General features: G+C 64.9%; 44 protein-coding genes. 26 read left to right on the top strand and 18 right to left on the bottom strand.

Features of this window, described 5'->3' with window-relative positions; genetic code table 11:
- Positions 1-668 (top strand): adenosylcobinamide-GDP ribazoletransferase (gene cobS, locus HUK82_RS03855; protein ID WP_176612685.1); only part of this gene is annotated, 668 nt, incomplete at its 5' end.
- Here cobS and HUK82_RS03850 read toward each other — a convergent pair.
- From HUK82_RS03850 to alkB, 10 genes are all read right to left on the bottom strand, one after another.
- Positions 649-1,209 (bottom strand): histidine phosphatase family protein, encoded by a 561-nt coding sequence (locus HUK82_RS03850; protein WP_176612684.1) that lies wholly within the window; start codon positions 1,207-1,209, stop codon positions 649-651. The genes cobS and HUK82_RS03850 overlap by 20 nt on opposite strands.
- 24 nt (positions 1,210-1,233) lie before the next feature.
- Positions 1,234-2,487, bottom strand: coding sequence for an alkaline phosphatase family protein (locus HUK82_RS03845; RefSeq protein ID WP_176612683.1), 1,254 nt, complete (start codon positions 2,485-2,487; stop codon positions 1,234-1,236).
- Positions 2,488-2,512: 25 nt separating this feature from the next.
- Positions 2,513-3,517 (bottom strand): glycosyltransferase family 2 protein, encoded by a 1,005-nt coding sequence (locus HUK82_RS03840; protein WP_176612682.1) that lies wholly within the window; start codon positions 3,515-3,517, stop codon positions 2,513-2,515.
- Between the two features lie 53 nt (positions 3,518-3,570).
- Complete coding sequence (gene arsC / locus HUK82_RS03835) at positions 3,571-3,918, bottom strand: arsenate reductase (glutaredoxin) (protein ID WP_176612681.1); 348 nt, start codon at positions 3,916-3,918, stop codon at positions 3,571-3,573.
- Entirely contained in the window at positions 3,915-5,249 is a 1,335-nt protein-coding gene (gene gltX / locus HUK82_RS03830) for a glutamate--tRNA ligase (protein WP_176612680.1), read from the bottom strand. The genes arsC and gltX overlap by 4 nt, the downstream gene beginning before the upstream one ends.
- 67 nt (positions 5,250-5,316) lie before the next feature.
- Complete coding sequence (locus tag HUK82_RS03825) at positions 5,317-6,411, bottom strand: retropepsin-like aspartic protease (RefSeq protein WP_176612679.1); 1,095 nt, start codon at positions 6,409-6,411, stop codon at positions 5,317-5,319.
- 39 nt (positions 6,412-6,450) lie between these two features.
- Positions 6,451-6,816: a hypothetical protein gene (locus tag HUK82_RS03820; protein WP_176612678.1), complete on the bottom strand. Its 366-nt coding sequence runs from the start codon at positions 6,814-6,816 to the stop codon at positions 6,451-6,453.
- A complete protein-coding gene (locus tag HUK82_RS03815) occupies positions 6,809-7,987 on the bottom strand; it encodes a nicotinate phosphoribosyltransferase (protein WP_176612677.1) in 1,179 nt (392 codons plus the stop codon). The genes HUK82_RS03820 and HUK82_RS03815 overlap by 8 nt, the downstream gene beginning before the upstream one ends.
- A 127-nt stretch (positions 7,988-8,114) precedes the next feature.
- The gene (locus HUK82_RS03810) at positions 8,115-9,521 is read right to left on the bottom strand and encodes a class II 3-deoxy-7-phosphoheptulonate synthase (protein ID WP_176612676.1); all 1,407 of its coding nucleotides are present in this window, start codon (positions 9,519-9,521) and stop codon (positions 8,115-8,117) included.
- Positions 9,522-9,652: 131 nt separating this feature from the next.
- Positions 9,653-10,321 (bottom strand): DNA oxidative demethylase AlkB, encoded by a 669-nt coding sequence (gene alkB, locus HUK82_RS03805; RefSeq protein WP_176612675.1) that lies wholly within the window; start codon positions 10,319-10,321, stop codon positions 9,653-9,655.
- Between the two features lie 113 nt (positions 10,322-10,434).
- Here alkB and HUK82_RS03800 point away from each other — a divergent pair, with 113 nt between their 5' ends.
- Positions 10,435-10,848, top strand: coding sequence for a hypothetical protein (locus HUK82_RS03800; protein WP_176612674.1), 414 nt, complete (start codon positions 10,435-10,437; stop codon positions 10,846-10,848).
- Between the two features lie 35 nt (positions 10,849-10,883).
- Positions 10,884-11,975, top strand: coding sequence for a glycosyltransferase (locus HUK82_RS03795; RefSeq protein ID WP_176612673.1), 1,092 nt, complete (start codon positions 10,884-10,886; stop codon positions 11,973-11,975).
- 405 nt (positions 11,976-12,380) lie between these two features.
- Here HUK82_RS03795 and HUK82_RS03790 read toward each other — a convergent pair whose 3' ends face one another.
- The 8 genes from HUK82_RS03790 to HUK82_RS03755 all read right to left on the bottom strand — a co-directional run bounded on the left by HUK82_RS03790 (position 12,381) and on the right by HUK82_RS03755 (position 22,163).
- Positions 12,381-14,357 (bottom strand): tetratricopeptide repeat protein, encoded by a 1,977-nt coding sequence (locus HUK82_RS03790; protein WP_176612672.1) that lies wholly within the window; start codon positions 14,355-14,357, stop codon positions 12,381-12,383.
- A gap of 2 nt (positions 14,358-14,359) precedes the next feature.
- Positions 14,360-14,992, bottom strand: coding sequence for a hypothetical protein (locus tag HUK82_RS03785; RefSeq protein ID WP_176612671.1), 633 nt, complete (start codon positions 14,990-14,992; stop codon positions 14,360-14,362).
- Positions 14,993-15,002: 10 nt separating this feature from the next.
- Entirely contained in the window at positions 15,003-15,443 is a 441-nt protein-coding gene (locus tag HUK82_RS03780) for a hypothetical protein (protein ID WP_176612670.1), read from the bottom strand.
- 99 nt (positions 15,444-15,542) lie between these two features.
- Positions 15,543-16,871: an AbiJ-related protein gene (locus HUK82_RS03775; protein WP_176612669.1), complete on the bottom strand. Its 1,329-nt coding sequence runs from the start codon at positions 16,869-16,871 to the stop codon at positions 15,543-15,545.
- 79 nt (positions 16,872-16,950) lie between these two features.
- Positions 16,951-18,768 (bottom strand): ATP-dependent helicase, encoded by a 1,818-nt coding sequence (locus tag HUK82_RS03770; protein WP_176612668.1) that lies wholly within the window; start codon positions 18,766-18,768, stop codon positions 16,951-16,953.
- The gene (locus HUK82_RS03765; RefSeq protein WP_176612667.1) at positions 18,755-20,539 is read right to left on the bottom strand and encodes an ATP-dependent nuclease; all 1,785 of its coding nucleotides are present in this window, start codon (positions 20,537-20,539) and stop codon (positions 18,755-18,757) included. Before HUK82_RS03765 ends, HUK82_RS03770 begins: the two co-directional genes overlap by 14 nt.
- Positions 20,540-20,557: 18 nt before the next feature.
- The gene (locus tag HUK82_RS03760; RefSeq protein ID WP_176612666.1) at positions 20,558-21,577 is read right to left on the bottom strand and encodes a nucleotidyl transferase AbiEii/AbiGii toxin family protein; all 1,020 of its coding nucleotides are present in this window, start codon (positions 21,575-21,577) and stop codon (positions 20,558-20,560) included.
- Entirely contained in the window at positions 21,570-22,163 is a 594-nt protein-coding gene (locus HUK82_RS03755) for a DUF6088 family protein (RefSeq protein ID WP_176612665.1), read from the bottom strand. The genes HUK82_RS03760 and HUK82_RS03755 overlap by 8 nt, the downstream gene beginning before the upstream one ends.
- 124 nt (positions 22,164-22,287) lie before the next feature.
- On the opposite strand from HUK82_RS03755, the gene HUK82_RS03750 reads away from it, so the two are divergent.
- The 23 genes from HUK82_RS03750 (at position 22,288) to HUK82_RS03645 (ending at position 41,782) form a co-directional block, all read left to right on the top strand.
- The gene (locus HUK82_RS03750; RefSeq protein WP_176612664.1) at positions 22,288-22,842 is read left to right on the top strand and encodes a hypothetical protein; all 555 of its coding nucleotides are present in this window, start codon (positions 22,288-22,290) and stop codon (positions 22,840-22,842) included.
- Positions 22,843-22,925: 83 nt separating this feature from the next.
- A complete protein-coding gene (locus HUK82_RS03745) occupies positions 22,926-23,879 on the top strand; it encodes a hypothetical protein (RefSeq protein ID WP_176612663.1) in 954 nt (317 codons plus the stop codon).
- 122 nt (positions 23,880-24,001) lie between these two features.
- Positions 24,002-26,977 (top strand): TrlF family AAA-like ATPase, encoded by a 2,976-nt coding sequence (locus HUK82_RS03740; protein WP_176612662.1) that lies wholly within the window; start codon positions 24,002-24,004, stop codon positions 26,975-26,977.
- Positions 26,978-27,133: 156 nt separating this feature from the next.
- Positions 27,134-28,330, top strand: a complete 1,197-nt coding sequence (locus HUK82_RS03735) for a DUF932 domain-containing protein (protein WP_176612661.1) — start codon at positions 27,134-27,136, stop codon at positions 28,328-28,330.
- A gap of 172 nt (positions 28,331-28,502) precedes the next feature.
- Positions 28,503-30,611 carry a ParB/RepB/Spo0J family partition protein gene (locus tag HUK82_RS03730; RefSeq protein ID WP_176612660.1) on the top strand — a complete coding sequence of 703 codons (2,109 nt, stop codon included), beginning with the start codon at positions 28,503-28,505 and terminating at the stop codon, positions 30,609-30,611.
- Between the two features lie 63 nt (positions 30,612-30,674).
- On the top strand, positions 30,675-31,709 hold the full coding sequence (locus HUK82_RS03725) for a DUF7146 domain-containing protein (protein ID WP_176612659.1): 1,035 nt from the start codon (positions 30,675-30,677) through the stop codon (positions 31,707-31,709).
- Positions 31,710-32,006: 297 nt separating this feature from the next.
- Positions 32,007-32,930, top strand: coding sequence for a DUF2493 domain-containing protein (locus HUK82_RS03720; protein WP_176612658.1), 924 nt, complete (start codon positions 32,007-32,009; stop codon positions 32,928-32,930).
- Between the two features lie 161 nt (positions 32,931-33,091).
- Positions 33,092-33,598, top strand: a complete 507-nt coding sequence (locus HUK82_RS03715) for a hypothetical protein (RefSeq protein ID WP_246495726.1) — start codon at positions 33,092-33,094, stop codon at positions 33,596-33,598.
- Positions 33,599-33,816: 218 nt separating this feature from the next.
- Positions 33,817-33,984 carry a hypothetical protein gene (locus HUK82_RS03710; RefSeq protein WP_167713022.1) on the top strand — a complete coding sequence of 56 codons (168 nt, stop codon included), beginning with the start codon at positions 33,817-33,819 and terminating at the stop codon, positions 33,982-33,984.
- 141 nt (positions 33,985-34,125) lie between these two features.
- Positions 34,126-34,569 (top strand): hypothetical protein, encoded by a 444-nt coding sequence (locus HUK82_RS03705; RefSeq protein ID WP_176612657.1) that lies wholly within the window; start codon positions 34,126-34,128, stop codon positions 34,567-34,569.
- 562 nt (positions 34,570-35,131) lie between these two features.
- Positions 35,132-35,458: a DUF736 domain-containing protein gene (locus tag HUK82_RS03700; RefSeq protein WP_008125143.1), complete on the top strand. Its 327-nt coding sequence runs from the start codon at positions 35,132-35,134 to the stop codon at positions 35,456-35,458.
- 184 nt (positions 35,459-35,642) lie between these two features.
- Positions 35,643-35,885 carry a helix-turn-helix domain-containing protein gene (locus HUK82_RS03695; RefSeq protein ID WP_176612656.1) on the top strand — a complete coding sequence of 81 codons (243 nt, stop codon included), beginning with the start codon at positions 35,643-35,645 and terminating at the stop codon, positions 35,883-35,885.
- Positions 35,886-36,005: 120 nt separating this feature from the next.
- Entirely contained in the window at positions 36,006-36,269 is a 264-nt protein-coding gene (locus tag HUK82_RS03690) for a DNA -binding domain-containing protein (protein ID WP_176612655.1), read from the top strand.
- 119 nt (positions 36,270-36,388) lie between these two features.
- Positions 36,389-36,703 carry a transcriptional regulator domain-containing protein gene (locus HUK82_RS17330; RefSeq protein ID WP_246495724.1) on the top strand — a complete coding sequence of 105 codons (315 nt, stop codon included), beginning with the start codon at positions 36,389-36,391 and terminating at the stop codon, positions 36,701-36,703.
- A 49-nt stretch (positions 36,704-36,752) separates the two neighbouring features.
- A complete protein-coding gene (locus HUK82_RS03685) occupies positions 36,753-37,154 on the top strand; it encodes a DUF2285 domain-containing protein (RefSeq protein ID WP_212648141.1) in 402 nt (133 codons plus the stop codon).
- 127 nt (positions 37,155-37,281) lie between these two features.
- A complete protein-coding gene (locus HUK82_RS03680; protein ID WP_176612653.1) occupies positions 37,282-37,563 on the top strand; it encodes a helix-turn-helix transcriptional regulator in 282 nt (93 codons plus the stop codon).
- A 10-nt stretch (positions 37,564-37,573) separates the two neighbouring features.
- The gene (locus HUK82_RS03675; RefSeq protein WP_176612652.1) at positions 37,574-38,458 is read left to right on the top strand and encodes a replication initiator protein A; all 885 of its coding nucleotides are present in this window, start codon (positions 37,574-37,576) and stop codon (positions 38,456-38,458) included.
- A gap of 208 nt (positions 38,459-38,666) precedes the next feature.
- Positions 38,667-39,305 carry a ParA family partition ATPase gene (parA, locus tag HUK82_RS03670; RefSeq protein WP_176612651.1) on the top strand — a complete coding sequence of 213 codons (639 nt, stop codon included), beginning with the start codon at positions 38,667-38,669 and terminating at the stop codon, positions 39,303-39,305.
- Positions 39,302-39,556, top strand: coding sequence for a ribbon-helix-helix protein (locus tag HUK82_RS03665; RefSeq protein WP_176612650.1), 255 nt, complete (start codon positions 39,302-39,304; stop codon positions 39,554-39,556). Before parA ends, HUK82_RS03665 begins: the two co-directional genes overlap by 4 nt.
- A complete protein-coding gene (locus HUK82_RS03660; protein ID WP_176612649.1) occupies positions 39,553-40,074 on the top strand; it encodes a DUF2840 domain-containing protein in 522 nt (173 codons plus the stop codon). Before HUK82_RS03665 ends, HUK82_RS03660 begins: the two co-directional genes overlap by 4 nt.
- Positions 40,071-40,616: a S26 family signal peptidase gene (locus HUK82_RS03655; protein WP_176612648.1), complete on the top strand. Its 546-nt coding sequence runs from the start codon at positions 40,071-40,073 to the stop codon at positions 40,614-40,616. The genes HUK82_RS03660 and HUK82_RS03655 overlap by 4 nt, the downstream gene beginning before the upstream one ends.
- A 35-nt stretch (positions 40,617-40,651) precedes the next feature.
- Entirely contained in the window at positions 40,652-41,002 is a 351-nt protein-coding gene (locus tag HUK82_RS03650) for a DUF736 domain-containing protein (RefSeq protein WP_176612647.1), read from the top strand.
- 3 nt (positions 41,003-41,005) lie between these two features.
- Positions 41,006-41,782, top strand: a complete 777-nt coding sequence (locus tag HUK82_RS03645; protein ID WP_176612646.1) for a lytic transglycosylase domain-containing protein — start codon at positions 41,006-41,008, stop codon at positions 41,780-41,782.
- Positions 41,783-42,170 lie beyond the last annotated feature (388 nt).

The following is a 42,170-nucleotide window of genomic DNA, read 5'->3' as shown; positions in this document are numbered from 1 at the left end:
CGCCTCTGGGCCGCACGGTGTGGGCGTGGCCGCTGGTCGGCGCGTTGGTCGGCGCTTGCGGCGGTAGCGTGGCATACGCATTGCGCGCGGCGACGCTGCCGCCGCTTGTGGCCGCGTTCTGGGCGCTGGTCGCGCAGAGCCTGCTGACCGGTGCCCTGCACGAAGACGGGCTGGCGGACACGGCGGACGGCCTGTTCGGAGGACGCACCCCCGCGCGACGGCTGGAGATCATGCGCGACAGCCGGATCGGGGGATACGGCGCGGTCGCGCTTTGCCTGGGTTTCGGTATCCGGGCGGCCGCACTCGCCGCCTTGCCAGCGCCGGCTCTGCTCCCGGCGCTGCTGTTCTCAGGGGCTCTGTCCCGGAGCGCCATGGCCGTGCCGCTGCTGTGCCTAGCCCCGGCCCGGGCGGACGGGCTGGCTTCCACGCTTCGACGCCCGGCCTGGACGGGCCTTGCGGTCGTGACGGCGGTGATCCTGCTGCCGAACGCTCTGATCCTTCCCGCTCGCCCCGCCGTGGTGGCCTTGGCGTCGGTCCTCGTTGTGTCGTTGTGGCTGTCCGGCACATGCCGACGGCGGCTGGGCGGTTACACCGGCGACACGCTGGGCGCGACCGTTGTCCTGAGCGAATGCGTCGCCTTGTCGGCGCTCAGCGCGGCGGCAGGCTGAAACGCTCCATCGCGCCGGGGACCGGTGGGGCCGCGCACGGGTCAGGCACGCGCTCCTCGGCCCAGGCGAGCAGATAACGCAGTGGGCCGCCATGGGTCACGATCATGGTCGACCGACCGTCCATCCGCAGTTCGTCCCACACGGCCCTCACGCGCGCCTGAAGGTCGGAGGCCGACTCGCCGGACGGCATCGCGAACGTCTCGGGCGCGGCGGCCCAGCGATCGAGACCGGCGCGATCGATATGGTCCCACGGCTGCCCCTCCCACGTGCCGAAATCGAGTTCCGCCAGACGCGGTTCGATCGTCGCGTCCAGGCCCAGCACATGGCCCATCACACCAGCTGGCAACACGCAGCGTTGCGCGGGTGAACACAACAACCGCTCCGGCCGTGCATCCGCCACCGCCCCGGCAAGGGCGCGTGCCCAGCCTTCCCACCCCGGCCGCAGCGGCACGTCCAGACGCCCGTAGCAGACCCCATCGGGAACCGCGACCGGCGGGTGGCGCACCATGATGATGTGCTGCGGTCGTGTGCCCGTCGTCACGTCAGCAGGCCTTGCGCGGCGCGGTCAGCGCGCCAGTCTGAACAGAGGCACCATCGGCAGGACGGGCGTCTGCACGAACGATCCGTCCTCGGGCTGAACCGGCACGCGTTCGGCGGCGTGGCCGACATACGTACCGATGCCGAAGGCGTCTTCCATCGTCCGCAGAAGCGAATAATGGTTGTAAGGCGTGTCGTCGCGCACGCCTTTCACGCCGTGATTGGTGATGACGATGGTCGGAACCCGGCCGCCGCCCTGATTGACCGGCCCCACGCGCCCCTTGGCCAGATCGGCCGGGTGAAAGCCGCAGCACCCCTGAATCCCGGCACTTCCATAGTCGTCCTCGTCATAGGTCACGACGATCGCGACGTTTTTCCGCGACGACCAGACGGGCGACGCCATGACCGCGTCCACCACGGACTGCACGTAATTATCGCCCGACGTCAGCAGCCCCGAAGGACCTGAACCGTTGCTCCGGCATTGGGGCGCATTGGCCAGACTGCCGTAGGGTCCATGGTCGTCGTGACACTGGTCCGGAATGACATAGGAGAACCGCGGCAATGTTCCGGCCCGGGCCTGCGCGAAAAATGCCGTATCCGTCTGGTTGCGGGCGAAAATATCCGGTCGACTGCGGATATCGTCCATGTTCATCGACGGATTATGCTTGACCGCATACAGGGCGTACAACTCCGGCGCCATGGCCTTGGTCGGATAGTACGGCACCTCGGGCATGGTGCGTCCCGTCTTGGGGTCGAGCGGCACCGACTGGACATACATCGACCACGAGATACCGGCCTGGTCGAGCTGGGCGAAAAAGTTCGGCACCGTGAAATGGTGCGCGGGATAGGGCGTGTCCTTGCGGGTGTGGCCCGCGCACAGCGTGCCCATGTCCTGCTCGTCTGGCGCGCCGCCGACGATTGCCTTGTCGCGCGGCAGGGGCTGGCCGTCCGGTTCGCAATACCAGGGGTCGTCGTCGATGATGTTCTGCTGGTCGCCAGCGGTCAGCGCGATGTAGTTCGTCTGGCTGACGTGGGAAATGCCGTAATACTGCGTCGCGACATTAAACCGGTGCGACAGGGCCGTCATGTGCGGTGATGTGGCGGGCGATGCGTCGATGATCTGGCCGAACTGACGGTTTTCCATCATGACAACGACGATATTGTCGTAATGCGGCACACCTTCAAGCCCCCTATCGGACGCCGCGTGTGCGACATTCCCGGCCAGTCCGGCGACCATAGCCAGTCCACACCCGATCAGCAGCCCACCAACACGCATCATCATCTCCTTGCCCATCCGGCCACCTGGCCTAATTCCTGCCCGCCGCGCCCGGCGGCGCACCGGCGCGCCCCTCGCGATAACCGACGCTCATGAAATGTGACAGCGCCCAAAACCCGGACTCGCGCACGTCGGGATACAGGTCCAGATAGAACCCTTCATGAAACGAAACCAGTCGCGTCGCGTCATCGCCCTCCGGCAGGCGGACCAGAAATCCCTGCGCGTTGCACACGGGTGGCAACCGCCGCGGCTCGCACCCGAAGCAGGCGGCCCATGAGATGCCAAGGCCCTTCAGATGGGTCAGGAAGGCCGGGACATACACGGCCGGTTCGCGCCGGTAGCGCAGACGAAAGAACGTCTCTTCCATGAAAAAGTAGCTCGTCAGGTGTCGGCCCTCGCCATCAAACCCGCGCAGGGCCTCCTGATCGTTGATATCGACAAGCCCCGCGAGCTTCTCCGCCGCACGCGCGCGGACATCCTCGAAAGCGCGGTTGTGAAGATGCACCACGCCCAGATGCACGCGCCCGTGGGCCTCGTGGCACGAGACCGGGTTATGAAACCCGTTGTCCAGAGCGCGAATGGCACCGGCCTGGAACAGGGATTTCCCGACCACCTGCGGCAGGAAGTAGCCCGGTTCGTCCGGAACGTTGAGGAACATGCGTTCGATGTGCAGCGTCGCGGGTATATCGCGTATCCGGTCGAGATAATCATGGATACGCGTCGCATCGGACGAGATCTGCGCATCACAGAAGACCACGAATTCGTCGCAGTCCAGCGGCAGGGCATAGTCGTACACACGTTCGCGGTCCCACGCCTCGATCGCCTGCCGCACGATCTCGCCCTTGCGCAGGAAGTCAGACGGCTCTCGATACTGGCGGTGAACCGTGACACCCTGCGCCTCATACCGCGCCAATGTCGCCAGCACCCATGGATCATCGGATGCGTGATCGATGATCTCCAGGTTGGCCATTCCGAACAGATCGGCGTGATACAGGATCCACGGTTCGAGCAGCGCCGACTCGTTTCGCTGCATCATGATGCACCGTACAACCGCCACTTGCCCCTCCCCGCAGACGACGTCGTGGGCCGTCAGAGAATATCCACAACCAGCGCCGCCGGGCGGCACAGTCGCACGCCGCCGGGCGCGATCACGAAGGGTCGCTCGATCAGGATCGGGTCGGCGACCATCGCCTCCAGCAGGTCGGCATCCGACAGCGCGGGATCCGACAGACCACGCGCCGCGAATGCCGGCTCCTTACGCCGGATCGCATCGCGAACGCTCAGGCCGGCACGCCCGATCACCTCGGCCAGTTCGACCACGCCGGGTACATCCTCCAGATAAAAGCGGATGGTGGGCGTGATGCCCCGCCCCTCGATCAGCGCCAGAACCTCGCGCGAGGTGCGGCAGCGCGGGTTGTGCCAGAGAACGACGGTCATGCGCGCGCGCCCGTCTCAAGGCGCGCCACCGCGCGCGAGCGCCCGATCAGCGGCAGAAGATCGCGCATGTCCGGCCCCTTCTCCTCGCCCGTCAACAGCACACGCAGTGGGTGATACAACGCCTTGCCCGATCGCCCGGTCGCTTCGCGCAGCGCGGCGGTCCACACGGGCCAAGCGCTGCCGTCCCACGGCTCCGGCGGCAGGCAGTCGATCGCCTGGCGCAGGAACGCACCGTCCCCCTCGACCACGCCCGGGACGATCTCGCCTGCCACGACATCCCACCAATGGCGCAACTCGGTCACCAGATCGACATTGCCCCGCACCGCCAGCCAGAATGCCTCCGTCGCACCGTCGGGCAGTTCGGCGCGCACGGCCTCGAACGGGGTGGCCTGCATGACGCGCCGGTTCAGCGACAGCAATTGCCGCATGTCGAAACGCGCCGCCGAACGCGACACCCGCCCGAGGTCATAGCTCTGCGCCAGTTCCTCGAAGGACAGCGGCGCCGGATTGTCCGCCGTCCCCAACCGCGCGAGGTAGGACACGATCGCCGACGGGTCGAGCCCGTCCTGACGCAGCGTACGCAGGGACAGGCCATCGAAACGCTTGGACAGCTTGCCGCCGCCTTCATCCAGCAACAGAGGCAGATGCGCGAAGGCAAAGGTGTCCCCCTGCGCGCCGAGCGCACGCGCGATATCGATCTGGACGCCCGTGTTGGTGACGTGATCCTCGCCGCGGATGATATGGGTCACATCCAGTTCGAGGTCGTCGACAACGGACGCCAGCGTATACAGCACCGTCCCGTCCGCACGGACCAGCACGGGGTCGGACAGCGCCGTCAGCTTGACCGTGCAGTCCCCCATCACGCCATCACGCCACCGGACCGTCGTATCACTGAGCTTGAAGCGCCAGTACGGCACCTTGCCGTTGGCTTCGGCCTGGGCGCGCTGCTCGGGCGTCATCTTGAGCATGGCGCGATCATAGATCGGCGGCTTGCGCATGCGGATCCGTGCCTCGCGCTTGGCGGCGAGTTCCTGTTCACTCTCGAAGCAGGGATAGAGTCGGCCGCTCTGCTTGAGGTGCTCTACCGCCGCGGCATACCGGTCCAGCCGCTCGGACTGACGGACATACTCGTCCCATTGCAGGCCGAGCCACGTGAGGTCGGTCTGGATGCCGTCGACGAAGCTCTCGCGCGAGCGCTCCGTGTCCGTGTCGTCGATCCGCAGGAGAAAGCGGCCGCCATGCCCGCGCGCGTAGAGCGCGTTCGCAATGGCCTGCCGGGCATTCCCGACATGAAGGGACCCCGTGGGGCTGGGCGCGAAGCGTAGTTTCATGCGCCCTCTATGCCGTGGCCGTCGCCGAAACACCAGCCCGGACGATGGTCCAGGCCGACCCGGCGCCTCAGTGCACGGGCGGGGCCGGCGGCATCAGGGCATCGGCATGGTCAATCAGGCTTTGGGCGCGACCCGCGTCATCCGTAGGGGTGCCTGACGTCGTGACGACGGGCGCGGCCTCCTCGCCGACACGCGCGGTGGCGAGGCGGCTTGCCGTGGGACTTCGCCCCACATCCGTCGCCTCGACACCGGGTGACGCGATCGCCTCGCCGGTGAAATAGACCATGCCGGTCGGGAACGCGGCCAGTACGATACGGTCACGGAAAAACGGCAGGCCGATCAGATTGTACAGCGATGGCTCGATATCGATGTCCAGAGCACCCCCGCGCCACCCCCCGATCGCGACATCGGTGAAGCGATGGCGCCGCCCGAGCAGGGCACCCCCCGCCTGTGTCCGTACGCGATCGTCGGACGCCAGGCTCCTGTCATCAATGCCGATCGCCGCCGCATCGTCGCTCCGCAGGATCGAGGCGTTGGAGCCGGGTTCGAGCTGCATCCCGACCGGTGCCCCGCCCAGCATCACGGTCATCAGGTCGGGGCTGCCCGTCTCGTCGCGCAGCAGCGGCATGGCGACCGATCCATGCCCCAGCCATGCGGACAGCGGCGGACAACCGGCGATACCGCTCTCGCGGAACAGGGTGACGCGCTGGCCCGGCATATCGAGCAGCACGTCGTAGCCCTGAAGGATATCATTCCCGACAACGCCCAGAACAGGCAGCCCGGCGACACGTTCGTCAGCGGTATAGCCCATGTCGATCGCGGTAAAGGCCGCCGTCTTGCCACGCCCGATCCGCAGTTCGCTGACCTGAACGGTCACCGTCGCCGCCGAGCCCGTGACGGTCCGGGTCGTGACGTTCTGACCCGCGTCCCAGGCAATGCCCGGACGCTCGAATACACCCGTCATCGTCTGGCTGAAGCCCAGATACGCCGCCCCCTGGTGGCCGTCGATCGTCACGGGCACAGCCGGACTGCCGCGCCGTGTCAGCAGCGGCATGGTCATGACATGCGCGGCGCAGGCCTGCGGCACCCGGGCCTCGGGCGGCAGTACGACATCATCAGCCCGCGCCGCCGTCGCGCCCATGACCAGCAGCCAGAGGCTCAACCACCCCTCATATGCGCGGCCCCGAAATCGCACGCGGTCCTAATCCTCGTCTTCGTCGTCATGTTCGGAACGCGGGTCGAGCGATCGCCAGTCACGCTCCATCGGTGTTGCGACCGTGCCGACGAAGGCGGCGATTTCCGAACCGGACTGCCAGCCGTTCTCGCCCGCGTCCTTGACCTCGGCGTCTTCACCGTAAGCATACCAGGCGTTGAGCACATCGACGCCGCCCGTCGCGGCCCGACAACGTTCGACGCTGTCGCGCACATAGGCGCGCGCGAACGCGTTGGCGTGGAAGAGATCCGGAAAGCCCTTGATCTCCTCGGTCACGTTGTCGTCCGAAGCACCCGAGAGGTCGAGGATCCGAACGACCCAGCCACCCTCCGGCGCAAACAGGCTTTCACTCATGCGTGGCTCTCTCCGTTTTTTGCCGCAACAGGAATTCTCGTCCGATCTTGACCCGCGGCTCCCCGTTATAGGCAACGATATCCGCCGTGGCATAGGTCTCGGTCCACGTCGCCGGAATGAACGATCCGGTTCCGATCGCATCGATCGGCGCGTGGGCGTCGGCCATGCTGACGCATTTTTCGACGTCGAAACCGGACGACGCCAGGATACGCACCCGGTCGAACCCGGCCTGATCCAGTTGCTCGCGCATGCGCCAGATCGCAGCGGCGGAGACACCGGTGCCGACCAGATGCCGCAACTCCTTCTCCGAGCGATAGCGGCGAATGGTGCCGGGCGTATTGCGATCGAGAACCGCATAGGACTCCTGCGGATCGAGTCCTTCGAGAAACCGTCCGCCGTGCGTATCCAGACGCAGCGCGATCCGCCCGGCGGCGGCAAGTTCGGGGAAGCGGCGGCAGATCGCCAGACCGTCGGTCACCTCGCGTCCGAAATAGTCGACCAGTGCCACCAGATCGCTGTCGGGATAGGTCTCATGGAACATTTCGGCGGCGCGTACGGTCGACCCCGCGTAGCCGATCAGCGCGTGCGGCATGGTCCCGAGACCACTTTTGGCACCGAAGAAATGCGCAGTCGCATCGTTGGCGCAGCCGATGAAGCCCACGGCCCCATCCGTTCTGGCGGTCGCCCCGCCAACGGACGCGGCATAGGCCATCTGCTCCTGCATTTCGAAGCCGGCGCAGTGGCGCGCCTCCATCGCCAGGAACTTCACACCAGGCAGCGCGACCGCCATCTGGTAGGCGTGATGCGCCGCAACGCATGCCGGGCCGAGCTTCTGCAGCGCCAGCGTCTCCAGCGGCGAGAGAAAGGCGAACGACCCGGTGACGTAGACCAGCGCCTCGCCCGCACCTACCCAGGCTCCCTCGGGATAGGCAAGTTCGATGTCGATCGCCTCGCCGTGTTCGCGGGCAACGTTTTCGAGCCACGCGCACATCAGGCGCGGCGCCGAGATGACCGGCCTGCGGAGGAAAAAGGCGTATGTTACCGAGCAGTCGCCAAAGCGGCTGACGATCTCATGCGTGCGATTGAAATAGGAGTCCGTGCGCGCCCGTATCGTGGCGTCGTCCAGAGCCTGCCGTGCGCCAAACAGAGGCGCGGGTTCGTGCCCAGCCATGCCTATACGTTTCCTTCTGTCCCGGGACGTTTGCCGTCCTCGTCAGACCCTGCGTGGCACGCCTGCGCCGGTTTTTCCAGTGGCATGCCTGCCGGACGGGCTGGTGCGCCCGACAGGCATGCGCCGGTCAGGCCGCCCGGGTCTGACGCGCGGCATCGCCCAGACGCGTGGTCAACTCCTCCGCGATCAGGAACGCCATTTCCAGCGACTGCTCGGCGTTCAGGCGCGGATCGCAGAATGTCTCATACCGGTCGCCCAGATCGGCCTCGGTCAGGCGCTGGGCACCACCCATGCACTCGGTCACGTTCTGGCCGGTCATCTCCACATGCACGCCACCCGGACGACCGCCTTCGGCCGCGAAGACGTCGAAGAAGCCGCGCACCTCCTCAAGAATCGCGTCAAAGGACCGTGTCTTGATCCGGTTCGCCACCGTTACCGTGTTACCGTGCATGGGATCGCACAGCCACGTTACGGTGCGGCCGGTGGCGTTCACCTTGCGCAGAAGCGACGGCAGATGCTTCTGCACCCCCTCAGCACCCATGCGCGAGATCAGCGTGATCCGCCCGGCCTCGTCGGATGGGTTAAGGATGTCCAGAAGACGCTCCAGATCCTCGACCGTCGTGGTCGGTCCGACCTTGATACCGATCGGATTGCGCACGCCGCGCAAGAACTCGACATGCGCGCCGTCGGGCTGGCGCGTCCGGTCACCGATCCACACGAAATGCGCCGAGCAGTCATACCACTCGCCACTGGTCGAATCGACGCGTGTCAGGGCCTGCTCGTACGGCAAAAGCAGAGCCTCGTGCGAGGTATAGAATTCGGTCTCGTTCACGTTGGGCGAGTTCGGATCGATGCCGCATGCGGCCATGAACGACAGCGTCTCGTCGATGCGGGTCGCCAGCACGCGATAACGCTCGGCCAGCGGAGACCGCTCGACGAAGCCCAGGTTCCAGCGATGCACGTCATGCAGGTTCGCATACCCGCCCGTCGCGAAGGCGCGCAGAAGGTTCAGCACGCCGGCCGACTGGAAGTAGCCGGTCTCCATCCGCACCGGGTCGGGCACGCGCGCCTCGGTCGTGAAAGCCGGCCCATTGATGATGTCACCGCGATAGGACGGCAGGCTGACACCGTCGATCGTCTCCATGTCCGACGAACGCGGCTTGGCATACTGGCCCGCCATACGGCCCAGCTTGACCACCGGCACCTTGGCGCCGAACGTCAGCACCACGGCCATCTGCAGCAGGACGCGGAACGTGTCGCGCACGATATCGGCGGTGAATTCGCTGAAGCTCTCGGCACAGGCGCCACCTTGCAGGACGAACGCCTCGCCGCGCGCCGCCTTGGCAAGGCCGTCCTTCAGGCGGCGCGCCTCGCCGGCGAACACCAGCGGCGGGTACTGCCGCAGGCGCCCTTCAACGGCCTCCAGGGCATCGATATCCGGATAGGATGGCATCTGCTTGGCTGGAAACGACCGCCAGCCCGCCGGCGTCCAGGACGTCTGCGTAAGCTTGGAAGAGTTGAGTATAGCACTCATCGGTCGGTTTCCTGTTCGCTCTCGCCAGGCGGCGAGCAATGAAAGACGGTTACGGCCCGGGGCGCGGTTCCGCGACCCGGGGCAGGCTTTATGTCGAAAAAGACCCCGGAAAGCAAAGACTCTGTTATCGGTCAGCAGGGCCGAGGCGCTGGACGGCGGACCGCCCGGAACGTCACGTTGAACCGTTTATCGCCGGTCAGCGGGTGCCATCCGCGCGCAAGGGCCGCGACACCATGATACACGAGCCGCGAGGGCCCGCCCCACACCACGACATCCCCGCTGTCCAGCCGTATCCGCCGCGTCGGCGATGACCGTTCAAGGCCGCCCCACAAAAAGGTAGCCGCGACCCCGACGGACAGCGACACGATCGGTTCGGACAACGCGTCCTCGTCCCTGTCCTGATGCAGGGACAGGCGCGCGCCCGGCGCATACCGGTTGATCAGGCACGCGTCGGGCGCGAAGCTGGCATAGCCCGCCTCATCAGCGGCTTCCCGGGCTACATCCGACAGCAGTTCGGGCATGGCGGGCCAAGGCCGGCCGGTCGTCGGATCAACGGGCACGTATCGATAGCCCTGTCGGTCAGAATGCCACCCCAGAGTGCCGCAGCCGGTCATAGCGACGGACATGGTGCGGCCGCCGGGCGTCGTCAGCATGCGGAATGGCGAGCGCCGGGCAATATCGCCGATCGCCTCCATGATCGCGGCCTCGCGGCCGCCCAGCCAGCCACGCAGCAGTACCGCTCCGTCCTCCAGCCCCTCTCTGTGCCGGGGTCCCGGGCCCAATGGTGTCAACAGGTCCATCGCCGGCCCTCCCCTGTTCGCATGACGGCAATATCGTGATGGCACGTTGCCGATGCCAGCCGAAATGGTCTACGGGTAGGCAACAGCCTCGAGACCGCCCGAAGGAATGAACCATGGCGCTGCGCCCCCTCGCCGCCCTGAACACGACTGCTCTGACCGCCGCTCTGACCGTGGCGGCCGGCCTGAGCCTCGGTGCCCCCTACGCATCCGCAGCACCCGACGGCAGTAGCGCCGACGATCGGGCGATCTCGCAATCGACGCAGGGCCAGACGACGCCGAACCGGGGCGAACATCTGACGGTCCACGGTCGGCGTAGCATCCCCCCCGGTTATTCCGACGCGCCGTCCAACGAAATCAATCATGGACCCGACCCGGACCATCTCGCCAACGTCCACCGCGACGCAGTCACCGGCTCTAATCTGACCAATTTCGGCTCGGCGTATCAGGAGAACGGTCCGTTCGGGAGTGGCCAGTTGGGCGATGCTACCGGCAACGGCTGGGTGACTCCGCGCAGCAGCGGTCCCTGATCGCGGCACGGCTTACCGGTTCCGGTCGCCGCACCATGCGACTCGCCTACATCATCAACTCCACGGAGGGGGGAGGCGCCGCCTTCCCCGTTCCCAATCTACTGCGGCATGTGCGGGCATGTGGGCATGATGTCACAGTCCTTGCCCTTACCCGCCGGGATGGACGCGCCATCGCGCCGATCGAGGCCGCCGGGATCGCCTTGCGCATCTGCCCCGCCGGCCCGGCTGACCATGCCCAGGCCGCCCTCTGGCTCGACCACTGCCTGTCCGAGCTTCGTCCCTCCCATCTCTGGACGTCACTGACGCGGGCGACGCTTCTTGGGCAGGCGATGGGACTGCGCCATCGACTGCCGGTGGCAAGCTGGCAGCATTCCGCCGCCCTCAAACCCGCAAACCGTCGCTTGCTGCGCGTGACGCAGGGCCTGTCGCGGCTGTGGCTGGCGGACTCCCGGTCTGTCGAGGCGATCCTCGGGCCGTTCCTTGGCATTCCGGCCGAGCGCCGTCTGGTGTGGCCGCTTTTCATCGCCAATCGCCAGCAGCCCCGTGCGCGCGGCTGGCAGCCGGGCGAGACGGTGCGCATCGCTTCCGTCGGGCGGCTGCATCCGGTCAAGAACTACGATCGATTGATCGCGGCCTTGGGGCGTCTTCGCGCCCAGCCCGGACTGACGCCGTTTTCGCTGACGATCGCCGGTGACGGGCCTGCCTACGACGCTCTGACAGCCCAGATAGCCGCGGCCGGACTGTCCGATTGCGTGACGCTTCCAGGTTTTGTTGAAGACACCGAGAGATTTCTGGCCGACCAGCATCTGTATGTCCAACCCTCTCAGCGCGAGGGTCTGTGTCTTGCGGCGCATGAGGCGATGACAGCAGGACTGTGCGTGGTCGCAAGCCGCGTTGGAGAGCCCGCTTTCACCATCGAGAACGACGTCTCCGGCGTGCTGGTACCCCCCGACGACACCGATGCCTTGGCCGAGGCGCTGGCCGCGCTTCTTCGCGACCCAGCCCACATGGCGTCCATGGGCGCCCATGCGCGAGAAGCCGTCCTGCAACGGTTCAGCCCCCAGGCCTTTCACATCGCCGGCGACCGTTTCCTTCAGCGGTTCGAGGACGTCGGACGCACGGCGTAACCGCCGGCGAGAAACGTCCCAATCAGTAGGTTATCGTAGGCGGAGTGAGGATGTTTCGCTCGCGGCCGTCATTCCCACTCGATTGTTCAAGGACCAGCTAGGTCTTTGATATAGCTTGCTTTTGTCTATCTTGTAGTGCCGGAAGCCGACGCTCGGGCCGTCAAAAAGATATACTCTTGATTTTAAAGAGAAAATCGCCCCAGAATTTTTTTGTCTGCTGTCGATATCTATCGAGGTCGATCAGGCCCAAAACCCCTCGATCTCGAAATGCAATAACGCTTAATCAGCTTCATCAAAGTACCGTCACGAACAGCTGACATCGCGAGCTATGGCGGCCGATGATCGGCCGTAATCGGTCGGGACCCCCCTTCACTGATCAAGAACCGTGTTGTCCGAAGATGGGCTTCATCGGGCGGGATAGGGCGGAAAGAATACCGGCATTTCACGTCGGAGTTTGGCGGCGAGCTCGTGATCTGGGAAGCGGTCGATGGCCGTCGTCCAAATTGCCAAAGCCTCAATCTTCTCGCCCCTGTTCCAGTGAGTGCCGCCGAGATTGAACATCGCCGAGTCGTAATCGGGATCCAGCGCGAGCGCCTTCTCATAGGCGTCGATGGCCTGCGCGGACTGGCCAAGATCGCCGTAGGCCGCGCCGAGCTGAAACCAGCTCATGGCGTCAGGCTGGATGCGCTCGGCCTGTTCGCGCAAGATGGGCAGGCTCTCTTCAAACCGACCGAGAAAGTTGAGGGCGGTCCCGAGACAGTAGCCGTAGTGACCGCCCGTCAGATCGTAGGCCTTCCGAAAACAGAACTCAGCCTCGGCCCAGTCCGCTTCATCTTGCGCCCAGTGCCCAAGGCGATCCCATAAAAAGGCGACTTCATCCTTGTCGTCGAGGTGCTCGATTTGGCGATCGAACTCGGCGCGGAATTCCGCGTAGGTCCAGCTAACATCTTCTCCCTCCGCTCGCAGGTACAAGGTCGCCAACAGCAGCTCGCGACGGCCTCCAGATGTCTCGGGGTGGGCGCCGACGTAGCGGTGCCAGAAGCCCAGCGCTCGGCGCGCATTCTCCGTCGTTGTCCGACCGAAGCTCGCCACCAGCCGTGCGAAAAACGGCCAGATCCATGGCTCGCAGTCAGCCTGGACAAGGAGGCCATTGATCTCACGGAACGCCGCGCTCCCCTCTCCCATGTTGAAGAGCACGTTGGCTCTCCACCCTGCAACGCCCGCCGCCTTGGCGCGCGTAGGGTCGGTGAAGACGGCCTGATCCAGATGCGCGAGGGCGTGCTTCCACTCGCCGTGGCGCACGTAGAATTGGGCCAAGGCATTGTGAGCTTCAGGAAGGTGCGGGTTCAGCCGCAAGGCTTCGCGATAGTGCTCGACTGCTCGCTTCTCATCTCCGAGCCGCTCAAAGCTCGTCCCGAGGTTCTTATGGCCTTGGGATGCTAGGTCCGGCGTATTGGCGAACGCGGGATCGGCGAGAGCCGCCTCATAGGCGGCCTTGGCGTCTTCCTCCCGGCCGAGCGCCGAGAAGGCGTTGCCGATCGTGTAGTGAAGGCTGCCCCGCTCGTAGCGGCCTAGGTCGAGCTGATTCCTGAAAAACTTCACGGCGTCTTCGATCCGGGCGCGCGACCGACTTAACCCCGCCATCCCCAGGTTGACCTCAGCCATGTAAGCGGGGCCCATGGGTTCGTTGCCCACCCCGAGCACTTCTGCGAACCGATCGAAGGCCGCGCTGATCACCGTGTCGGCGTCCTGATCGTAGAGGTGCGCAAGGAGTTGGCTAGCCACGGCCGGATCGTCCGGGACATGGATGTCCGGAATACCGCACCGAACGAGGCCAGCGATGTCGCCAGGCGCCGCCCGGGTCTGCTCGATCCGACGATCGCGCGCCGCCCGCGCAGCAGATCTAGCCACAGTGGCCAGCCGATCCAGCCGCGCGTTCGTCAGCTCGTCAGTGAAATTGACGGTGAGCGATTGCTGGTGGGTCCAATTTTTTCCCGCGTGCTCGTATTGGTGGAGAACAGTCTCCGCTGGGCAGATGCGCAGCGACGACGTCGGGATGTGATAAGCGGCGTATAAGCTGTGCGGGTGCATCAGCAAGTAATTCAGATTCGAGCGGTTGACCTCAATGCTGAGAGAGGCATCCGCGTTGAGCGGGCGTTCGGTCCCTTTGAGCTGCACGTGGACCCTGACGTTGGTGGCCTGCTCCTGATCGACGACTTCGATCTCACAGTCCGTTCCATAGTCCTTGCGGTCGGCGCGTTGGAGGATGAAGCGACCACTCGCCGCTAGACGTGCCTGGAAGGCCGTTTCCGCCTTCTCCTCCGTGACATGATTTGCATCACGCTTCGGCAGGTCGTCGAGGTGGTCCAAATCGTCAGCCATCCCTAACCCTTGCGCGTAATGAAGGCGAAGTCAGTGGCGCCCGCTTTCGCGGACAACTCCAGCCAGTTCTGGTTAAAGTCGGGCAAGTGGGCATGCTCGAGCGCCGCGGCGGCCACCGCAGCGCAGTAAGCGATCCCGACATGCACGGTCGACCCCAAGAAATTGAGGAATCGCGTCAGGTCTGGCGGGTAAGCCAGGTCGGTATCGCTGTCAAAGATACGGTGCCGTTCGCCATCCACGAAGGTGTTGATCGCGCTCTCCAACACCGCGTAGCCCAGAAACGCCTCGGCCGGCGCGCCAGGTTGCGTCAGAACGGCGTTGAGCTCGGGCCGCCATTCGAGGGTCTTCTGGCTGAGCGCCGGGTTGACGTGACCAACCGCGATGTTCCGGATGTACTTGGCGAATTCGAAGTTGCGCCGATGAGGCGTGATGATCTCGGAAATCGCCGGATGATCCTTGTAGAGTGCACGACAGATCAGCTCGAGATCGGTGACGTTCGCGCAGGACACCAGGAGCTGTTTCAACAGAATGAGCCTGACGCCGTCGTCGGTGGGGCCGGCTTCGAGGGCAGCGTCGGCGGCGACGAGATCGCCGTGGGCTAGGCGGGCAGAAATGGCAATATGAACAAAATCCATGAACTCTTTCCTACCGGAGCGTGAGCAAACGACAGGCGAGCTCGCGCTGGCCCCAGCGGGTTGAGAAGGTGTCGGAGACCTCGAACCAGCTTCCGTCATTGCCAGTGCCGTGGTTGGCGCCCATGCAGGAGCACTGACATTCGTGCCCCTGTGCTTCCTGACAGGCGCGCGCACAGATCTCCTGCTCGCGATAAGGCTGGATGATGTAAACCCGGCCGTAGCGCTGCAATGCTCGATCAACGAAATCGTTGAACCAGGACTTCGGCAGTTCCCAATACGCGTGATCGCCGCTGATCCACTCTGGTGTCATCCGCCGACCGTTTTGCAACCATTGCCGATTGTCATCGGCGAAAGGCAGTCGAACCCGAAGCTTCTCACCGCGTCCGGTCCGACGCAGAACAACCGGAATTGGTTTCTGCTTCCAGACGTAGTTGAGAGTGAGCCGATCCATGAATGCCTTCTCCGACCTCGATTGCAGACCGAAAATATCCTAGGTTTGGTGAGCATCCATTCTAGCGAGTACGGAGATGCCAAATGTCAAGGCTTCAATCTATGCTTTAGTCACTCGGTGTAGACGAAATAGCTTGTCGAAAAAATCTTGGATTACCTTTTCGGATCCGGTGCCAACCAGTTCATTGGCACCAAATCGGTAAACCTCGTAGCCAGCAAGACGCAGTTCGCGGTCGGCCGATACCATCGCGCTGTAGATCTTCAGCGAAGGCTTTTCGCCCTCCGAGAAGTGATGCTTCCCATCCACTTCGATCACGACCCGCTGGCGGCCGGGAAGCAAGAGAAGAAAATCCATGCGTTGACGTATCAGGGGCAAACGGTGGCGGAGCATTTTTACGACAGCCGGATCGTAGTGCAGATAAACTTGAGGCAACAGTGCAGGAAGAGCGTCGGCCACGCTGTTTCGATAGGTTTTGAAATAGGTCGCGAAGATCTTTCTTTCAGCATCGGAGGCGAGAGACTCCTGCAGGCGCTTACCGAGACTAACGGCGTCACCGCCTGATCCTTGTTCAGACCACCATGTCACTAGCTCTGACCATAATAAGCCGTTCGCGGCTGTAATTGGACGGTCGTATACGAGGCAGCTTTCCTCCCCGGAGAGAATAACGATGTCGTTGTTGATGGCATCGGCAAAGCCAAGTTCCGGCTTCGGGCCGCGAGACGCGAAAATCAGGTTCTTAGGACGCCCCTCTACACCCCGCACTATGGGCCGGAATGCATAGATCGGATGTCCCGATTCATCGCCATCCACCGCGAGCTCGTAACCGTCCCGAGCGAGAACCTTGTTGAGTGCGGTTACGGTCCGAAGTTGTTCCTCCCCTGAACGGGCCAATGGGTGGACCGTGTCCTGAAGCAAAGCGCCGAACCGCGCCCGCGAACAATCGAATGCACCGATCTCTCCGAAGAGGAACTCCACCGAGCAGTCGCCCGGGTTTCGCACCATATGACGCTCGATCTTGTTCCTGAGGCTTCTGCCGCTACCGCCAAATACTTCCTCAAATGGATCGGAAATAACGAAATAGCGGCCGACCAACTCGATTACGTCGGCCTCGCCGGCCAGGTCGTCTCCGAACACGCGCGCAACATCACGACGCGTGATACGGGTCAATGGCGGCTCGTCGGCTTCGAGTACTTTGCGACCTGCCTCGTCTAGGGCGACGTCACCTCGTCCTTGAGCGAGCTTCAGCGCTAGCTTCGCCATCTCCATTTCCGAGAGGTTGTCCAGCGCAGCATCAATCCGCTGGCTCTTCGCAAACCCATCCCCGCGTGGAATCTCCAGTCCCGCAATGCGGAACGGCTCTATGTCCAGCGCAGCGTGAGACATCGGATGGAAGAAGTTGGCGATCTTGGCACGGAGATCCGTAGACATGGTCAGATCGCCGCCATCACTATGCGCCAAGGATTGGCCAAGTCTTGGATGGTCTGCGCTTCGCGGAATGACAGCATCGTTAGTTGCCCTCGGCCTCGTCCATTCGTGCTTCAAGCTCGTTCAGGAATGGAGAGCGGCCCCAATACATCCTCCCGCGTCCCGTATCGACATAACCAGAATACAGCATGTGAATTTCATCGCGGGCCCGCGTCAGCCCCACATAAAACAGGCGGCGGCTTTGTCGACGAGCCGAAGGAAGTTCGTTGCGCCAAGGCAAGCTGCCCAGATCAAGCCCTACCATGATCACCACGTCATACTCGCAGCCTTTGGCGGAGTGCAGCGTCAACAGATTGAGGTGGAGCGGTGAGCCATCGCGACCGCCAAGGCTTGCAAGATCGAGATCAGCAAGCGGCCCGCCAACAGCGAGCGCCGTCGACATGCGATCGACCTGTTCGCACTGATCCGCCAAACTTGGCTCGGCCGCCATCAGCGCGTCGAGCATTCCTGCCCGCAGCGCCGCGACGAAGTCTCGCGCTAGCCCCTCTTCAACCCGGAGCGACCAGAGAAGCCGGGTTAGGCTTTGCAATTCCGCGCTGGCCTCCGCATCTGAAATTCGCGCGCGATGAAAGCCGATCCACCGGTCCAGCAAGCCACGCAACTGCGGCCGCGCTTCGCGCCAACCACCCGCGCACCATGCCGCGCAATCCTCGATCCAGCTCGTAAGCGCGACCTTCCGATAAGGCGCGGCCGTGTCGACGCGCACGAAGTCGAACCCCGCAGCCGCTACGGCTTCCGCCACCACGTCGCCGGCGCGATAGTCCCGATAAAGAATGGCGATGTCGCCGAGCGCGCGTCCCGGTTTGGCGGCGAGCGCGGCGGGAATGATTTCGGCAACCGCGTGCGCGGCCTGCCCCTCCAGCCCATCGTCGCATTCAACGAAGGCAATCACCGCCTGGCGATCGGGATCGTTCGATTGATAGCCCCGCGCTTCGCCGAGCGCCATTTCCGACGCGCTGACGATGCGCGAGGCCGAGCGGTAGTTCAATTGGAGCTGGACGCGTTCGACGTCGTCGCGCTCGGCCAACTCCTGCAGCAAAGCGCCATCCGCACCCGTGAATCCGTAGATGGATTGATCAGGGTCTCCCACCGCAAAGAGGCGGACGCCGCCGTCGAAGGCCACGCGCTTGACGATGCGGTGCAACGCGACGCCGAGATCCTGATATTCATCGACCGCGAGCACCGGAAATTTCGCCTGGAGCAACGGGAGCACCCAATCGTGCTCTGAGACCAGCCGCTGACCGAAAATCACGAGGTCATCAAAATCGACGAGGCCTGTCCGCCGCAACTCGGCTTCGTAGCCCTCAGCCCAGGCCGCAAGCTCCTCCTCGCTGGTCCAGTCTTCCGAGGTCCGGTCGAGGATTGACCGCCGATGACGTCCGAGGTCCATTGGCTTGTTCGGATGACCCACGCCAAAGAGCCTGTCGCCGATCCGCTTCATCGCCTGGTCGCTCTGACGTTGCGTGGCGACCGCGAGCGGAAACGGGACCGGCAGATCGGCAAGCCGGCCATAGGGCATCAAGAGATGCCGCAGGCAAAAGCCATGGACCGTGCCGATGAAAAGGTTCGGCGCCTCTCGCAGGCCGAGCCGTTCCAACCGGCGCGTCAGCTCTCGTGCGCACTCCTGGCTGTAGGTGATGCATGCCGCGCCACGTGGCGCGCGTACATCTTCAGCCATGATCCGGGCAAGCTTGAGCACCAGCGTCTTGGTCTTGCCGCTGCCGGGACCCGCGAGCACGACACAATGGCCAGTCGAGTCATAGGCGGCTTGCTGGCCCGGGTTACTGGCCAAGTCCGCTGCTTGGGCGAGATATGCGGCGCTGACACTACGCAAGGGCATCGCGAATGTGCTCCAACGCCCTCCGGATATAGTCCGGGCACGTATCCTCATCGACGTGGGGCGCCAGCGCCTGCGCGAAGCGCCCCTTGCCGATCCGTTCGATGAGCTTGATCAGGCGTTCCTCATCGAGCGTGTCAGTGTCGTCGACCCAGCCTTGAATCAGGTCGCGGGTCGCCTGGTTGATCGACAGTTCCTCCTCGATGACCTGCTGCATCGCTTCCGCCAGGCCGTCACAGAACAGCTCCGGCTCAAGCGTGTTGCTGTTTACGAAATAGCCGAGTGGCTCGGCACGAGCGATCACGGCGTCGGCGTCCAGCGGCGTATAGTTCACGCCGTTCTCGATCAGGCGCAGCACATTGATGAGGCGGCGGCGCACCAGCGGCGGGTTCGCGCCGTTCGGATCGCGATCGGTTAGGATGACGTGCGGAATGTTCAGGCCCTGCGGCCCCAGCAGCTTCACATAGGGCGTGAAATTGGTGCCGCTCACCGAGCAGACCGTGATGCCCAACATGTCGAGCGGTATGCCCAGCGCCTCGGCGAATGCGGGAATGAGAAACCGCTCGGCGTCGCCTTCGACGAGGATGACGCCGCGCGCAAAGAAGATCTCGCCGCGGCTGACGTCGATATAGCGCTGGAGGTCGGCCTCATCGCGCTCGGTCAGCGGAGCTGTCGCCGTGGAGACTGCGGTCGTCGCGTCTTCGCCGGCGTCGTGGCGGAGGAGGACGATCGAGCGGATCGGAGTGACGCTCGCGATATGCGGCGAGTGCGTCGTGAGGATGGTGGTGAGCGGCCGCGCGTCTTCCTGATCATCCGCTGCGCCGCCGAGGAAGTAGCGATAGACCAGCCGCTGGACATGCGGATGAAGATGCGCCTCGGGCTCTTCGACTACGAAGAAAGTGTGGTCTCGCTCGCCGTCAGTCACCAAACGATCGAGCTCGAGGCTCTTCAACGCCAAGAAGATCAGGTTGGCGGTGCCCAGGCTGGCGTCGCCAATGCCGCGCGCGCCATTGTCGATCAGCAAGCGCAGGCTGCGCAGCAGCGCATCGACCCGCGTTGGAGCGAGGCCGAGCGTGAGCGGAACGGCGTGCTGCTCACCCGCAATGGCGATCAGGCGGTCGCTAATCCGTTGCGCGGTAGCAACCACCTCGGCATGGCCGGCTAACTCGGCCTGAGCCTCATTGACCTGTTCCTGGATTTCGTCACGAGCGTCTTCGTCGAGCGAGGCGGCCAACTGCTCGATCAGGGGCCTCAGCGGCGAGTTTCGCCAGCTCGACAGGTCCTTCTCGGCATCGCGGAGCGCGATCTGGACATCGAGCGGCAGCATCCGGCGCAAGGACGATCCGATCGCCATATCTGGATCGTCGCCGCCGAAAATGACGTACTCGTAGTCGGCCAGACTTTCAGGATCGCGGCCGAGATTTGCCTTTGGCTGGAAGCGGTACGTGAGGCGCGCGACCATGGGAGGGCCTGGGTCCACCACGCAATCGTTGAGGTGCGCCATCAGGCGCGGGTCGCCGGTGAAATCCGTCAGATCGACAGAGATCTCAATCGTCTCGCCGAGCTTGTTCTCGCCCAGGCCGTCCCAGAAATGTTCGAGCCCGAGCTGGCGGTCACGCTCCGACAGCCCGGGATCGAGGATCAATTGCAGGGCGCGGATGAAGTTGCTCTTGCCGACCTTGTTCTCGCCGACAATGACGATGCTCTCGCCCGTCTCGACGTCGATGTCCGAGAAGTTGGCAAAATTGCTTATTTTTACCCGTGATATCCGCACACTGTTGCCCCCTGCTTCCTATGTTTGATTGCCGCGGTTGGCGCGCTCGGCAATGTCGGCGCAGCGCGCCATCAACGCTTCAAAAGATTCGGCGTCATCGAGCAGCAGGCCGTCATCGACCATGTGCGCATAGTCATCGCCGAGCGCTTTCAGCGCTTCCCCGGCCGGTACGAGACGCAGACCCCCGTTGACCGCAGCGGCGTAATCGATCGGTTCGCGATCGGCCCCCTTCTCGACGAAGAACATCGACTTGTGGCGCGCGACGGCGCCCGCCAGATCCCGATCCGCGAACGCGGCGTCTGCCAGGCCTGCCTCGTCCAATCGCACCACGTCATGCCAGTGACGGGCGAAGCGTTCGCCGCGCAGTCGTTCCTGCAGGCAGAAGACATGGATCGCGGTCGCCTTCTCCCAGAAGGTTCGCTCCGCATGCATCACCCGAGGCCGGGCGGTTGGAAAGACGACATTCTCGACCAGCCCGTCAGCATCGCAGACGACATCGCGCAGGCTCGCCGGCTCGCCAGTCGAGCGCGCGCCGAATTCGAGCATCACGCTTGGCGCGACATAGCCCGTCCCGGTGGCCGTCGCCTCATAGTCGATGAACAGTTTCTCGCCGTCGGCGCGAATCGCCGCGGCGAGGTTCTCGCGCGCTAACGCCTCGGCGATCGTCGGGTGGACCTTTCCGGCCACCCATTCCGGAAGGCGCTTTCGTACTTCGCTCGACCAGCGCTTCTCCTCGCTGCGTGAACGCGGCAGAGCCTCGCCGTTCTCGCCGACGAGATCGGGGGCAATTGCGCGAATATCATAGGTCAGGTCGACATCCTCGGAGAAGCGCCGGATCACTCCGTAGGCCTTGGACAGCGACGTACCGCCCTTGAAGACCAGATGTTCGCCCAGCGCCGAGCCGTAGAGCGCCGACAGCGCCCAGACCACCCATGCATCCTTTTCGAGAAGATGCGCGGGGCGACCGGATTTATCGGCTGCGATGCCCAGGACATCGCTACGGTCCGAAGCCGACAGAGCGTGGAACACGTCAGCCATGCGCGGCTTTCCCGACGCTACGCGCCAGCCAGGTCGGAAGCTGCGGCGCCACCGCCACCAGCTCCTGGAACGTGGTCGAAGGAAGCTTGCGCTTCAGGGCCTTTAACGCGGCTTCGGCCTTCTCAGGCCCCAGCCAGGCGAGCGCGCGAACCGCCTCGCCGGCGGGCCTATTGGCCAGGGCGAGCTGCCAACGTGGCGCGTGCCGAAGCTCGACCACTTGCTTACCCAGGCTCATCGTCCGGCTGCGGCCAGAGGTCAGATAGACCGACCTCACCGGCACCTGCGTCGTGAGCCCGAGCGTATTCGCCGCCGCTGCGCCGCTCGACACGATGACCTCGCCACGCTGACTGGCGAGCGCCTCGACCGCCTGCTGGACCGAAGGCGACCTGATGCCGAACCGACTGGAGATCGGACGCAGATAAACACCTCGACCCGCCCTCATCAGCTGGCCCCGTTCGACAAGGCGCGACAATGCCTGGTCTATGGCAGCCCTGTTGCCAAGGTGCAGGAGACCCTTTGCGGAAACGGGCGCGCCCTCGGGCAAACCCTCCGCGTAAGCAAGAATCTGTTCGGTCAGTCGCTGCATCGCTATCTCCTGTCAGAAATATACGCAGTTTTCTGACAGTCTTCAAGGCGCTCCACATTATGGTTGAGGTCACCTTGACCGGACCTTAATGACCGGGCATATTTGCCTGAAATGGAGGCCCGCCATGTTCATCTACAACCCTGAAAAGTTTGCGTCGCTGTACGCGTCGGAACTCGGCCAGCAGATCTGGACCTTCCTGACACTGCCTGAGAACGTCGCCCGCCTCGAGACGGCGTCGGAGCTCAGCAAGCCGGCCGTCGAAGGTATCGAAGAGCAGCTTCTAGAGGCGTTCCGCGAAGACGTGCTGGCGGACCGCGTCAAGCAGATGATCGGCCATATGGTGCGGCAGATTCTGGAGCAGCGCGGTTGGGTGCTCGACCAGGGCGACGTCAAGGTGCAGTCGGTGCCCTTCATGAAGGCCGCGCGTTACCGGCGGCCGGACTGGTTCACCTTCCATGCCTTCCGCAACACGAGTGATCCGCGCGACATCGCCATCACCGATCGCCGTCAGAACGCGTCCCTCCCGGTCGGTGTGCGCTGGACCTACTACGCCACCTTCGCCAGTCCCATCAAAGCCGCCGTGGCGTTCGGGGTTCGTGACCTCGGCCAACTGCGCCAGCAGGTGCATGCCAATGGTTATCAGCGCGTCCGCGTCGAGCGGATGCTGCGCCGCGCGTGAGGCCGATGATGGCGACTACATCCATCGACGAATTCGTTCGCGTGTCGCAGTTGCTGTCCGGTCTGACCGTCTCCGTTCCCATCATGATGATGACGCGCGAACAGGTCGAACGGATCAATCTGGACGCCGCCAGCGACGCCACGCTGGCGGCGCTGGACCGCGAGTTGCGCGCCAAGCTCAAGGCGGTGACCGGGCCCGAAGACCATGTCCAGATGGCACAGGCCTATGAGGCCTATTCGGAAGCATCCTTCTACCTGGCGATGAAAGACCGCGGCGTCGTGCTCGAACGCACGCCGGGGACCGGAGGACATCAGGCGAAGCGGCCGGACTTCCGCTACCCGCATCCCGACGGACACCTCTATTTCGAAGTCAAGGCGCTCGAAATCGCCGAACCGCTTCGACGTCACAAGGAAATCGGTCACGAAGCGCTTGAGATCGCGGCCAAGCTGGATGGCCGCGCACGGCAACCCGGCATCCATTTCGGAAAGCCGCACGAGATTTCAGGGCACTTGCCCGACGCCGACTCCGTCACGCGGATCGACGACACGATCCAGAAGATCAGCAACAACATCAAGGCCGGGCAGATCGAATACGGCCCTACGGTGCTCGTGGTCGATCTTGGGCGCCTCAGCGGCGTCGCGCAGGGTCCGTCCGGCTTGCTGCCGGTGTTCTTCCACGCCGGCCCACCCGCTGAAAGCTGCGTGAGCGGAGAGCTGTGGCAGATCGCGCTCGGCTCCCCCGGAGAACAGATCCTCTCGCTCCCGGAGTTTGATGGAAAGAGCAATCTTGCGGGCCATCAGACCCAGATCGGTATCCTGCGGCAGTTCCCGACGCTGATGGCGATCACCTTCTTCCTGCCGCGCTGGAGCGACAAACCCGAATTGCTGACGATCTGGAATATCGGGTGGGATCAGACGGCGCTGGAGAACCCCTGCACCTTGAGCGAGCACCAAATCGAGTCGGTTCTTCATGATTATTCGGACGGCCTCAACGACCAGCGTAACGAGCTTGGATGGGCGTTTCGCGTGAGCCGCTAATGCTCGACGTTTCTCTGCGCTGGTCGCTCATGTAACGGTTAAACACTTCAATATTGCAGTCGAATACATTGCCCGGGGCAACGCCGTTACGGCGAAGAACGACCGGCATCAGCGGAGGGAATATGATCGGTCGTGGATCTGAGTGGCGGCGCTGGGAACCGCATATTCACGCGCCTGGCACCGTCTTGAACAATCAGTTCGGCGGCGGCTCGCCCTGGGAAACCTACCTCGACACGCTCGAAGCCGTCACGCCGAAGGTCGAGGCGATCGCGGTGACGGACTATTATTTGACGGATACCTATCAGACCATCCTGGGATATAAGGCGGCGGGTCGCCTGCCCAATGTTCAGCTCATCTTTCCCAACGTCGAACTGCGCCTCGACGTCGCCGCGAAAACCGGCTTCGTCAACGTCCATCTTCTTGTCAGCCCCGAAGACCCCAGGCACGTCGACGAGCTGCATCGCATCCTTCAGCGCCTGCAGTTCCAAGCGCACGGCGATACCTTCAACTGCACCCGCCAGGATCTGATCTCGCTCGGCAAGAAGGCCGACCCCAGCATTATCGACGATCGGGCGGCGCTCGCGCATGGCGCGACGCAGTTCAAGGTCAATTTCGACCAGCTTCGACGTGTGATGCGCGAGAGCGACTGGGCGAAGGCGAACATCCTCGTCGCGGTCGCGGGTGCGGCCGGCGACGGAACGTCTGGCCTGCGCCAGGCCGCCGATGCGACCATGCGCCAGGAAATCGAGAAGTTCGCGCACATCATCTTTTCGAGCAGCGTGGCGCAGCGTGAATTCTGGTGCGGGCGCCGCGGCGTGACACTCGATCAGCTTCGGGAGCGCTACGACGGCTGCAAACCTTGCCTTCACGGCAGCGATGCCCATGACCAGCAGACCGTCGGACAGCCGGTCGAGGATCGCTACTCGTGGATCAAGGGCGGCCTCGAATTCGACGCGCTGCGTCAGGCGTGCATCGACCCGGAAGGTCGCGCCTATGTCGGCGCTGAGCCGCCGCGCACCGCGATGCCTTCGCAGGTCATCTCGCATGTGGCGATCGCCGATGCTGGCTGGGCGGCGACACCTGCGATTCCCCTCAATGCCGGCCTCGTTGCGATCATCGGCGCGCGCGGCTCCGGCAAGACCGCGCTGGCCGACGTCATCGCCGCCGGCTGCGACGCGATCACGCCGGCGGCCTGGAGAGCCAACGAGAACATCAGCCCCTCTTTTCTGGTGCGAGCCCGCAAGCTTCTCGGCAACGCGACCACGACGCTGGCTTGGGGCGGCGGCGCTTCGGTCACGCGTTTCCTGGACGGCCGTGACGCCAACGGCCATCTCGCCTTCCCCCGTGCGCGTTACCTCTCTCAGCAGTTCGTCGAGGAGCTTTGTTCCTCCTCTGGCGTGTCCGACGGCCTGATCTCCGAAATCGAACGCGTGATCTTCGAGGCCCATCCGCAGGATGGCCGCGACGGAGCCATTGATTTCGCCGAATTGCGCGGATTTCGGACCGCCCGTTTCCAGCAGGCCCGCGAACGGGAAGCAGACGCGATCGCCGACATATCCGAGCGCATCGCCACCGAGATCGAGAAAGAGGCGGCGGTGGCGGGTCTGTCCTTACAGGTCACGCAAAAGGACGGCCAGATCAAGAGCTACAACCAGGATCTGGCCAAGCTGGTCCTCAAGGGGACCGAAGCGCAAGCGCAACGGCATACCCAGATCAGTCAGGCCGTCCAGGCGATTCGCGCTACGATTCAGGCCTACGGCAATCAACGCCGCACCTTCCTCGCCCTGCAGGACGAGGTCGCCAGCACGCGCGTAACCAAGGCGCCCGAACTTTTGCGGCAGGCCATCGAGCGGCACCAGCACAGCGGCCTGAGCCCGCAGCAATGGGATGAATTCCTGCTTATCTACAAAGGCCCGGTCGACACGAGTCTCGCCGGCTACGTTGCCTGGGCCGACCAGCAAATCGCGGCGCTCACGGGCGTGCCGCTCCCTCCGCCGCCTCCGAACACGCCGTACTTTCCGGACAATGCCGACCTGTCCAAACTTCCACTCAACACTCTTCTTGCCGAAATGACCCGACTGGAGGCGTTGGTCAGCGCTGACAATGTCGTCCGAAGCCAATATGCGGTGCTCTCACAGCGCATTGCGTTGGAGAACGCCGCGCTGCAAAACCTTCAGACAAGACTGACCGACGCCCAAGGCGCCGCCGAGCGCCGACGGCTGCTTCAGGCCGAGCGCGATGCCGCCTACGGCCGGGTGTTTCAAGCGATCATCAGCGAGCAGGCCGCGCTCGCGGACCTCTATGCCCCCTTGATGGCTCGCCTGACGGCATCGACCGGCACGCTGCGCAAGCTCGGCTTTTCCGTCCGCCGCGTCGTCGATGTCGCCGCTTGGGGAACGGTGGCCGAGGAAAACCTGCTCGATCGCCGCAAAGCCGGGCCGTTTCAAGGCCGCGGAGCGCTGATCGGCCTCGCCGAAACTACCCTGCGGCCGGCCTGGGAGACAGGATCAGCCGCCGATGTCCAGGCAGCGATGGCCAGTTTCATCGCCCAATATATGAGAGACCTGATTGGCCATGCGCCCTATGCTCAAAACCAGCAGGTGGAGTTCAGGGCCTGGTTGAAACAGTTCGCTCACTGGCTTTTCGACACCGACCACATCTCGGTGCGCTATGAAATTGTCTACGACGGAATCGACATCCGCAAGTTGTCGCCGGGAACGCGCGGCATCGTGCTTCTCCTGCTCTATCTGGCTCTCGACGACGCGGATGACCGGCCTCTGATCATCGATCAGCCCGAGGAAAATTTGGACCCCAAATCGGTGTTCGAGGAGCTGGTGGGTCTGTTCATCGCCGCCAAGGCCAAGCGCCAGGTGATCATGGTCACCCACAACGCCAACCTAGTCATCAACACCGACGCGGATCAGATCATCGTTGCCGACGCCGGACCTCATCTAACGGGCGGGCTTCCGCCGATCACCTATAGGGCTGGCGGGCTGGAGAACGCTGAGATCCGCAAGGCGGTCTGCGACATCTTGGAAGGAGGCGAGGAAGCCTTCCGGGAGCGTGCTCGCCGACTGCGAGTCAGATTGGATCGATAAGGGGAAAGCCTTTTCCTGCGGCCGAGCCCTAGGTCTCGACCGACCCCTTCTGCGGGGAGACCCCGCAACGCCCCGAGAGTGAGAGCGCGGACCGATTTTCCGTGACGGGTTGAAGGTTGGAGGAGAGGCCTCCGACGCCCGTCATGGAGACTAGCCATGACCCATGTGGAGATTCTGGATGCCGCTCGCGACCGCGCTAGCGGCTATAAGGTGGATCTGAGCCGCGGCGAGCGGATCAGCCGGGTATCGTCGGAATGGTTCTCGCGACCGGCGGACGAGCGTTACCTGTCCCTGTCGGACCTCTATGCCGCCGTCCATGGCCGGACCGAGCGGAGCCGTACCCGAACTGTCGAAAGCGCGGCAATCCGGGTCGAGGCGAGCCGCGACGATGCCGAACGCCTGGCACTAATGCTGCCCGGGTCTGACACGCCGATCGCGCCGACGCATTGGAGCTTCGGACAGCTCGCTGGTTTGGTCGGCGCACCGGCCGCTTACCTCCGGCAGCTTCCGGCGCCACTGGCCGGGATCAACCTGCAATATGGGCTGACCTCCCATCGCGCCGAGCAGGTGAAGACGCTCGAGATCGAAGACGGTCGCGTCGAGCTGCGCGCCGTCACCGGACCCGACTACGGCCGCATCTTCGACCATGAGCTGGTCGCGGCCGTGCAGCGCATCGCCGGCAACGGCACGGGCGACACCCGCTGGAAGGTGCCGGGCGTGCTCGACTGGTCGACCGGCATCTACAACCCGCGCGTCGATATCACCCAGGACACGACCACGCTCTACGCGTCTGACCGCGATGTCTTCCTATTCCTGGTCGACGACCTTAACCCCATCGAGGCCGGCCGGCTGCCCGACGGTTCGCCCGACCTCTACTTCCGCGGCTTCTACTGCTGGAATTCCGAGGTGGGCGCTAAGACGCTCGGCATGGCGAGCTTCTATCTCCGCGCCGTTTGCCAGAACCGAAATCTCTGGGGCGTCGAGGATTTCGAGGAGATCATCATCCGCCACTCGAAATACGCCGCCTCGCGTTTTGCACATGAGGCCGCGCCAGCGCTGACCCGCTTTGCCAACTCCTCGCCGCTCCCCTTCGTCAACGGCATCAAGGCGGCGCGCGAGAAGATCGTGGCGCGTAGCGACGAGGATCGCAGCGACTTCCTGCGCAAGCGTGGGTTCTCGAAGACCGAGACGGCGAAGATCATCGAGACGGTGCTGGCCGAAGAAGGCCGCAAGCCCGAGAGCGTGTTCGACTTCGTCCAGGGCATCACCGCGGTCGCGCGCGACAAGACCCAGCAGGACGCGCGACTCGATCTCGAGGCGCGCGCCAAGAAGCTGCTCGAGCGGGCGGCCTGACTCCCGGAAAGCCGCAGATACGGAAGGGCGTGTCTCCGGCTTGGTGCCTTTCCGTCTTTCCTGATCGTCGGTTCTGCGGCGCTGCCCTCCAGAGTGAGAGGGCGGCGCTGCGCTTCGTGACGAGTTGATGCCGAGAGAGAGGCTTTCGGCGCTCGTCGCGGAGTACATCCCGATGGCTACCACTGTTCAGAAGATCACCCTCTCGCCCTCGCGCGACATTCCCTTCAACAAGCTCTTGCTCTCCCAGTCGAACGTCCGGCGGGTGAAGGCCGGCGTCTCGATCGAGGAGCTGGCCGACGACATCGCCCGCCGCGGCCTGTTGCAGGGCCTCAGCGTGCGCGCGGTCGTCGATCAGGCCGGCGTCGAGACCGGCATGTTCGAGATTCCGGCTGGTGGCCGCCGGTTCCGGGCGCTGGAGCTGCTCGTGAAGCAGAAGCGTCTCGCCAAGACCGCGCCGGTGCCGTGCATCGTCCGCGACAGCGGCATCGCCGAGGAGGACTCGCTCGCCGAGAATGTCCAGCGCGCGCCGTTGCACCCTCTCGACCAGTTCCGGGCCTTCCTGGCTCTACGCGAGAAGGGGCAGTCCGAGGAAGAGATCGCTGCCGCGTTCTTCGTCTCGGTCAACGTGGTGAAGCAGCGCCTGAAGCTGGCCTCGGTCTCCCCGGCGTTGCTCGACGTTTATGCCGAAGACGGCATGACGCTCGACCAGCTCATGGCCTTCACCGTCTCGGGCGACCATGAGCGCCAGGAGCAGGTCTTCGAGCGCCTGAAGGTCTCGTACGACAAGCAGCCCTATGTCATCCGCCGGATGCTGACCGAAGGCGCGGTCCGCGCATCGGACAAACGTGCGCAGTTCATCGGCGTCGACGCCTATGTCGCGGCGGGCGGCACGGTGCTGCGCGACCTGTTCCAGGGCGACGATGGTGGCTGGCTGCAGGATGTCCCGCTGGTCGACCAGATGGTGGCCGACAAGCTGAAGGCGGACGCCGAAGCGATCGCCGCCGAAGGCTGGAAGTGGATCGAGGTCGCGCCCGACTTTGCTTACGGGCACGCCTTCGGCCTGCGCCAGCTTCGCGGCGAGGCCGTTCCACTGTCGGCCGAGGAGGAAGCGAGCCGCGATGCGCTCCAGGCCGAGTTCGACCGGCTGTCCGAGGAATACCAGGACGCCGACGAACTGCCGGACGAGGTGGATGAGCGCCTGTCGGAGCTGGAGACGCTGATCGAGGGCTTTGACGACCGACCCGTCGTGTTCGACGCCACCGAGATCGTGCGTGCCGGCACCTTCATCAGCATCGGCGCTGATGGCCAGCTTCGCATCGAGCGGGGCTATGTCCGACCGGAAGACGAATTGGCGGCCCAGCCTACGTCCGAGCCGGACGCGGACGGCGACGATGAACGCGCGATGGCCGCCAGCTATGAGGGCGACGAGGCCGTCATGACGGCGGAGCCAGACGCCGAGCCGGAGGAGGACGAGGGTCTCTCCCCCATGTCCGACCGCCTGATGACCGAGCTGACCTCGCATCTGACGCTCGGCCTGCGCAACGCCCTCGGCGAGCGACCGGACGTCGCCTTCGTCGCGGCCCTGCACGTTCTGACGCTGAAGACCTTCTACCACTACGGCTCGGATAGCTGCCTCGAGCTGGACCTGAAGAGCGTCAGCTTCGGGACGCAGGCGCCGGGGCTCAACGACAGCGTGTCGGCCGAGGCGATCCGCGTGCGGCACGAAAGCTGGTCGAAGGCGCTTCCCAAGGAATCGGCCGATCTCTGGGATGCGCTGCAGGAATGGGACGGCGACAGCCAGGCAGGCCTGTTCGCCCACATCGTCAGCCTTTCGGTCAACGCGGTGTACGAGCCCTGGAACCGGCGACCCCGTGCGGCCGCCCATGCCGACCGGCTGGCGCAGGCGGTCGACCTCGACATGGCGGCAGCCGGGTGGAAGCCGACCGTGGACAACTTCCTCGGCCGGGTGACGAAGGCCCGCATCCTTCAGGCGGTTTCCCAGGCGAAGGGCCAACGCGCCGCCGATCGGATCGAGCATCTGAAGAAGGGCGACATGGCAGCGGAAGCACAGACGCTGCTCGACGATACCGGCTGGTTGCCTGAACCGCTTCGCACCGCCGATCGGAGCGCGTCGAATGTCGAATCCGTTGTGACCGCCGAGTCTGTCGAGGCGATCGAACAATCGACGGCAATCGGCGGCGAAACGGCCATGGCCGAAAACGAGCCGTTCGCAGAGAATGGAGTGGCCGACGACATTGCCCACGCGGTCGCGGCCGAATAACCGTCAACGACTTGCGAGACTGGCCCGCCGGCGACGGCGGGCCTTTTCGCATGGGAAACGACCATGGCGCAAAATCCGCATGATCTTGCACGCCGTCTCGCCGATCGTGCCGAGGCGGTGTGCCGGCACTATCTCTCCAGCGGTCGTCGCGAAGGCGGCTACTGGCTGGTGGGCGACGTCCGCAACACTCCGGGCCGCTCGATGTATATCCGGCTGAAGGACTCGCCAAAGGGCCTAGCCGGCAAATGGACCGACGCGGCGACCGGCGAGCATGGCGATCTCCTCGACGTCATCCGCGAAAGCTGCGGCCTCATCGACTTCAAGGACGTCGCCGACGAGGCCCGGACGTTCCTCAGCATGCCGCCACCGGAGCCGGAACCTCGCGAGCGCCAGCGGCAAAGCCCGGCGCCGCATGGCTCGCCCGAAGCGGCGCGCCGGCTGGTTCGCATGTCGCAGCCGATCTACGGCACGCTCGTACAGGCGTATTTACGGGAACGCGGCATTACGGATTTACGCGGAACCGGAAGCCTGCATTTCCACCCGCGTTGCTACTATCGATCCGACGAGCATTCGCCAACCGAGACCTGGCCGGCGATGATCGCTGAAGTCACCGACCTCGACGGGAGGATCACCGGGGCGCATCGCACCTGGCTCGATCCCCGCCGCCACGACAAGGCGCCGATCGACACGCCGAGGCGGGCAATGGGCGATCTTCTCGGCAACGCTGTGCGCTTCGGCATCGGCGGCGAGGTGATGGCGGCCGGCGAAGGCATCGAGACCGTCCTGTCGCTCCGTCAGGTCCTTCCCGACATGCCGATGCTGGCGGCGCTCTCAGCGGCGCATCTCGCCGCCATCCTGTTCCCCGACACGCTGCGGCGGCTCTACATCGTCCGCGACAACGATCCGGCCGGCGACGGGGCGCGCGATAGCTTGATCAAACGGGCGAAAGCGGCCGGGATCGAGGCGATTGTCATCTCGCCGGAGCTGGGCGACTTCAACGAGGATCTGTGCACCCTCGGCCTGGACGCACTGCGCATGGAAGCCCGGTTGCAGGTCGCACCGCAGGACGTCGCGCGCTTCATGGCGTTGGCGGCATAGCCGGCAGGAGAACGGGCCTGCGGTTCGGCGCCGTGCCCGGAGGATGCGTCAATCCGTCGGAGGGGGACCGCGCCTCGGCCTTCGAGTGGGCGATCGGCCCACAAGCCGGCCAGCCGGGCAATGGCGGCGGCCGACTATTTTCCGGCGCGGCCTGACGGCCGCTTTCCATCGCGAGGCAAAATAGCCGGCCTTAGCCATCGAGCCCTGCGCTCGCGCTCCGGGTGCCCGGCCGTCCGGCCCGTGGGCTTCGTCGCCATGAAGGCCGCGACGGTCGCGGTCCAACCGACGGAGCATCCCATGCGCGATCACGACGACTACGAACCGCACCACGAATCCTCACCCACCGACCATGTCCTCAACGAACTCCAGCTCCACGGCTACCGACCCTTCACCGACGAGCCCGACCAGCGGCTACTGCCCGACGGCAACCAGGTCGCGGGCGCTGTCGCCGACATCTTCGACGCCCTGATCGGCACCCTGGAGGACACGCGCCTCGAACCCGACCTCGACGATCTCCTCTGGTCGACCGTCAACGTCTTCCACCGCGCCACCGACCGGATCGGCCGGGAACTGGACGACAACGAGCAGGCCCAGAAGCGGGGGCAGCGCGAACAGGACGGCAGCGAGGTCAAATCCGTCGAACTGGAGCGCTTGATCGCCGAGGGCATGACGCTGATCGAGCGCCAGAACGCCTTCGAGCTAATGCGCGACCAAGCCGCGGAACACTACGAGCGCCACGTCGGAAAGACTTGGCTTCCACGCAGCGGATCGAAGGTCAACCATCGCAATCTCACCTCGGCGATGATCGACAGCCGCGACTTCCTGATGGCGAAGAAGCGCGCAGACCAGGAGGTACTCCTGCCGCCTGGCCCGAAGATCGTCGTCACCGGTGGGCTCGACTTCGATGACCACCGGCTGATCTGGGCCAAGCTCGATCAGGTCCGCGAGAAGCACCCCGACATGGTGCTGATCCACGGCAAATCGCCGAAGGGCGCCGAGAAGATCGCCTCGCTCTGGGCAAAGAATCGCAACATCCCGCAGATCGGCTTCGCGCCCGACTGGACGAAGCACGGCCGGGCAGCACCCTTCAAGCGCAACGACGAGATCCTGGAGATCGTGCCGAAGGGCGTGATGCACTTCCCGGGCACCGGCATCCACGACAACCTCGCCGACAAGGCCAAGAAGCTCGGCATCCCAGTCTGGAAGTTCGGCGGCGCGTGAGCGCCGCACGACTTCAAACGACTGACCGCGATCTGGTATTGTCGGTAGAAACACTAAGCATTTGCCGACAGGAGGCGCATCTGGACCTTGACCACATTCAACTCGCCGCGCGTGACGCGCCGCTGATCATCGCATGGCCATCGCCCGGGTTGCCTGGCGGAATGATCCAGTTCAACGAGCCCGACGAATGGCGACGGTTCATCGTCGGCCTCGGCATCGACGCGCGCATACCCGACATCATCCAGCTCAAATTCCGGCGAGCGCAGGCGCTCTATCTTCTCGGCTGGATCGATCTCGACGTGCTGAAGGCCGGCGAGCTCGCCGCGCTCATCGCCCTGGAGCTCACGGTGATGGATCGATACGGCGACAAGATTTCGAAGAAGAAGCGCTCCTTCGCCGCGCTGCTGGAGCATATGGTCGATGTCGACGGCCTCGACGACGCGCACATCCCGATGATCGTCCGCACCGGCGGCACCGCGATCGGCTTTGTCACCGGCGCGTCGACGCCCAGCCTGAGCCAGCGTCGCAACGGCATGGCCCATGGCGATCCGTTCGACGGTCTGCCGGTCGGCGGTCTGCTCGAACTGGTCCGCGACCTCATCAACTACGCCTACAGGGATTTCATCGCCAACGCTCCGGTTGGGCGCAGTTCGGCTCTCCTTGCCTGATCGGAACTTGAACGGCTCTCGCCGCCGAGCACCACCCCCGCTTTTCTGCGCTGATCCTTGGTCAGACTGATCGCTTGACGCCATCAACCCGTGAAGGGTCGGCTATGCGAGCATGCCGCCGCTGCGGCTTCGCCTGCGCGGTGATTGCAGCGCTCAGCCCGACACATCGGGCGCCTGTCAGCGGGGGATGGTCCTCCGCTCGAACAGGAGCCGGATCGATGTCCCTCAACGACGCCCACGCCTTCGCCTTCAGCCTCGCCACCACGCTAATGGCCGCCATCATCATCTTCCAGGCTGGCGACGGAACCCTGTCGGTCACGCCCGCCAGCGAATATGACGGCGACATCGCCGCCATCGTCCATGAGATCGACCCCTTCGCTCCTTGACCGGGGCGACCCGGTCGCAGGAGCGGAAATCGCCGCTGATTTCCGCTCCCGGCACACGCGCTCTTGCGCTATACTTGAGCCGCGCCGTGGTGGTGGTGGAAGGCGCGACCGTCAGACCTTGTCCAAACGGAGACCACCGCCATGATCATCCTCGCAATACTTGCATCCGTCGCAGCGATAGGCCTGCTTTGCTGGCTGCTGTTCACGCTGGCCGTCTTCGCGCTGCCGGCGTTCGTCGGCGTGACCGCGGGCACTTGGGCGCACGATACGGGCGCCGGCATCCCGGGCGCCATCCTGGTCGGCGCCGTCGCGGCGGCGATCACGCTCGCCGCCGGCCATCTGCTCATCACCTTCGTCCGGCCGATGTGGTTGAAGCTGATCGTGGCCGCAGCCTTCGTCGCGCCTGCGGCGATCGCCGGCTTCCATGCCACCCATGGCATCGTGCAGCACCTTATGCCGTCCGACTCGTGGCAGATCACCTTCTCCGTCATCGGCGCGGTCGCGGTCGGCATCACCGCCTTCGTGCGGGTCGCTGGAATGGCGACGGCTCCTGCCCCGTCCGGCCGGGACCTTGCACGGGCCTGATCTTCGTCATCGCCGTCAGGAGGATCAGGGCAGCCGTGGCCGTGGTCGCTCCCGTCGTCTGATGCTGGTACGATGGGCGTGTGCGACGCGGATCGACGCTGGTCCGGAAAAGGCGGTCCTCCTTGGAGCGCTGCGGGAGCAGAGCCGTGTCTTGGCGGGCACCGGACGTCGGCAGGGCGATCTCGGTGGCGGCGGTGGAAAGCCAGGATGCTGCAGCGTCGGCCTGTCGGGAGGAGACGAAGTCGGTGAGCATGCCGTGGCGCCGTTTGCCGTTGCGGGACGGCCGCCATCTTCTCCGTTATCTGACCGTGCCTCGACCGCTCCAAACGGCCTCTTCAATGGCCTGATCTGGCCGAAGGCCGGCTTCGCCTCGATCGCCTATGCCGCAACAGCCGCGTCAAACTTTCTTCCCCTGCCGGCTGCGCCGTCATTCCTCGCGAGACAAGAAAGCCCTCCTTAGCTGTCAGGCCCCTTCGGGGTGCGCCGTCGATCGCCTCCGGCCTGCCGATCGCCATCGAGGCCGCAATGGTGCGGGCTCGGGAACGGAAAACGGAGACTTACAATGGCGACCATCGGCACCTTCAAGAAGACCGGCTCGAACGAGTTCACCGGCGACATCGTCACCCTCAGCGTCCAGGCCAAGAACGTGCGCATCGTCCCCGACCAGCGCGCCACCGGCGAGAACGCCCCTAGCCACCGGGTCCTGGTCGGCCGCGCCGAGATCGGCGCCGCCTGGTCCAAGCGCTCCAACGAGGGCCGGGACTATCTGGGCCTCAAGCTCGACGATCCGAGCTTCAACGCCCCGATCTACGCCAACCTCTTCGACGACGAAGGCGAAGACACCTTCTCGCTGATTTGGTCCCGCCCCAACGGGCGGCGCGGCGACTGAGGCCCCCGCAAGGCCCCGGCCGGAAGGCCGGGGCCTTCGGCTTCCAAGGCGACCGAATCAGTTCGCGCCGCATGGATACAAGTGGAGATCGCCGGGGGCGTTAAAGCTGGCCTTGGCGCCTTAGAACGACTATTATAGTCGTAGTTCTGGCGTGCGCGTAGGTCCGAGTGGGAGGTGATCATGCATGATCACCGCCCGACAATCGCGGGCCGCACGCGCGTTGCTGGGTTGGACACAGGAGACGCTCGCTGACCGGGCCCGGGTATCTTTGACCGCGCTGAAGCGCCTCGAGTCCGAAAGCGACCTCGAGGTCTATGAGAGCACGCGCGATGAAGTCCGGCGCGCCTTCGAGGGTGGCGGGATCGTCTTCCTGAACTCCGACCAGGGTGTGGGAGTGATGCTTGTCAACAGGAAGAGAGACGACTGACGCGTCGGCGGGCGATCGCGCTGCTCCTCCGCCGTGTACACGGTCTGGCGATGGCCTCTGTTCTCAAAACAGCGTTAACAATCCCCTTCAAAATGGATACATCTATGAACGGGGGATACCGTGACCAAAGAAGACTTTCTGGACCAGCCGCCCGACGGCGCAGCGCTCACCGCCTATGACCAGGCGCATCTGAAGCTTTACCTGCGCCTTCTCGATGCTGACGCTGACGGTGCGGACTGGAAAGAAGTCGTCGAAGCGCTCTTCGGAATCTGTGCCAAAACCGATCCAGAGCGCGCTGCGCGCGTCCACACCGCTCATCTCTCCCGCGCCAAATGGATGACCCGAAGCGGCTACAGCGAACTCCTGGGGCCCCGCCTCCACTGAGGTGATGCAGGACTTGCATCACGTTGATCCGACTTCGTTCTTCCCAGCAATGACTCAACTTGGGATCGTCATCGCTTCACAACTCGCGTTGCGTAACATTTGCGCGGAGGCGGCGGAGGATGTCCGAGGAAGAAAATTGGCGGTCTGAGGCCGCCTATGACTATATCGATCAGCTTACGACAAGCGAACTTGCCTGGGAATTCCTACGGCGAAACCCGGATTACAGGAGGTCCTTTCAGGAATTATTGTCTTCCGGGCGATTGAGCGACGAAACAGCGACGGCGTTTGCTCAGCAATGGGGGTTATGTTTTCGCAGCAGACCCACGCATCACGGGCCGCGCGCAGCCGATCTTCTGGACCCTGCAAACCGATCCGGCGGCGATCATCCTCCAAAGCGGGCCCGCCCTGTCCGAAGGTTCTCATCTTACCGTTGACGATCTTCGGGCTCACGCTGTCCGAGACCGCGAAGCAGCGCTTCTGCGGTTGAACCTCCACGGCGAGCGATTCGATGTCAGCCTTTCCGGTTCGATGGAAGGCGACTCGCTCGCCGCGGTGATCCCGCTCGACGAGATGACACCGGACCGCCTGACGGCGTTGGCCCGATTCTGGTCGGCCGCGACAGGCCGAGCGGTGCCGGCGGACCCGCGCATGACGCCCCAGCGGCTTCAACGGGCGCGACAGATGCTACGCGCGGTCGACGCCCGCGAGACGGGCGCCACCTACCGGGCCATTGCCCGGTTTCTTTTCCCCCAATATGAGAACGACGCGACGTCGTGGGTTGGCAGCGCCATCCGCGAAACCACCATTCGTCTCGCCCGCGACGGCATGAAGCTCGTTCACGGCGGATACCGGGCGCTGCTGCGCCGTCCCCGACGCGAACGCTGACACCCACCCGGGTGTCGAATTTAGCTTCCTTACTTCGACATCGTCCGAGGCGCCGTCTTCGCGCCACCGTGCTCGCAACCCGCCTCTCATCCGAAGCGGCCGCCCGCGAGACCACGGAGGTTCGATCATGGCCGAAAAAGCCGCCTATCTACCGCCACGATACCTAAGAACGCAGGAGGCGGCCCGCTTCCTCGGCCTTTCTGAACGCACGCTCGAAAAGCATCGCACCTACGGCACGGGTCCGACCTATCGGAAGCTCGGCGGCCGTGTCGTCTATTCGGTCGACGACCTCCAGGCCTGGGCGGATCGCGGTCTCGTTACTTCGACGTCCGATCCGCGCGGCGGGACCGTCCTTCCGGCAAAGCGCCAGGCGGCCGCTCCCACCGCTGCTGGCCGCTTCCCGCGCTGAGTTCCTCACGATGTCGGCGCGCCATCACCACAGCGAACGCGAGCAACTCGATCTCTTTCGGGCTCTGCCCGGTGATCTCGCACCCCGCGACGCTCAAGACCTGATGGCGTACCCCTTCTTCGCCCTCGGCAAGTCGAAGCGACTGGCGCCGATCAACTTCAAGGCCGGCTCCGTCGTCATCCGTGTGGAGGCCGTCCCTGAGCACGGCATGGCCACCATCTGGGACGCCGACGTGCTGATCTGGGCCGCGTCTCAGATCGTCGAGGCGCGTGACCACGGACTGCGCCCGTCGCGCCTTATAGCGACCACGCCCTACGAGATTCTGCAGTTCATAGGCCGCGGCGTCAGCTTGCGCGACTACGACCGATTGAAGGCCGCGCTCGACCGGCTCCAGTCGACGACGGTGGCGACATCGATCCGCCAGCCGACCGAGCGGCGGCTGCATCGCTTCTCCTGGATCAACGAGTGGAAGGAGCGCGCCGACGCACGCGGGCGGCCGCTCGGGCTTGAGCTGATCGTGCCCGACTGGTTCTACGCCGCGGTGCTCGACGACGCGCTCGTGCTGACGATCGACCGCGATTATTTCGGCCTGACCGGCGGTCTGGAGCGCTGGCTCTATCGCCTCGTGCGCAAGCACGGCGGCAAGCAGGAATTCGGCTGGAGCTTCGATTTCCCGCATCTCCACGCCAAGTCCGGCAGCCTCTCGCCGCTCAAGCATTTCGCCTACGACCTGCGCGACATCGTCCGCCGGCAGCCGCTGCCAGGGTATCGCCTGACCATCGAGCAATGCCTCGGCGGCCCCGAGATCCTCTCCTTCAAACCGATCGACCCGAACGCGCTCGGCATCCCTCGCCAGCGCCGCCGCTCGACCTACCGCCCTGGGGATAAGCTGTGAATCACCTCGTGCTATCAGGGACCGGACCCATCGTGCCATCGAGGACCCGATCCTCGTGCTATCGGGGACCGGAATCGTCGAATCCGCTCGCTGAATCAGCAACTTACAAGCCCCGTAACTTCTCTAACTTAGATTCCTTCGGAATCTTTCTAACGCGAACCGCCTTTTCGCCGCGTGTGGACGAGTCCCCGATCGCCGGGAGACCGTCATGATCGTCGCGCTGCTCAACCAGAAGGGCGGCGTCGGCAAGACGACGATCGCGCTCCATCTCGCCGGCGAATGGGCGAAGCGCGGCCAGCGCGTCACGCTTATCGACGCCGACCCGCAAGGCTCAGCTCTCGATTGGTCGCAGCATCGGTCGCGCGAAAGCCTCCCGCGACTTTTCGGCGTCGTCGGCCTGGCACGCGATACTCTCCATCGCGAGGCGCCGGAGATCGCCCGCGACGTCGATCATGTCGTTATCGACGGGCCACCGCGCGTCGCCGGGCTCATGCGCTCGGCGCTGCTTGCCGCCGACCTGGTGCTGATCCCGGTGCAGCCCTCGCCCTTCGACGGCTGGGCGTCAGCCGAGATGCTGTCGCTGCTCGGCGAGGCGCGCATGTACCGGCCGCAGCTCGCCGCGCGGTTCGTCCTCAATCGCTGCGCCGCGCGCACCGTCATCGCCCGCGAGACGGCCGAGACGCTCGCCGATCATGACCCGCCGCTGCTCTCCGCCACGATCGGCCAGCGCGTCGCCTTCGCCGATACCGCGCAGACCGGCCGGCTTGTCGGCGAACTCGACAGCGACAGTGCCGCCGCCCGCGAGATCGCCGCACTGGTCAGCGAGATCGGGAGGATCGCGCCATGACCGCGACGCCTCCGAAACGCGGCTTCGCCACGCGGCCGGGCGATCCCGAGACCTGGATCAAGGCCGCCGACGCGGCCTCGGCGCGGGCTGTCGACCCTGCCGTCTATTCGGCGCGGCTGACGATCGACGTCACGCCAGACCAGCGCGCCCGGATCAAGATCGCCGCCTTCCAGCGCGGCGTCACCGTGGCCGACATGCTGCGCGAGCTGCTCGCGCGCGAATTCCCTGAGAGCACTGGAGACGCGAGATGACCGGCGCCGCCGCCATCCATGCGCGCGGCGAGCCGACGTCGGCCGCTCCGCCACCCCCGGACCTGACCGAAGTCGAACTCACCTGGATCGAGAAGCGCACCGAGAACTGGATCAGGTTCGGCCGCAATGTCGGCGAACAGATCCTCGACCGCCGTCGTCGCGTGCTGCGCTTTGCGCCGGACAGCGTCTTCGGCTTCGTGCGCTGGGCCGCCAACGACTACGGGACCGTCGCCTCGCATCTCGACGTGCTGCGCACGGTCCGCGCCGGCGAGCCCCAGCAGACAGTGCCCTTCGTGCGTCCCGGGGCCGACATTCTGCTCAAGGTCGAAGGCTGGCCGAAGGTCGAGCGCGTGCTGCAAATGATCGATGCGATCGAGGCGATCGGCATCGATCCGGGCGAAGTCTCGCCCGATCATTGGCGGCATGTCCACAACCGGATGGCCGCCGACGAAAAGCCGCGAACCTACACGGCCCAGCACCACAAGGCCTTCCTCCTGCGTCGGAGGGCCGGATCATGAGCCGCTTCGGCTACGTCGTGGTCACCTACACCCTGACCATGGGCATGGCGACTGCCGCCTTCGTCGATTTGCCGACAAAGGTCATCTGGAACGCGTCGGCCAGCACGCCGATCGGGCTCTACAGCATCGCGCCGGCCGACCGTTTCGAGGTCACGGATCTCGTCGCCGTGCGCCCCCCCGAACCGCTCGCCGCCTTCATGATCGAGCGCGGCTATATCGGCCGCGGCGTGCCCCTGATGAAGCGGGTCGCGGGCGTTGCCGGCCAAGAGGTCTGCCGCCGCGATCACGCCATCACCGTGGACGGCGTGTCGATGGGCGATGCGCTCGAACGCGACCATCTCGGCCGCTCGCTGCCCGTCTGGCAGGGCTGCCGCCGCATCGCCGAGGGCGAACTTTTCCTGATGAACTGGTCGGTCCGCGACAGCCTGGACGGTCGCTATTTCGGGCCCTTGCCGACCACCGACGTGATCGGCCGGGCGACGCCGCTCTGGACCGATGAGCATGGCGACGGCCGCTACATCTGGCGCGCGCCGACCCGCTGAACTGCCGCTTCCACCCCCAACCCAAGGAGACGACCATGACCCAGATCGGCCAATTCACCCGCACCAAGTCCGGCTATTCCGGGCGGCTCACCGCGCTCGGCATCGACGCTGAACTCGCCTTCATTCCGACCGAGGCGTCGGAGGCCGAGAACGCTCCGGAGTACCGTGTCCTGCTCGGCGGGGACGACGGCATCGAGATCGGCGCCGGCTGGAAACATGTCGGCGAACGTGCCGGCGACTATGTCTCTGTGCAGCTCGACAGCCCGCTGTTCCCGCGTCCGCTGCGCGCCAATCTCTTCCGCGCCGGCGACGACAACGGCACCTGGGGTCTGCACTGGTCACGGCCCGCCAAGCCGCGCACCAACACGCGCGACAGCGAGGACTGAGCGGTGCGCGGCCCGCATCGACCGCAGCATCATCGGAACGGCACGGACAAGTCCCGTGCCGCCTTCCGGCTGCTCCTCCTTCTCCTTCCCGGCCTGCCGATCGCCGCGTCGCCGATATCGCCGGCGCAGGCTCAGACCGTGGAGCCGGTTCCAGCCAAGGCGAGCACCCAGGTCGCCGCCTTCGTGACCGAGGCCTCGCAGCGGTTCGGCATTCCGGTCGCCTGGATTCGCGCGCTCATGCGTGTCGAAAGCGCCAACGACGTGCGCGCCGTCTCGGCCAAGGGTGCGATGGGCCTGATGCAGATCATGCCCGACACCTGGGTCTATCTGCGCGCGCGCTATCGCCTCGGCAGCGATCCGTTCAATCCTCGTGACAATATCATCGCTGGCACGGCCTATATGCGCGAACTCTACGATCGCTACGGCGCGCCCGGCTTTCTCGCGGCCTACAATGCGGGGCCTGGGTGGTACGACGAGTACCTCGCGAACGGCCGCGCGTTGCCGGCAGAAACGCGCGCCTATGTCGCCCAGCTCGCGCCCCTTGTCGGCGGCGAAGCGTCTCCGGCCATCGTCACCGTTGCAGCCGCCGACCCGCTGGCCTGGACGCGCGCGCCCCTCTTCATCGGCGCCCCTGATCGCGGCCCGGGCGCAGGTCCGGTGCAGTCCGATGCTCAGGCGCGTGACGGCGACACTGCGGCTCCACCGCGTGATACGGCGGCCGATGCGAACCCAACCGGCGGCCTGTTCGTCTCCCGCCGGGAGCCTGCAGGCCCGCGATGACCGCCTCACCCCTCCATCGCAGCATGGCGAACTCCAGCGCAGATTGGACGGCGTTGGGAGGAAGAGCCGCAAACACAACCGCACGATGGCAGGATAAAGGGGCGCGATGTGCGCTTCGGTTCGGTTGTGCTTTTTCAAGGGGTTATGCCGCGATTTCGCGAGGTGCGCCTGATCAGCGCAGCCTGAGCATCGGCGCATTCTCAAGGAAAATCATCGCGTTGACGCGATGTGCGGAGCCTCGAGCATGACCGACGAGCACGAATTCCGCATCCGGCCAGGCCGCATCCGCTCGACCAGCGCGCAGCGGGCGCGGCCCTTCATCGCCCAGGCGCTGGCGGCCGCCCAGCGCGCTGGCGGCAGCGTCTCCCGGCAAGGGAAGATCGGGTCC

Source organism: Ameyamaea chiangmaiensis, assembly GCF_013376175.1.
Taxonomy (GTDB): Bacteria; Pseudomonadota; Alphaproteobacteria; order Acetobacterales; family Acetobacteraceae; genus Ameyamaea; species Ameyamaea chiangmaiensis.
The sequence above is the reverse complement of the archived record's forward strand: the minus strand, read 5'-3'. Positions and strand labels throughout refer to the sequence as shown.

Bases quoted from the DNA above. Each gene is read 5' to 3' on its own strand.
- HUK82_RS03845 (WP_176612683.1), bottom strand. From the start codon at position 2,487: ATGATGATGCGTGTTGGTGGGCTGCTGATCGGGTGTGGACTGGCTATG.
- HUK82_RS03840 (WP_176612682.1), bottom strand. From the start codon at position 3,517: ATGATGCAGCGAAACGAGTCGGCGCTGCTCGAACCGTGGATCCTGTAT.
- arsC (WP_176612681.1), bottom strand. From the start codon at position 3,918: ATGACCGTCGTTCTCTGGCACAACCCGCGCTGCCGCACCTCGCGCGAG.
- gltX (WP_176612680.1), bottom strand. From the start codon at position 5,249: ATGAAACTACGCTTCGCGCCCAGCCCCACGGGGTCCCTTCATGTCGGG.
- HUK82_RS03820 (WP_176612678.1), bottom strand. From the start codon at position 6,816: ATGAGTGAAAGCCTGTTTGCGCCGGAGGGTGGCTGGGTCGTTCGGATC.
- HUK82_RS03815 (WP_176612677.1), bottom strand. From the start codon at position 7,987: ATGGCTGGGCACGAACCCGCGCCTCTGTTTGGCGCACGGCAGGCTCTG.
- HUK82_RS03810 (WP_176612676.1), bottom strand. From the start codon at position 9,521: ATGAGTGCTATACTCAACTCTTCCAAGCTTACGCAGACGTCCTGGACG.
- alkB (WP_176612675.1), bottom strand. From the start codon at position 10,321: ATGGACCTGTTGACACCATTGGGCCCGGGACCCCGGCACAGAGAGGGG.
- HUK82_RS03800 (WP_176612674.1), top strand. From the start codon at position 10,435: ATGGCGCTGCGCCCCCTCGCCGCCCTGAACACGACTGCTCTGACCGCC.
- HUK82_RS03795 (WP_176612673.1), top strand. From the start codon at position 10,884: ATGCGACTCGCCTACATCATCAACTCCACGGAGGGGGGAGGCGCCGCC.
- HUK82_RS03790 (WP_176612672.1), bottom strand. From the start codon at position 14,357: ATGGCTGACGATTTGGACCACCTCGACGACCTGCCGAAGCGTGATGCA.
- HUK82_RS03785 (WP_176612671.1), bottom strand. From the start codon at position 14,992: ATGGATTTTGTTCATATTGCCATTTCTGCCCGCCTAGCCCACGGCGAT.
- HUK82_RS03780 (WP_176612670.1), bottom strand. From the start codon at position 15,443: ATGGATCGGCTCACTCTCAACTACGTCTGGAAGCAGAAACCAATTCCG.
- HUK82_RS03775 (WP_176612669.1), bottom strand. From the start codon at position 16,871: ATGTCTACGGATCTCCGTGCCAAGATCGCCAACTTCTTCCATCCGATG.
- HUK82_RS03770 (WP_176612668.1), bottom strand. From the start codon at position 18,768: ATGCCCTTGCGTAGTGTCAGCGCCGCATATCTCGCCCAAGCAGCGGAC.
- HUK82_RS03760 (WP_176612666.1), bottom strand. From the start codon at position 21,577: ATGGCTGACGTGTTCCACGCTCTGTCGGCTTCGGACCGTAGCGATGTC.
- HUK82_RS03755 (WP_176612665.1), bottom strand. From the start codon at position 22,163: ATGCAGCGACTGACCGAACAGATTCTTGCTTACGCGGAGGGTTTGCCC.
- HUK82_RS03750 (WP_176612664.1), top strand. From the start codon at position 22,288: ATGTTCATCTACAACCCTGAAAAGTTTGCGTCGCTGTACGCGTCGGAA.
- HUK82_RS03745 (WP_176612663.1), top strand. From the start codon at position 22,926: ATGATGATGACGCGCGAACAGGTCGAACGGATCAATCTGGACGCCGCC.
- HUK82_RS03740 (WP_176612662.1), top strand. From the start codon at position 24,002: ATGATCGGTCGTGGATCTGAGTGGCGGCGCTGGGAACCGCATATTCAC.
- HUK82_RS03735 (WP_176612661.1), top strand. From the start codon at position 27,134: ATGACCCATGTGGAGATTCTGGATGCCGCTCGCGACCGCGCTAGCGGC.
- HUK82_RS03730 (WP_176612660.1), top strand. From the start codon at position 28,503: ATGGCTACCACTGTTCAGAAGATCACCCTCTCGCCCTCGCGCGACATT.
- HUK82_RS03725 (WP_176612659.1), top strand. From the start codon at position 30,675: ATGGCGCAAAATCCGCATGATCTTGCACGCCGTCTCGCCGATCGTGCC.
- HUK82_RS03720 (WP_176612658.1), top strand. From the start codon at position 32,007: ATGCGCGATCACGACGACTACGAACCGCACCACGAATCCTCACCCACC.
- HUK82_RS03715 (WP_246495726.1), top strand. From the start codon at position 33,092: ATGATCCAGTTCAACGAGCCCGACGAATGGCGACGGTTCATCGTCGGC.
- HUK82_RS03710 (WP_167713022.1), top strand. From the start codon at position 33,817: ATGTCCCTCAACGACGCCCACGCCTTCGCCTTCAGCCTCGCCACCACG.
- HUK82_RS03705 (WP_176612657.1), top strand. From the start codon at position 34,126: ATGATCATCCTCGCAATACTTGCATCCGTCGCAGCGATAGGCCTGCTT.
- HUK82_RS03700 (WP_008125143.1), top strand. From the start codon at position 35,132: ATGGCGACCATCGGCACCTTCAAGAAGACCGGCTCGAACGAGTTCACC.
- HUK82_RS03695 (WP_176612656.1), top strand. From the start codon at position 35,643: ATGATCACCGCCCGACAATCGCGGGCCGCACGCGCGTTGCTGGGTTGG.
- HUK82_RS17330 (WP_246495724.1), top strand. From the start codon at position 36,389: ATGTCCGAGGAAGAAAATTGGCGGTCTGAGGCCGCCTATGACTATATC.
- HUK82_RS03680 (WP_176612653.1), top strand. From the start codon at position 37,282: ATGGCCGAAAAAGCCGCCTATCTACCGCCACGATACCTAAGAACGCAG.
- HUK82_RS03675 (WP_176612652.1), top strand. From the start codon at position 37,574: ATGTCGGCGCGCCATCACCACAGCGAACGCGAGCAACTCGATCTCTTT.
- parA (WP_176612651.1), top strand. From the start codon at position 38,667: ATGATCGTCGCGCTGCTCAACCAGAAGGGCGGCGTCGGCAAGACGACG.
- HUK82_RS03665 (WP_176612650.1), top strand. From the start codon at position 39,302: ATGACCGCGACGCCTCCGAAACGCGGCTTCGCCACGCGGCCGGGCGAT.
- HUK82_RS03660 (WP_176612649.1), top strand. From the start codon at position 39,553: ATGACCGGCGCCGCCGCCATCCATGCGCGCGGCGAGCCGACGTCGGCC.
- HUK82_RS03655 (WP_176612648.1), top strand. From the start codon at position 40,071: ATGAGCCGCTTCGGCTACGTCGTGGTCACCTACACCCTGACCATGGGC.
- HUK82_RS03650 (WP_176612647.1), top strand. From the start codon at position 40,652: ATGACCCAGATCGGCCAATTCACCCGCACCAAGTCCGGCTATTCCGGG.